This is a genomic window from Paenibacillus sp. FSL M8-0142, from assembly GCF_038597315.1.
GTDB lineage: Bacteria > Bacillota > Bacilli > Paenibacillales > Paenibacillaceae > Paenibacillus_AQ > Paenibacillus_AQ lactis.
Genome location: NZ_CP152008.1, coordinates 6,337,316 through 6,394,986, shown reverse-complemented (window position 1 = coordinate 6,394,986; position 57,671 = coordinate 6,337,316). Strand labels below are relative to the sequence as shown.

Genomic DNA, 57,671 nt, shown 5'->3' with positions numbered 1-57,671 from the left:
GCGGGCAGAAGCAGAGGGTGGCACTCGCTAGGACGCTTGTGACGAAGCCGAGGATTCTTTTGCTGGATGAGCCGCTCAGCGCCTTGGATGGCGTCATTAAGGAGTCGATCAAGCAGCGGATCAAATCGATTGCGAGGGAATTCAAGCTGACAACTATTATTGTCACGCATGACCCGGAGGAGGCGCTTACGCTTTCGGACAAAATCCTCATCATCCATCAGGGGAAGGTGGCGCAGTTCGGGACGCCTCAGGAGATTGTCCATCAACCGGAGAACGAGTTCGTGCGGGAGTTCATTATCAAGCAGCTGCACATCAAGCGCCAAAACATTTACAACCTGTTCGGTGAGCAGTATGCCTAACGCCAAACCGGAAATGCGGGTGATCTTTACCGTCATCCTGCTGCTATTCGCTGTGTTTCTGTTCTTGCCGCTCTTGATTTTGCTCGTGCGCTCGCTGGAATCCGACCAGGGCTTTACCCTCGGTCATTATGCTTCGGTGATATCGAGCCCCGAAATGGCGGCGTCGATCGGGAACAGCCTGAAGGTATCGGCCATGACGGCTGCCATCACAACAGTGCTGGGCTTCATCCTTGCGTATTCCATTCATTGCACGAAAATCTACCGCCCGCTCAAAGGCGCGCTAAAAACCGCCATCATCGTCCCGATGCTGCTGCCAACGATCACATACGGGTTCGCCATTATGTATTCGTTCGGCAATCAGGGTCTGATCACCCGGATTACCGGGCGCAGCTGGTTTGAGATATACGGCTTTAACGGCCTGTTGATCGGCTATGTCATTTACACGCTGCCGCCGGTGTTCCTGCTGATCCATAACGCTTTTCAATACATGGACAAAAAATTCATCATCGTCTCAAAGCTCATGGGCGACGGCACGCTCAGAAGCTTCCTGAATACGATCCTGCGGCCTTTGGCCGGCGCGCTAGGCGGCGCGTTCGTGCTGTCCTTTATCTTAAGCTTTACCGATTTCGGCATCCCCGCCTCGGTCGGCGGGACCTACCCGGTGGTGGCTACGCAGCTCTACCAGGTCATGCTCGGATCGATCCCCGATTTCAATCAGGGCGCGGTCATCGCGGTGCTGATGCTGGTCCCGGCGGTATTCGGCATCTGGCTGCTGCGCGTTCTGGAGAGGTTGAACTTTCATTATGACAAGCTGTCCGATACCGAGCTGCCGCAGCACCGGACTCGTGATATTTTGTTCGGCGTCGGTTCATCGGCCATTGTGCTGGGGATGCTGTCCGTATTTGCGGTGATGTTCATAGCGCCTTGGCTCGGCAGCTACCCATATGACTTGACGTTCACCCTCAAGCATGTGAGGGACGTGCTGCAATCCGGAGATTTGACCGGAGTGTATCGCAACTCGCTCTGGGTTGCGCTATTGACGGCGGTGTTCGGAACGCTGACGGCTTACTTATCCGCGCTGCTGAATACGCGCACTTCGCTGAAAGCCCGGTCCGGCACGGATGTGATCTCGATGATCACCAACACGGTGCCCGGCATGGTGCTCGGGATCTCCTATCTGCTGCTGTTTAACGGCAGCATGTTGAAGGGGACGTTCACGATTATCGTCCTGTGCAACATCGTTCATTTCTTCACGACGCCATACCTGATGGCCAAGAACTCCCTGTCGAAAATGAACCCGGCTTGGGAGACAACCGCGGAGCTGCTCGGAGACAGCTGGATCAAGACGGTGTGGCGGGTCATTGTGCCGAACTCTGTGTCGACGGTCATCGAGATGCTTAGTTACTTCTTCATCAACGCCATGGTGACCGTCAGCGGGATTATTTTTCTCGTCTCCGCTCAAACGTCGCTCGTCGCCAGCAAAATCAAGGAGCTGCAGCATTTCGCTAAATTCAATGAAATTTTCGTGCTGTCGATGCTGATCTTCTTTACGAACTTGGTCATCAAGCTGGTATGCGATGCATTGCAGAGGAGAACGGCGCAGCGCTGACTTACCGATTTTAAGTCCGCTTCGCTGCCGGATCGTATTTCAAAATATAAAAAGTATACAAGGAGTGGAGTTAATCATGATGAAGACGCTTAAGGGAATGCTGCTGTCATTGTTTGCAATCAGCATGGTGTTTGCGCTGGCCGGCTGCGGCAGCGGCACGTTCGGGGAAGCGAAGAAGGTTGTAATCTACACCAACGGGGATGAAGAAGCTGTTGCGGCGATGGAAGCCTCTCTCAAAAACGCCGGATACGACGGGCAGTATATCATGCAATCGATGGGGACATCGGAGCTTGGGGGCAAGCTGATGGCGGAGGGAGGCGATATCGAGGCCGATTTGGTCACCATGAGCTCGTATTTTATCGAAAGCTCGCAGACAAAGCATTCGATGTTCAAGGACCTGACCTTCGAAACGGGCGCCATCGACTCATATCCCGCATACTACACGCCGATTCTCGCCAACACCGGAGCGATCTTCGTGAACACCGAGGTGCTGAAGGAGAAGGGACTGCCCATGCCGACTTCCATTACGGAGCTGACCAAACCGGAATATAAGGGACTGGTATCGATTCCGAACATTATGGATTCCTCCACCGGTTGGCTGCTTGTTCAAGCGATTATCAACCAGTATGGACAAGAAGCGGGACAGCGGGTGCTCCGTGATCTGATCGCGAATGTCGGTCCGCATCTGGAGAGCTCCGGCTCGGGACCGATCAAGAAGGTTCAGGCAGGGGAAGCCGCAGCAGGCTTCGGTCTTCGTCATCAAGCGGTAGCGGCCAAGGCATCCGGTGCTCCGATCGATTATATCGATCCGATGGAAGGCAACTTCTCGCTGACGGAATCGATTGCCGTAGTGAATAAGGAGAACGGGAATACGGAGCTTGCGATGAAGATGGCGGAGACCATCATCAAGGATGCGCGAAAAGACTTGATCGTGAACTATCCGGTTGCGCTCTATAAGGGCGAAACGGTCGATGAGGCGAACAAACCTGCGCATGCGATGACTTTTGAGAAGCCGCTGACCGTCGAGCTGCTGGAGGAGCATCAGCAATTTTTTAACGGATCGAAATAATGGAACTTTACTTCATAGGAGTGATGGGAAATCATGAACAGCTATAAGCTATTGACACCGGGACCGCTGACCACGACTCAAACGGTAAAAGAGGAGATGCTCTTCGACCGCTGTACTTGGGACGATGAATATAAATCGATTACGCAAAAAATCAGATCACAGCTTTTGGACCTGGCCGGAGCGGAAGCCTCCCGCTATACGGCCGTGCTGATGCAGGGCAGCGGCACGTTTGCGGTCGAATCGGTCATGACCTCCGCCATTTCCGATAAGGATAAGGTGCTGATCGTGTCCAACGGCGCATACGGTGAACGAATCATCCAAATGGCCGAGTACATTGGACTCCAGTACGCCGCTTACAGAACGGGTTATGATGTGCACCCGAAGGAGGAGGAGCTTCGCACCATCCTGAATGAGGATCAGCGCATCACCCATATCGCGATGGTGCATTGCGAGACGACAACCGGGATTCTTAATCCGCTGGACATGATCTCGGGGCTGTCCCGGGAATACGGAAAAACCCTGATCATCGATGCGATGAGCAGCTTTGGCGGCATCGAGATCGACGTGGCAGGGCTTGGCATCGACTATTTGATCAGCAGTGCGAACAAGTGCATCCAGGGCGTTCCGGGCTTCGGGTTTGTCATTGCCAACATCGAGCGGCTGGCGGCTTGCCAAGGCATCGCGCGCAGCTTGTCCCTGGATCTGTATGATCAGTGGAGGGGAATGGACAAGGACGGCAAATGGCGTTATACGTCGCCGACCCATGTCGTAGCCGCTTTTTCCAAGGCGCTGGATGAGCTCATGGAGGAAGGCGGAGTATCTGCAAGATTCGAGCGCTACCGGAACAATAATCGGCTGCTGCGAGAGCGAATGGCGAGAATCGGAATCCGCGCTTATATCGCCGAGCCTGTTCAATCTCCCATTATTACTACATTTGTTTTTCCAAGCGACCGGTTCAGCTTCGAGCAATTTTACGCGTACATCAAGGACAGGGGCTATGTCATCTACCCGGGCAAGCTGACGGAGGTGGACACGTTCCGCATCGGGAACATCGGAGAGATCTATGAGCAGGATATCGAGCGGTTATGCGAGATTATCGAAGAATATATGGGAGTGATGGCACAGTGAACAAGATCGAATGCGTAATTCTCGACTGGGCCGGGACGGCTGTGGACTTCGGCTGCTTCGCACCGGTGAAAGTGTTCGTGGATATATTCCGGAATGCCGGCATCGATGTAACGATGGAGGAAGCCAGAGCGCCGATGGGCATGCTGAAAATCGATCACATCCGCGCAATGCTGTCTATGCCGCGTGTGTCGGGACTGTGGGAGGAGAAGTACGGAAGGGCCTTCAATGAAGAAGATGTGGAGCGGCTGTACGGCGAATTCGAGCCTGCGCTCATGGCATCGTTGTCCACATACACCGACCCTATTCCTGGAGTTATCGAGACGGTGAAAGAGCTTCGCGGCCGGGGGCTGAGGATTGGCTCTACAACCGGCTATACGGCCGGTATGATGGAGGTGGTCGTATCGAATGCCGAGCGCAAGGGGTATCGCCCCGATGTGTTCTTCACGCCGGATGATACGCATTCATGTGGACGCCCCTATCCGTATATGATCTACCGGAACATGGAGCATCTGAAGCTGTCGGCTGCCTGGAAGGTCGTGAAGGTCGGGGATACCGCGTCTGATATTAAAGAAGGCGTAAATGCCGGGGTGTGGTCGGTAGGCGTTGCCGTGGGCAGCTCGGAAATGGGACTGTCCCATGAGGAATTCGAATCCTTGTCCGAATCGGAGCGGGCGGAAGCCATCTCAAGGACCCGGCAGACGTTTATTCGGCACGGGGCGGATTTTACGATCGATACGATGCGCGATCTTCCGGCATTGATCGAGCGGATCGACGGTTTGCTGAGCGAGGGGAAAAGACCGGGTTATTATCTCGAATAGCTTGATACGAGAAGAAGCCGCGCCTTGAGGCGCGGCTTCTTGCTGCTTGGTTAGACTAGGATTTTTAGCGAACCATGGCCGCTCTTTTATTCTCCTCACGGACATACGTACCGATAAACTCCGTCACTTCCCGGTCATAGCCTTCGGGATCGAACTGACGGGCCAGGCCGTGGCCGGCACCGGGAACGACAAACAGTCGTTTTTCCGCAGGCCCGTTCTCGTACAGCCTGTAGACCATTTCTGTCGGGACAAACAAATCGCCGCCGCCGTGGATGAACAGAATGGGGGTTTTGGATTTCTTCACCTGTTTCAGAGCGGAGGCTTCCTGGAACGAATAGCCTGCACGCAGCTTCGTTAGGCAGCTTGTGGATGGAAGGATCGGGAACGAGGGGAGCTTATACATGCGCTTCAGCTGATATGTCAGCTCATCCGCCACGGAGGTATACCCGCAATCCGCTACGATGGCTTTCACCTGGGGAGGCAGCTCCTCGCCGCTGGCCATCATGACGGTTGCGGCGCCCATGGATACGCCGTGCAGGACGATCTGCGCTTCTTCTCCCGTATGTTCAACGATCATCTGAATCCACTTCACCACATCCTTGCGCTCTGGCCATCCGAAGCCGATATAATCACCTTCGCTCAAGCCATGGCCCCGGGCATCAGGCAGAAGGACATTATAACCTAAATCCTCATAGTACATTTGAGCGAAGCTGCTCATTTGCTCGGAGCGTCCGGCATAGCCGTGCGCAAGGAGAACCGTTTTATTTGTGGCCGCTCTTGCCGGCAAATAATAGGCATGAAGCTTCAGGCCATCGTCCGCGATAAGACTCCAATTCTCGAAGCTTTGCGCGCTCCACCAGTCTTTGCTGTCCGCAAAAGGGTTCTCGACATCCGCATTGGCTGCCAGGTCCGGATTCTCTGCTAGAAATTCCTTATCTGCGCGGGCGATGGCGACGTGATAAAAATAAAAGCTGACTGCGACCATCACGATTATAAAAAGCACTAGTGCCGTAATTGCTGCTAACATGACGACAATCCTTTGTTCAATATGGTTGATATCCTCTCTATGGTCATGGTGCTGTACATCGCGCTGAACTCTGTACATCGAACGAGCGATGATTCGGGAAAGAGAGTATGTTGTTCCTATCATAGCTTATAACCGTATCCCTTTAAAAGAACAACTTACCAAAGTAACAAGCTGCCCCCCAAGTACAAACACTTGAGGGGCAGCTGTTTTTTTAGCCTATGCTTTTTTGCACCGTACGCATAGAGAGCAATGCGCACGGTGTACAAATAGCTGCCTGTGAGAAATTCATGCTTGGAGCGATTATCAAAAAGGAAGCTTGTCCAACTTATACTCGATGCCCATCTCCGCATACCATTCGTTTAGTCCGGTCCACAAATGCTCGCAGCGCTCATATATAAGCTCCGAATCATGAAGCTGTCCCCGTGTCACCAATTCGATAAGCTCATCATAGCCCGATGGGCGAGATGGCATTTGAAGCGATTCCTCATAGGTTCTGGCTCGGGTCGTATAGAACGTTTTGTTGGCGAGTCCGATCAGCTTTGCGCTCTGCCACGCCAGATCCTTGGCACCGAGGGGCAGGTAGCCGTAATTGCCTGCCTGTTTATTGTTGCGGATTTTGCCCATCGTTTCGTAAGGCTCCCAAATCATAAATTCTCTCATTACGTCCCGAATTGCTTCGTCGGAAATTTGCATCGGCCGTGTGCGAATCTCATCAAGCAGCCGGTCCGGATCATAGATTGCTTGCAAATGAGCATATGCGCCTGCCTTAATGGCCCAGGAATCGTCAACGGTCGCAGCGGAGCGCATCGCTTCGTGTTTTTGCTTCATTCCGATTTCGATTTTGAATGGAGGATAGATAAATTCATGCCCGGGAAGAGAGATGCCATCCTTCGTAATCACCCGAAGCTCGATATCGGAGTAGGGCCCGTCGATCCCTTGGGCAAGCGAGCCGTACAGGCCGATCGCCAGAATGGCATCGCCATGAAGCTGAAGCAGCCGATCCTTGATTTGGGCAACCAATTTCATTTTTTCCTCTCTTGTCGTGGGAGCAGGGTAAGGCAGCATACGTGTGATCCTCCTTATATGGCTTTTTTCAAATTGAATACGTACATAAAAAGAGTATAGCTTAAACAGGGGAGGGCCGAAAACGAATGGAGAAGGGATGATAGAGAAGAGGCAAGTACACGGGCACCTGCACGGATCGGAAAATGACTAATATCCATGCATTCCATCATATGGTAATATAGGTTTGCGGAGATGGCGCTTGGATGGCCGGAATCCGCACCAAGATCATAGCTGAGGTGAGATGAGATGAGAAGAGACGAGAAGAGGCAAGGGAAGACGAAGCTGGAATTGAACCGGGTGGTGTTTATCGGCCGGACCTATGAGGAGTACATGCGGATGTTTGATCTGCAGGCAGGGGAGCTGGCAGGCAAGAAAATATTAGATTGCCCCGCCGGAGCGTGCTCTTTTACGGCGCATGCCGCAGCGGCCGGATTGGATGTCACCGCAAGCGATATCGCGTACGATCATCGGATCGATGATCTGGAGCGGAAAGGCCTAGAGGATACTGCGCACGCAATGGAATCCATGGAGCAGACGAAGCGAAACTTTGTATGGGACTTTTACGGGGATGTTGCGGGCGTTAGCCGTCATCGCCATCAAGCTCTCCAGGACTGTGTTGCGGATATGAGAGCTTATCCGGAGCGGTATGTGGCTGCAGTGCTGCCGGAGCTGCCATTTTGCGATGAAAAGTTCGATTTGGTGTTATCCGCTCATTTTCTGTTTATGTACAGCGACCGTTTGGACTATGACTTTCACCTGAACACGATTCGAGAGCTGCTTAGGGTTGCTTCGGAGGAAGTACGTATTTTTCCGCTAACCGATTTGTCGGGGAACCGATATGAGCATCTGGAGCGACTGATTCAAGATCTGGAAGCTGAAGGTCTCGAAGTGACCGAGAAACAGGTGTCCTATGAATTTATGATCAATGGCAACTCCATGCTGCAGATTCGAAAAACAAGATGAAGAAACTAGGGGGCCGATCAACATTCGGCTCCCTTTCTTTGTGGTGATCTTATAAGCGTGGGAGTAAGATTTTCGTAAGACTGTGAGGTGAATGGTTCTTGAAAGTGATCAAATGGATGACTGCTGCTGTACTTCTTTGCTGCACCTTTGTTTTAGGGTCGTGTTCTCCACAGCAGGCGGAGAATCCTCTACCTGAAGATCAAGAAGAACAGCCTGGACAGCTGCCCCAAGCCAAAATTACAAATGTATCTACAACCCTAGAGGAACGGGACAACTGGTTCGTCGTCCCGGAAAACACGGAAACCGTGACATTTAAGGTGGAAGCGGAGCATACGAATACGGTTCTGTTCTGGATTGCTCCTACAGGTACCGAGACAGGGAAGGAACGTAAAATAATAGGTTATGATGCCGATGGTTCCGATGGCTGGTCATTGGAATGGAAGGTAGGAAATCAAGCACTGCATGATCATATATCGATTGAAGCATTGGGCGTTGATGGCCGCACAATGGATAGTTATACGCTAAATATACATTCTGAATGAGGGAGCCGCCGGAAGTTCCTGGAGATATATATTTGTTAAAAATTGGATTAATGCAAATACGCAACATTTAATAGTGGATTTCGTCATCGACTACGTAAATATCTTTTACAAATACTAAGGGGGAATCACGTGAAAAAAGCTATTTATATCATTGCCTCTTTGGCAATCGTCTCATCGATCGGATTTGGAATGATACAAACTGGTGGAGATACCAGTCAGGTTGCAGGCACAAAACAACTGAAGGAAGGCACCTATCAAATAGCTACGACCCACGCTAAAATACCTTTCTTTGAAGAGTTTAGCACTTTAGAGAACTACTCGGAAATAATCGTAATTGGACATGCAGTAGGGCATCAAGGCACCTATCAAGTTAAAACAGATACTGGAGCGATAATTGACAAGCTTGATAAAACGCCTTTTCAGATTGACAAAGTATTTAAGGGTAACATCTTTAAACAATCTACAATCACCGTAATGGAGGATGGGCGTATTGAAGATGGTGTATACCACAACCTGGAAGGATACGTCAAAATGAACGATTCCAATCAATATTTACTGTTTTTGCGCAAAACCGGTGGTAACACATATGCTGTTAATGGATCTTACCAGGGCAAATTTAATGTTGATAAACCGGGTAAAGTTTCGAACTTCACGAGTAATTCAATTTCTCCACAACAATTAGGAGATGTTGAATACCTTGGTGAAAATACGGAGCATTACAACAAACTGAAAGATAAAGCCATTAGTAAATACACAATCAAGGCAGCCGACTAAGCGAAAATCCCACGGAGTAAATCCGCGGGATTTTTTTATTATGGCTTTAGCCAGTTGAGCTCGCGAAGCGTGCGAAACAAAAAACCACCCGCTATGCGGGTGGAGGGATCGAGGGTTTGACCAACAAGACCATTCCGATAAAATTGAGATGTTCAGGCTCAATAATGAAAGGAATGGTCTTAGATGGCAAACAAGAGCTATAGTTTAGCTCACACGAAGTGGATGTGCAAGTACCACATTGTGTTCACCCCGAAGTATAGACGGAAAGAGATTTATAATCAAGTGAGGAAAGACTTAATCGAAATTTTCAAACGATTATGCAAATACAAGGGAGTGGAGATAATCGAAGGTCACATGATGCCCGATCATGTACATATGTTGGTAGCAATTCCCCCAAAAATCTCAGTATCATCATTTATGGGATACCTGAAGGGGAAAAGCTCACTCATGATATTCGAGAAGCATGCTACCTTGAAGTATAAATATGGTAATCGAAAATTTTGGGCGGAGGGATACTACGTCAGCACAGTGGGCTTGAATGAAGCCACCGTGGCAAAATATATCCGTGAGCAAGAAGCACACGACCAGGCAATTGATAAACTGAGTGTGAAAGAGTATGAAGACCCATTCAGCAAAAACAGTAGCAAGAAGAAGTAAACCAGTTTAACTGGTAAGTGAAAGTGACAAATTACACTGAGCCTGAACAATTTTATTGTCAGGCTAGCGTCTTTAGGCGCAGTTTGGCAACAAGGGGTTATACCCCAAGAGCAAACCACCCGTTTGACGGGTGGTTCTGATTTGGGGGCTCGTCTTATTGGCCGCAATTTGGCTTTCTATGGGCTTAGCTGATCTAAGACAGCAACCGGGAACAGCCTCCAAAAGGATAGGGTGTAAACACTTGATCGTGAATGGTGTCAAATTAAGGCAACTTTGAGTCAGCCTCTTATGTAACAACGGACCTCCCGTGCCTTAATCGAGATCCTTCCACTTCATATCCAGCGTAGGCGGCGTATAGCTCTCCATCAGCTCCAGAAGCTTGATCGGATCATCGGAAATATTGATCAGATTCAAATGGGACGAATTCGCAAAGCCCGCGGTAATGCTGGATTGGACCAGGCTCATCAGCGGGTCGTAGTAATTTCGGATATTCAGCAGCCCGATCGGCTTCTGGTGAATCCCGATTTGAGACCAGCACAACACCTCGAACAATTCCTCAAAGGTTCCGAAGCCCCCAGGCAAAGCGATAAAGCCGTCGGCGTATTTTCCCATCGTTGCCTTACGCTCATGCATATCCGCAACTTCAATCAGCTGCGTTAGTCCGGTATGTACAATTTCGCCCTTAAATAACCCCCGGGGCATGACCCCAATGACCTCGCCGCCAAGCTCAAGCACTGTATTGGCCACCTCGCCCATCAGTCCGACACGCGAACCGCCGTATACCAGCCGGTATTGTTTTCGGGCAATCAGTTCGCCGAGCGCTGCCGCTTGGGTCTTATAATCCGGATGCTCACCCATGTTCGAGCCTGCAAATACGCATATTGATTTCAATTCAGCCACTCCTAACCAGATGTTGATAATCATTCCGAGTAATTATACTATATATAGTGATTGGTGTCATGGAACGAAAAGCGATGTCTTCGTGTTCTTCAAGTTAGAGCATGTTTATATCGTACTTCCTTATGTTAAACCGCATGTTAGAAGATTCCCCTTATATGTAAAAATTTATGAATAAGCCGACAACACTCGCGGTTTCAACCATGAAATGAATCGGCTTTGGGCAAGGCGTATCTTTTTAGCGGCTCAAGACCTAGGGTACAGCCCAGAACACGGAGGTATTTGGACAGTGGACATGAATGAAGCGCAGCAGTGGATCAAGCAATTTTACGGAGAGCGGGGATGGGCGGATTATGGCCCTTTTATCCGCATCGGTTTTCTGATGGAGGAGGCGGGGGAAGCCGCGCGGGCCGTTCGGGCTTACGAAATCGGGAGAGACCGGCCGGACGAGGAAGTGTCGTCCCGAGAGCGGCTGAAGCAGGATTTGGTGGAAGAAATCGGCGACGTTCTTGGCAATATATCATTGCTGGCCGATCTCTATGATATCTCTCTGGAGGAGGCATTTCGGGTACATCAGCAGAAGCTGCTGAAACGGTTCAGCTCCTGAGTGCAGTGACGGATTGACATAGAACATTAATGTATGAAAAAAAGAAAGGTCGAGTCCTGTCATCCGATATGCCGGATGGGAACTCGACCTTCTTTGAGCTGGAGAAGCCGGGTAGGCTTTATGAGCACAGGCCGCTACTGCTTTGGCCGGTTAAGACACCAGCACCTTGCGGAATTCCTGGGTGAGCAGCGGCACGATGTCGAACAGGTCGCCGACGATGCCGTAATCGGCTACCTTGAAGATCGGCGCTTCCGGGTCCTTATTGATCGCGATAATGACCCGCGATTGGCTCATGCCCGCCAGGTGCTGAATGGCGCCGCTGATGCCGCAAGCGATATAGATCTCCGGCGTAACCACCTTGCCGGTCTGCCCGATCTGGAGCGCATAATCGCAGTATCCGGCATCGCATGCGCCCCGGGAAGCGCCGACGGCGCCGCCGAGCAGCTCGGCCAGCTCCTCGAGCGGCTTGAAGCCCTCCGCGCTCTTCACGCCGCGCCCGCCGGAGACGACGATTTTGGCCTCGGAGAGGTCGATTTTTCCCGTCGTTTTGCGGACGACATCCTTAACGACGGAGCGGAGGGAAGGCGCGGGGAAGGCGACATCCTCGATGCTCGTGTCCACACCCTCAACAGCTTCGGCTGCCGGGATGTTGTTGGGCCGCACGGTCACCACCCATGGTCCGTTTACGAACACCCGCTTCTCGAATGCTTTGCCGGCATAGAGCGGACGGGTGAATACCGCTTCGCCGCTGTTATTCTCAATCGCGGTTACGTCGGAGATTTGACCGGCATCCATGGAAGCCGCCACCAGCGGAGCGAGATCGCGTCCGATCGCTGTATGTCCGAATAGAACCGCATCCGGCTTCGCAACGCCTAGCACCGCTTCGATCGCCGCCATATAAGCGTCGGGATTATAGTGCTCCAGGTCGTCATGCTCAACGGTATAGATGATTTCGCCGCCGTAAGGCTTAAGCGCGGATACGGCCTCCGTAATGTTCGAGCCAGCCACGAGAATGCGGATGCTGTCCCCGTCACCTGCGATTAGACGGGCTGCCCCCAGCGTTTCCAGGGCGACCTGACGCAGCTTCCCGTCGCGGGTTTCCGCGTATACCAGTATCGTTTTGCTCATAACATAACCTCCTTAGGTCCCTATCGAGATGGATGAAGAGATGATAAATCAATAAGTTAAGAGCTAATCAAACAAATCACGGTTCAAGCTTAGATTGATCAGAGGGCTATAATTCGCCCACCCGAACCTAGGGCCCGGCCATCGAAATGCGTGCATGACGGACATCCCATGAACCATACAATCAGAATACGTAGTGAAAGGGGAAGTGCTCGATCAGCCCCTGTGTAACCGCATTCAACGAATCGTATAAAAGTAAGGAGCGAAGAATCTCCCCGTATTCCGTAAAAAACTAGATCACCTTGGACTCGGTTCGCAGCAGCGTAACAAGCTCATGCGCCACCTCGGCAGGCTCACCCTTCAGAATGCGTCCGGCGCTGCGCTCCGGCGGCAAGGACAGATCGCTTTGCTTCGTCGCCGGGCGGATATCGTCCTCGGAGAGACCGAGATCATCCAGCGACAGCGTTTGAAACGGCTTCTTCTTCGCCTTCATAATGCCCGGCAGCGACGGGTAACGCGGCTCGTTCAAACCCTGCTGGGCGGTGAAAATCGCTGGCAGCTGAACCTCCAGCACTTCGAGATCGCCCTCGGCGTCCCGGTGCACTTCAGCCTTATTGCCGCTGATCGTAAGCTTGGTAATCGATCCGGCATGGGCTATGCCGAGCAATCCCGCAAGGCGTATCGCGACTTGGCCCGAACCCCGGTCGACCGAGAAGTTGCCGCCTAGAACCAGATCCGGCGTTTCTTTAGCCAAATACGCATGGAGCACTTTCGATACGGCATATTCGTCATCCGGTATCCGTTCATCCGAGATAAGCACCGCATCGTCCGCACCCATCGCAAGCGCGGTCCGCAAAGCCTCCGACGTGCGGTCCGGACCGACCGAGAGAAGCGTGACGCTGCCGCCATGCTCGTCGCGGTGCTTTACGGCTTCCTCCACAGCATATTCGTCATACGGATTAATCACGAATTTGACGCCATCCTCGGCAATCGACCCGTTCTCAATCTCAATCTTCTCCTCGGTGTCAAATGTTTGCTTCAGCAATACTACAATCTTCATCGGCCTCAGCTCTCCTTTCGAATGGTTGCCTTCATAAAATATGATGAGCGGGACTTGTTTTATTGCCCGCTGGACACACCGTTCAGAAAAAATCCAAGCGTCTCCTCCACCTGATCGGACAGGGAATACTTGCGGCCCGAGATGAGCCAGGAGGTTACCGCTTCGTCCATCGCTCCGAATATCAGGCTGCGCACAAGCTTAACGTTAAGATCGGGGCGGAACTTCTTCTCTTGGATACCCTGCTCCAGGATATTCTCGATCAATACGATATAGGGCTTAAGCGCATTGCCGATTTCCTTGCGAAGCTCGAGATCGCTCTGCCGGAGCTCAATCTGCGTGACATAAGCCAATTCCGGATTGCTCTCCAGCTCGGAAAAATGAATGCTGCATACGGTCCGCAGGGCTTCCACTGCGTCTGTCGTTCCTTTCACGCTTTCGTGGAATTTTCCGACGAGCTCGCCGAGCTTCTCCTGGAACAGACGGATCAAGATATCCTCCTTTCGCTTGAAGTATAGATAGATGGTACCGTCGGCTACGCCGGCCGCCTTGGCGATCTTGGACACCTGGGAGCGGTGGTAGCCGTTCTCGGCGAATACTTTCAGGGCGCCTTGAAGGATCAGATGGTACTTCTCATTTTTTTTACTTGTCATATGCTCACCCCGATGTTAGAATACAGTTAAAATTATGAATGAATACTCATTCAGTTCTTGTATCCATCATAAAATACGTTCATGTCATTGTCAACGACCGGTTGATGGGGCCGGGAAATTTATGAAGCGGGCGTATTCGGACTTCAAATTATAGACGTTCATATCACTAGGGCAACAGACGGCAGTTTAACCGTAAGAGCGAAAGGCAGCTTTAAGGATCGGCAAAGCCATTACAGGTTTAAAGGATCTAGATACGCAGCTAACGCAAGCAAGTTCGGTTTGAAGAAGTCGGCAGGGCACAGGTATGAAGGTCTATTTTTAGTCCTCGAATGTAAGCGCTTCATATGTTGTCCGAGTAACGCATGGACGGGCGGATTAGCGGAAGGAGTGACGGCAGCCTGGTTTCACGGTGCAGAGTGCAGTTGGATCAACACCAACCTCCCGTTGTTGCAGATTTCCGGCTTAGGAGGCGGGTCAGAGTCCGACCACATTCGCCCGGGCGGCAAGCATGGGGAAGAAAAAATAACGCAAGGAGCTGAGAGGGATGATTCTTGATCTGATCAACGCCGTGCTCTTTGTTGGAATCACAGGCTGGGCGGTTTACATGTTCGCGAGCGTGGTGTATCGCCGATACCTGTACATCCGTTTGGGAAAGCCGGCGAATTTGAAAAAGGATTTGAAGGAGCGCTTGAGCCAATTTGCGATTCAAGTGTTCGGCCAGAGCAAGCTGTTCAAGGACCGCAAGAGCGGGATCATGCACTTCATCGTTTTTTATGGATTTATCATCTTGCAGTTTGGCGCGATCGACATCATATGGAAGGGCCTGTCGGGGCATGGACTCCCGATTCCGGGGTATGAGGGCTTCATCCTGATGCAGGAGATTACGGTGGCCCTTATTCTGCTCGCAATCGGCTATGCGGCATACCGGCGATACGGGGAAAAGTTGAAGCGGTTGAAGCGCGGATGGAAGCCGAGCATCGTGATCTTCTTCATTACCTCGCTGATGGCTTCCGTGCTGCTGACGATGGCATTCGAGCGGCTTTGGGAAGGTCTTTCCTGGTCGGCATTTGCGCCGATCTCCTCAAGCATTGCCGCTGCGTTTGATTGGATGCCTTCCACGGCGGTCACGGTATGTTATTTCGCATTCTGGTGGATTCATCTGCTCATTCTGTTATCGTTCTTAGTCTACGTGCCCCAGTCGAAGCACTTTCACCTTATTACGGCGCCGATCAACATTCTGGTCCGACGTACCGATCCTCCCGGCAAGCTCAGCAAGCTGGATCTTGAGGACGAGGAGGCGGAGTCGTTTGGCGTCGGCAAAATCGAGGACTTCACCCAGAAGCAAATGCTCGATTTCTACGCCTGCGTCGAGTGCGGACGGTGCACGAATGTGTGTCCGGCCTCGAATACCGGCAAGCTGCTGTCGCCGATGCACATGATCGTGAAGCTGCGTGACCACTTGACGGAGAAAGGGGCGGCGCTTACCTCCAAGTCGCCGTGGATGCCGGCTTCGGTGTTTGGATCCCCAGGTGTGCATACGATGGCCGCGACCGATCTGGCGCTGGTCGGCTGGAAGGGCGAGGGCATTACCGATATCGGGCCGACGATGGAGGTCCAGAAGCGCTCCTGGCACCAGGTTGAGGGCGTCGATCCGAAGGATGTCCAGCTGATCGGCGGAGTCATGACGGAGGAAGAGATATGGGCCTGCACCACCTGCCGGAACTGCGAGGATCAATGCCCGGTCGCAAACGAGCACGTCGACAAAATCGTTGACCTAAGGCGGCATCTGGTCCTGATGGAGGGCAGTGTGCCGCAGGAGGGGCAGCGTGCCATGCAAAACATCGAGCGCCAGGGCAATCCGTGGGGCATCAGCCGTGCTGATCGCAGCAAATGGGTGAAGGAGATCGATCCGGAAGGAACGCTGGATTTAAAAATTCCGACTGTGAAGGAAAATCCGGATTTCGACATCCTGTTCTTCGTCGGTTCCATGGGGTCCTATGACAACCGGAGCCGCAAAATCACCCGCGCCTTCGTCCGGCTCATGAATGAAGCGGGCGTGAACTTCGCCATTCTCGGCAACGAGGAGAAGAATTCAGGGGATACCCCGCGCCGGATGGGCAATGAATTTTTGTTCCAGCAGCTGTGCATGGAGAACATCGAGACGTTCCAGAAGTACGATGTGAAGCGAATCGTCACAGCTTGTCCGCATACCTTTAATATTTTCAAAAACGAATATCCGGAATTCGGACTTACGGCTGAAGTCCTCCACCACACGGAGCTGCTGGATCAGCTGGTGAAGGAAGGCCGGCTTACGCCGAAGTATCCGATCCAGGAAAAAATCACCTACCACGATTCCTGCTACCTCGGCCGGTATAACGACGTCTATGACCAGCCGCGAAACGTGCTTCGCGCCATTCCGGGCGTGGAGCTCCTCGAAATGGAGCGCACCCGCGAGAACGGGATGTGCTGCGGTGCCGGCGGCGGCCAGATGTGGATGGAGGAGGATGCCGGCAAGCGAGTCAATCTGGCGCGAACCGAGCAGGCGCTCGCGATCTCGCCGACGATGATCAGCTCGGCCTGCCCGTATTGCCTGACAATGCTGGAGGACGGCACGAAGCTGAAGGAAGTGGAGGACAGCGTAAGAACGCGGGATATCGCGGAAATCTTGGAATTATCCGTATTTGGTCTATCCGAAATCCATGAACAGGAGGTCGTTGTGCAATGAATCAAACCACTACCAAGGAAGCCGTCAGAGGCTCCGGCGTCGCTAGCCGAAACATTACCAAAGCCGCTGTCATCGGCTCCGGCGTGATGGGATCCGGCATTGCCGCCCATCTCGCCAATGCAGGCATCCCTTGCCTGCTGCTCGATATTGTTCCTAAGGATCTGACGCCGGAGGAGGAGAAGGCCGGTCTCACGCTGGACCATCCGAAGGTGCGTAACCGGTTGGCGGCCAAGGCTGTTGCCGCGCTGCCGAAATCAAGCACCGCTCCGCTGTACCGTGCCGATTTTGTCAGCCGCATTACGCCTGGGAATATGGAGGATCACCTGAGCCAGCTGAAGGAGGCCGACTGGATCATTGAGGTCGTCACCGAACGGCTGGAGATCAAGAAGAGCATTCTGAAGACGATCGAAGGCGTTCGCAAGGAAGGAGCGATCGTCAGCACCAATACATCCGGGATCTCGGTCAATGCGATGGCGGAGGAATGCGGCGAGGAATTCCGCAGACATTTCCTGGGGACGCATTTTTTCAACCCCCCTCGCCATATGAAGCTGCTGGAGATCATTCCGGGCTTCGATACCGATCCCGATATTACGCAGTTCATGGTGGATTTCTGCACGAAGCGTCTTGGCAAAGGCGTTGTGCTGGCGAAGGATACGCCGAATTTTATTTCGAACCGCATCGGCACCTATGGCCTGCTCGTCACGCTGCAGGAAATGGTAAGGAACAGCTACTCCGTCGAGGAAGTGGATGCGGCGACCGGCCCCGTGCTGGGACGGCCGAAAAGCGCCACCTTCCGTACGCTCGATCTGGTCGGGATCGATACGTTCGTCCATGTGGCGAAGAATGTGTACGACAACGTGCAGGACGGGCACGAGAAGGACGTATTTACAGTGCCCGACGTGCTGAATGAGCTCGTATCCCGCGGATGGATCGGGGAGAAGGGCGGCCAGGGCTTTTATAAGAAAATAAAAGGAGATCAGGGCAGCACCATTCTGTCCCTGAATCTGTCCACGATGGAATATAACCCGAGCGCTAAAATCAGCTCCGCATCCATTGAGGCGGCTAAGGCGGTGAAGGGGGCTAAGCGGAAGATCAAGGCTTTTCTCGGCACGAAGGACCGCTACTCGGAGCTCGCCTGGAATGTGCTGAAGCAGGTACTCGTGTACTCCGCCGAGAAGCTGGGCGAAATTGCAGATTCCATCCAGGAGATCGACAATGCCATGAAATGGGGCTTCAACTGGGAGCTGGGGCCGTTTGAAACCTGGGATCTGATCGGCCTGCCGGAATCGGTGCAGCGGATGGAGGCCGAGGGGCTGACGGTGCCGGCCTGGGTCAAGGACTGGATCGCCGCAGGGAATAAATCCTTCTATCAAGAGAAGGACGGTCAGGTGTTCCATTACTTGAAGGGCGAATACAAAGCCGTAGATGCAGAGCCGGAGCGGATCTCGCTATCGGCGCTCAAAGCGCAGAATCGGGTGATCCGATCCAACACGGGGGCGAATCTGATCGATATCGGGGACGATGTCGCACTGCTGGAGTTCACGTCACCGAACAATGCGATCGGTGCGGACATTCTGGTCATGATCCAGCAGAGCGTGGAGGAAGTCCGGGCGAATTACCGCGGGTTGGTTCTCGCTAACGAAGGACGCAATTTCTGTGTCGGGGCGAATCTGATGCTCATGCTGATGGAGGCCCAGAGCGGCGATTGGGATGAGGTGGATGACATCATCCGTCTGTTCCAGGGCAGCATGATGAAGCTCAAACGGCTGGAGAAGCCGGTCGTCGCGGCGCCGCATCGGATGACGCTCGGCGGCGGCGTGGAGGCGTGCCTGCCGGCGGACCGGATTGTTTTCTCGGCCGAGACCTACTTCGGCCTGGTAGAGACCGGTGTCGGCCTGATTCCAGCAGGCGGGGGCTGCAAGGAGCTCGCCCTGATGGCTAGCAGCCGCTACCCGGATCCGGGCAGCGATCCGCAGCCGGAGATTAACCGCATGTTCGAGATGGTGGCCATGGCGAAGACGTCCACCAGCGGTCACGAAGCGGTTCAAATGTACGGCCGCGGGGCGGATACGGTGGTCATGAATCAGGACTACCGGATCTATGAGGCCAAGCAGGCCGTGCTCGAGCTTGATCGCGCAGGCTATGTCCCGCCGCAGCCGGGCAAGGCCCGGGTCGTCGGCCGCGACGGCCGCGCCGTGCTCCAGATGGGCGCCATCGACATGAGGCGAGGCGGTTATATCAGCGACCACGATCTGCTGATTGCGAAGAAGCTGGCGCATATTTTGACCGGCGGCGACGTGCCGGCCGGAACCATCGTCAGCGAGGAGCATCTGCTCGATCTGGAACGCGAGGCGTTCCTCAGCCTGCTCGGCGAGGTGAAGACGCAGCAGCGCATGCAGCATATGCTCGCCAAGGGCAAGCCGCTGCGCAACTAGGGACAGATGTTGGTCAAAAGCAAGTCACTGCGGAATTAGGGGAGTTGGTGGTATTCCGTTGGGGATTAGATTTTACTTTGACAATTCCTCTGTGATTCACCATTCATCAAATGCTGTTGCTGCTTGCAAATAGGTCTTATACGTTCATCGAACCTTTCGATTTCCAGCAGTGCCTTAGGTCCTGATTGAATTATAGTCGGCAAATCCGATTAGCTAATGAAGTTAGAAGTTGTCCTATTATATCCAACCAATTCAAGGTGACGAGGTGAAGATGGCATGAGAGAAGCAGTCATCGTATCGCTTGCCCGAACCCCGGTGGGGAAAGCGAAGAAAGGGAGTTTGGCCCAGACGCGCGTGGAGGACCTGGGGAAGGCGGTGCTGGAAGCCGTCATAGCTCGTGCGCCGGGCCTTAAGAAGGAGGATGTTGAAGACATCATCCTCGGGTGTGCGATGCCGGAAGGCGAGCAGGGATTGAACGTCGCCCGGATCATCTCGTTGTATGCAGGATATCCGGTCACGGTTCCCGCCCTGACGGTGAACCGGTTCTGCTCCTCCGGCCTGCAGGCAATCGCCTTTGCAGCGGAACGGATTATGCTCGGTTACGCCGACGTGATTATCGCCGGCGGCGTCGAGAGCATGAGCCATGTGCCGATGACCGGCTTCAAGCCGGCTCCGCATCCGACGATCGTTGATGAGATGCCGGAGGTGTACATCGGCATGGGGCATACGGCGGAAGAGGTCGCCCGCCGGTTCGGCATTACCCGCGAAGCGCAGGATGCCTTCGCGGCCAGCAGTCACCGCAAGGCAGCGGCTGCCATTGCGGAAGGGAAGTTCCGGGACGAGATCGTGCCGGTGAACGTGTCCTTGGCTGCCGCAGACGAGTCGGGCAAGGTGCGCAGTAAGTCCTTCACCTTCGATATGGATGAAGGCGTACGTCCCGACACATCGCCGGAGGTACTGGCGAAATTGCGGCCTGCCTTTGCTCTCGGCGGGACTGTAACCGCCGGGAACGCCTCGCAGACCAGCGACGGCGCGGCGGCGGTCGCGGTCATGAGCCGCGAGAAGGCGGAAGCGCTCGGCCTTAAGCCGCTCGCGACCTTCAGGTCCTTCGCGTTGGCGGGCGTGGAGCCCGAAATTATGGGCGTGGGCCCGGTGGAGGCTATTCCGAAGGCCCTCCGGATGGCGGGCATCGGGCTGGATCAGGTGGATGTGTTCGAGATTAACGAAGCGTTCGCTTCGCAATGTCTCCACATCATCCGCGCCTTGGACATTGACGAGAGCAAAGTCAATGTCAATGGCGGGGCCATCGCCCTCGGCCACCCGCTTGGCTGCACCGGAGCGAAGCTGACGGTCAGCCTTGTGTCCGAGCTGGCCCGGCGAGGCGGCGGCTACGGCGTCGTGAGCATGTGCATCGGCGGCGGTATGGGCGCTGCGGGGGTGTTCGAGGTGCATGCAGCCGGGGCGTGAGGTAGCTATTTACTACATCGGAGCAGGCACCTTCACAGCCAACAAGCGCTGTGCCCGCTCCGAACACGGACCGGGCACACGCGCCCTTCCCCCCACCAACAGTGATTGTGGGGGGGAGGCGGCCCTACCCAGCGGAGAGGGCGGAATTGGACTGGAGAAACAGAGTGTTCGCCTTTAATTTCAGATTTCGCCTCTGTTAAGGATCATTCAGGAAATCTGAAATTAACAGCGATCGGAAGTACAATCCGCCATCGTAGCGGACACCGAAGCAGCACCCGCACCAGTCATCGAAGCGACGCTATCTAAGGAAGTACATCGAAGCAGCACCCGCACCAGTCATCGAAGCAGATCACAGCCAACAAGCGCTGTGCCCGCTCCGAACACGGACCGGGTACCCGCGCCCTTCCCCCCACCAACAGTGATTGAGGGGGGAGGCGGTCCTACCCAGCGGAGAGGGCGGAATTGGACTGGAGAAACGGAGTGTTCGCCTTTAATTTCAGATTTCGCCTCTGTTAAGGATCATTCAGGAAATCTGAAATTAACAGCGATCGGAAGTACAATCCGCCATCGGAGCGGACACCCGGCCATTACCCGCACCAGTCATCGAAGCGACGCTATCTAAGGAGGTACATCGAAGCAGCACCCGCACCAGTCATCGAAGCAGATCACAGCCAACAAGCGCTGTGCCCGCTCCGAACACGGACCGGGCACCCGCGCCCTTCCCCCCACCAACAGTGATTGTGGGGGGAGGCGGCCCTATCCAGCGGAGAGGGCGGAATTGAACTGGAGAAACGGAGTGTTCGCCTTTAATTTCAGATTTCGCCTCTGTTAAGGATCATTCAGGAAATCTGAAATTAACAGTGATCGGAAGTACAATCCGCCATCGTAGCGGACACCGAAGCAGCATTCACAGTAGTCATCGAAGCGACGCTATCTAAACAAGCAGACTTAAACATCGCAGCAGATGCACCACCACAATTACTAATCCCATTCCAGAAAGGAGCCATAACCATGAGCGACAACCAAACGAAAGAACCGAAAATCAAAGGCGGCAGCTATATTATCGATAACCTGGACGTGCAGCGCATCCTGACCCCGGAGGATTTCACCGAGGAGCATAAAATGATCGGCGACACGGTCCGGGACTTCATCGACGGTGAAGTGGTGCCGCATGACGAGGAGCTGGAGAAGCTCAATTACGAGCTGACCGTGGATTTGCTGCGCAAGTCCGGGGAGCTCGGACTGCTGGGCGCTGACGTGCCTGAGCCGTTCGGCGGCGTCGGGCTGGATAAAGTGAGCTCCACGATCATCAGCGAAGCGCTGGCCAAGGGCTCGTCCTTCGCCCTGTCCTTCGGGGCGCACGTCGGCATCGGGACGCTGCCGATCGTGTTCTTCGGCACGGCGGAGCAGAAGAAGAAGTACCTGCCGGACCTGGCCACCGGGGCCAAAATCGCGGCCTACTGCCTGACCGAGCCGACGTCGGGCTCCGACGCGCTCGGCGCCAAAACGACGGCACGTTTATCCGATGACGGCGAATATTATATTTTGAACGGATCGAAGTTATATATTACCAATGCCGGATTTGCGGATATCTTTATCGTGTACGCCAAGATCGACGGCGAGCATTTCACCGCGTTCATCGTGGAAAAGGAGATGGAGGGCTTCACGCTCGGACCGGAAGAGAAGAAGATGGGCATCAAGGGCTCCTCGACGCGTCCGCTTTTCTTCGAGGATGTGAAGGTGCCGAAGGAGAATTTGCTGGGCGAAATCGGCAAAGGCCATCGCATCGCTTTCAACATCCTGAATATCGGCCGGTATAAATTGGCAGCCGGTACGGTCGGCGCGGCGAAGGAAACGATCGAGCTGAGCGCGAAATATGCAAATACCCGCAAACAGTTCGACACCCCGATCTCCCAGTTCCCGCTCATGCGCAAAAAGCTGGCCGAGATGAACATTGCCGCCTTCGTGATGGAGAGCATGGTATACCGCACAGCCGGTCTGCTCGACGAGGCGCTGCAGGACATCGATTATTCCAGCGAGGACGCGGGCGCCTTGTCGGCCGCTGCGATCTCGGACTATGCCATCGAGTGCTCGATCAACAAGGTGTTTTGCTCGGAAGGGCTGGATTTTGTAGCGGATGAGGGGGTTCAAATCCACGGAGGATACGGGTACATTCAGGAATACAAGGTGGAGCGGATCTACCGCGATTCCCGCATCAACCGAATTTTCGAGGGCACGAACGAGATTAACCGCCTGCTCATCCCGGGAACCCTCGTGAAAAAAGCCATGAAGGGTGAAATCGCGCTGCTGCAAAAAGCGCAAGGCCTGCAAAATGAACTGCTGCAGATCGTTCCAGGCCAAACGTTCGAGGGTACGCTGGAGCAGGAAGCTCATTTCCTGGATATGAGTAAAAAGATTTTCCTGCTCGCCGGCGGCCTTGCGGTTCAAAAATTCGGGACCAAGCTCGAGAAGGAACAGGAGCTATTGTCCAATCTGGCGGACATGATGATTGATATTTTTGCGCTCGAAAGCGCCCTGCTGCGCACCAAGAAGCATATCGCTCGTACATCGGAAGAGAAAGCGGCCGGCATGATCGAGATGACGCAGGTATTTGCGTATGAAGCGTTCCAACGCATCGAGGCGCTCGCGAAAGAAATCCTGGCCTCGGTGGAAACCGGCGATATGCTGCGCATGCAGCTGTCGGTATTGAAAAAGCTGACCCGCACCAGCCCGGTCGATACGGTAGCGCTGAAGCGCAGCATTGCAGCCCGCGTCGTCAAAAACGAGCGGTATACGGTGTAAGTAACGTTGCGCCCATACTGCTGCCGGCATATTAACAAGGTATCCAAACCTTCCGGCGGATCGCCCTGAAGCTCATTGCGCAGTTTGCGGATAACGGAGAACCCTGTGAACGAGTTCATAGGGTTCCCGCCTCGTATAAACGCAGGGAGGAGTCAAGTCGTGCGAACAGCCAAAGGAGCGCACGACTCGGAGACCGGACCAAAGCGGTTCGATAAATCCGGGCAAACCGATGTCCAGACATTCAGAGCACGCGGACATTCTAAGACAGCGGGCAACTCCAAGCAAGCGCACGATCTAAACCGTTCCTCCCGGGATGTGCGGGGGTGATCTATACCGGATTTTTTTGGAGCTTATCAAAAGAGACAGGTTTTTTCTTGGAGTAGGAAAGGAAGAAGCATTCCTTAGGAAAGGGTTGGTTTTGTATGGATACAAAGCCTTGGCTGCAGTTTTATCCGCCGGAAGTAGCCCCCGCTTTTGATTATCCGAAACAGAATTTGGCGTTGTTTCTCGTGACGTCGGCACAGAAATATCCTCGAAAGCCGGCGATGTATTTTATGGGGAAAACGATCACCTACCAAAGCTTGCTGGACTCCGCCTACCGCATGGCAAATGCGCTCCGCAGCAAGGGCGTGAAGAAGGGAGACCGGGTGGCGATCATGCTGCCCAATTGTCCGCAGGTCGTCATCTCGTATTATGGCGCGCTGCTCGCTGGAGCGGTGTGCGTCATGACCAATCCGCTCTATATGGAGCGGGAAATCGCGTATCAGATGAAGGACTCCGGTGCCAAAATCATCATAACGATGGATATGTTCGTCTCCCGGGTGGAGAAGGTAATAGAGGAGACGAAGCTTGAGCATATCATCGTAACGTCGGTGAAGGACTATCTACCGTTCCCGAAGAATCTGCTCTATCCGATCAAAGCGAAGCAGGCAGGCCCTCTCCCGGTCGTCCATTATGGCAGCCGGGTGCATGCATTTAAACAGCTGCTGGCCGCATCGCCTAACGATCCAATCTGCGAAAGCGTGGATGCGGAAAGGGATTTGGCACTGCTGCAGTATACCGGCGGCACGACGGGGACGCCCAAGGGCGTCATGCTGACGCATCTGAATTTGGTGGCCAATACGGTCCAGTCCGCGAACTGGTGTTACCAGGTTGAGGACGGGAAGGAGCGGTATATGGCCGCGCTGCCGTGCTTTCACGTATTCGGGCTGACGGTGCTGCTGAACCAGGCGGTGTACCGTGCCGGTATGCTGATTCTGGTCCCTAAATTCGAAGTGGCGATGATCCTGGATTTGATCAAAAAGGTAAAGCCGACGCTCTTCCCCGGGGCGCCGACCATGTATATTGCTCTCATCAATCACCCGCGGATTCAGGAATACGACTTGTCTTCCATTAATGCCTGCATCAGCGGCTCCGCCGCGCTCCCGGTCGAGGTGCAGGATAAGTTCGAGGAGCTGACGAAGGGACGGCTGATCGAGGGCTACGGATTGACGGAAGCCTCGCCGGTGACCCACGCGAATCCGATCTGGGGAAGACGCAAGATCGGGACGATCGGTATCCCGGTTCCTGATACGGAGGCGAAAGTGGTCAACCCGGAGACAGGCGAGGAGATGCCGGTCGGCGAGCCAGGCGAGCTTATTGTGAAGGGCCCTCAGGTCATGAAAGGCTATTGGAACCGGCCGGAGGAGACCTTTGATACGATCCGCAATGGCTGGCTGTTTACCGGCGATATGGCCACGATGGACGAGGAAGGATATTTTACGATCATCGACCGGAAGAAGGATATGATAATTGCAAGCGGTTACAATATATACCCGAGGGAGATCGAGGAAGTGCTGTATGAGCATCCTTCCGTCAAGGAAGCCGTTGTGGTCGGCACCAAGGACGATTACCGCGGCGAGACGGTCAAAGCCTACATCGTGCTCAAAGATGGAGCGGCTCCGGATCCTGCGGGATTGGAAAAGTTTTGCCGAAGCCAGCTTGCCGCTTATAAGGTGCCGCGGCAGTTCGTATTCCGTGACGCTTTACCGAAGACGATGGTCGGAAAGGTGCTTCGCCGCAAGCTGCTGGAAGAAGAGGAGGAAGGCAGACCGACGGGCTGATGCATAGGATGGAGAAGTTAGGTGCAGGCGCTGCGGGCATGCATCGGTCGACAAGACGTAGCTTCTCCTCTACCGCGTGCCTCTCCCGGCGCGGTGTAAGGATGACTGCTGCACGATGCTTAGCGTCGACGCTCGGGCGACCAGCCATGCCCTTTGGATGACCCACTGAGGTCACTCCCAGCATGTCGTCGGCGATTTTCCGCCGATTTTTAAGAAGTTATCATCAATAACTAGGATTAGGTAACGTTGAAAATCGGAAGATGGGGTACCTTAAACGTTGAATATTGTAAGTATGCCGTGTCATAAATTCGATACAAGGAGGAGGCCTTATGCATAAAGCCGATACGAGCCAGGATCCGAAGGCCGAACAGCCGACATTTGACCGGGAGGCCTACATGGAGGCGATGGCCAAGGCGGCCGAGCCCACCTTCTGGGGATATCTTGGCTGTAAGCTGGCTTCCGCTACCCCGGAAGCGGTTGTCGTCACCCTGGATGTGCAGCCTCATCATATGAATATGATGGGGATCGTGCATGGCGGTGTCCTCTCCTCGCTGATGGATAATGCTATGGGCATCGCCGTCATGCTGGAGCGTCCCGGCGAGTCGACCGTGACCAGCAACCTGAACGTGCATTTTGTCATGCCGGCCAGGGAGGGGGTTCTCACGGTGACGGCAAGCATCGTTCATCAGACGCGCCGGTCGGTCACGACGGAATGTAAAATTACGGATGCAAAGGGAGAACTGGTTGCCATAAGCACCGGATCATTCCGGGTGAAATGAAGCAAGACGGAATAAAAAGCGGTCTGTCGTCTCCTAAGGGTGGAGAGGGCAGGCCGTTTTTTTGTTGAAACCAGGTAAGCTCTATGGGCTTTGTTGCGATACACAGTTAGATAAACGTTTCTCAACGTTGAATTTCTCGTATTCACGTATTATCGCTCACAAACTTCGAATCAGGGAATCCTATGAATCTTGTGTCTGTCGAACATTAGATCAGATCACCAGAGACGGTTGGTAATGCCTTGTCAGTCAGAATAAGCTATGGTACAATAATAATGCTGTTTTTCATCAGAATTTGAACATTATATTTGATTATAAATCTGATGTTTACATACGCGTAGGAGGTGGAAGTCATGGTTGTATTGTTCGAAGTGCTGCTCGTCATTTTCTCCATCGGGTTGATTACGGTTGTTCTTCTCCAGAAAGGGAAAAGTGCAGGTCTTGCCGGTGCCATCTCCGGCGGTGCGGAACATCTGTTTGGCAAAACGAAGGCTCGCGGTATGGATCTCGTGCTGCAGCGCATTACCGTTGGTTTGGCGGCAGGATTCATGATCTTGGCGATTGTTGTTGCGATGTTGAAATAATAATACGGCCCTCGCTTTTCACTCTGGAAGAGCGGGGGCTTTTTATATGCCTTGGGCGAATGGTGATCTTTGGGGGGATTTCGAAGGATACCGCGGATTAAATTCGTGTATACTAGGGTATGTGTATATGTAGGTAAAGAATGGATAGAGGAACGAATGAATTCGCAGGTTCCCCGAGGTGATAATCATGATAACGGAACAAATTTTACTCGATTTTATGCGGGAAACTGCATACAAACCGATGACGTACCAGGAATTGGAGCAGCATTTTGCGATTGAGGATGCTCATGATTTCAGGGAGTTTTTAAAGCTGTTGAACGATCTGGAGCAGTCCGGAAAAATCATTCTGACCAGCACCCAGCGTTACGGCGTGCCGGAGCGGATGTCTTTGCTGCGCGGGCGCCTCCAGGCGCATCCGAAGGGTTTTGCTTTTCTGATTCCGGATGACCGGGAGCATCCCGATGTGTACATTCATGCGAACGACCTGAAGAGCGCCATGAACGGCGATACGGTGCTGGTTCGCATTAGCTCGCAGCATAGCGAGGGCGGCAAAATGGAAGGCGAGGTTGTCCGCATCGTCACCCGCGCCGTCACCCAAGTGGTGGGCGTCTTCCAAAATCACGAGGCGTACGGCTTCGTGCTGCCGGATGATAAGCGGATTAACCGGGATATTTTTATACCGAAGCATGCGATGAACGGCGCCGTGGACGGCGTGAAGGTCGTCGTCAAGCTGGTGAGCTATCCGGAGGGACGGGCGGCGGCCGAGGGCGAGGTTGTGGAGATTTTGGGCCACAAGGACGATCCGGGCGTCGACATCCTGTCGATTATCCGGAAGCATCAGCTGCCGGAAGGCTTTCCGGAAGAGGTGCTGGCCGAGGCGGATGCTGCGCCGGATTCCATTACGGAAGAAGAGATCGTCCAGCAGGGCCGGCGGGATCTTCGCGGCTTAAATATCGTCACGATTGACGGTGAGGATGCCAAGGACTTGGACGACGCGGTCAACGTGGAGCGCCTGCCGAATGGCCATTACCGTCTGGGCGTGCATATTGCCGACGTGAGCTATTACGTGCGCGAGCATTCCGAGCTGGATAAGGAAGCGTACAACCGCGGGTGCAGTGTCTACCTGGTAGACCGCGTTATTCCAATGCTGCCGCACCGCTTATCCAACGGCATTTGCAGCTTGAATCCGCAGGTGGACCGTCTCACGATGTCCTGCGTCATGGAATTCAATGAGCAGATGAAGGTCGTGAAGCACGATATTTTCACAAGCGTGATTCGGACGAAGGAACGGATGACGTACAACAATGTGCGCAAAATTCTGGTCGACGAGGATCCGGAGCTGATCGAGCGTTACAGCGATCTGGTGGAGGATTTCCGCCTGATGCAGGAGCTGGCACTGAAGCTGCGGAACCGCCGGATGCGGCGGGGCGCGGTCGATTTTGATTTTGTGGAGTCGAAGGTCATTGTCGATGAAAACGGCAAGCCGATCGATATCGTCAAACGGGAGCGTTCCATCGCGGAGCAGATCATCGAGGAATTCATGCTGGCCGCCAACGAAACGGTGGCTGAGCATTTCCACTGGCTGAAGGTGCCATTCATCTACCGAATCCACGAGGATCCGGATCCGGAGAAGCTGCAGAACTTCATGGCGTTTGCCGCGAATTTCGGCCACCATGTGAAAGGGCGCGGCAATCAGATTCATCCGCGTGCCCTGCAAAGCCTGCTGGACGACATCCACGGCACGAAAGAGCAGACGGTGCTCAGCACGATGATGCTCCGTTCGATGAAGCAGGCGAAGTACGATGCGGAGAGCACAGGTCATTTTGGTCTGGCGGCCGAGTACTATTCCCACTTCACGTCACCGATTCGCCGTTACCCGGACCTGGTCATTCACCGGGTGATCCGGGAGGTGCTGGAGAGCGGCGGAACGCTGAGCGAGCAGCGGCATGAGCAGCTCGCGGCCCGCATGGCGGACATTGCTCAGCAATCCTCGGAGCGCGAGCGCGTCGCCGTTGATGCCGAACGTGACACCGAGGCCCTGAAGAAGGCCGAGTTCATGCTGGATAAGGTCGGCGAGGAATTCGAGGGCATTATCAGCAGCGTGACCAGCTTCGGTATGTTCATCGAGCTGGAGAACACGGTAGAAGGCCTGATTCGGCTCAGCGCGCTGACCGACGATTATTACCACTTCGACGAAGGCCACATGGCGCTGATCGGGGAGCGGACATCGAAGGTGTTCCGCATCGGCGATGACGTCAAGGTGCGCGTGGCGAAGGTGAATATGGATGAGCACACCATCGATTTTGAGATGGTGGACATGAAGCCGCGCCGGCAAGGCCGCGGCGGCGGTGCTGGCGGCGGCGACCGCGGCGGAGCCGGTGGCCGCGGGTTTGGCGCCCGCGATGGCGCAGCCCGCGGGGGCAAGGGCCGCGGCAAGCGCAGCTCCGCGGCAGAAGGCGGCGCGCCTGCAGGGCGCCGCGAGGGTAGCGCCGGCGGCCAGGGCGGCCGTGCCGGCGGGAAGCGCGGCGGCGGAGAGGCCGTTGCCGAAGGCACGGAGACGCGCAGCTTCGCGTTCGGCTCCGGCAAGGGCGGCTACAGCTCCGCCGGCGGCGGGGCCCTTGGCTTTGACCGCAACGCCCGCTCGGGCGGCGGAGGCGGCAAGGGCCGCCGGAAGAAGACGTCGCGCAGCGGCATCTTCATCGGCGAAGGACCAACGCCGGGCAGCGGGCCAGCCGGCGCTGAGGGCGATGCCGCAAGCGGCGGCGGACGGCGCAAGCGGAAGAGCAAAGGCGGGAACGGCACAGCCGCTTTTGTGAGGAAGAAGAAAAAGTAGGGCTGGGGCGGACGGCAAGCGCTTTGGCATCCCTAGGACCAGAACTGTGAACACAGTTATGAAGGGGAAGGGGATACTCGTTTAATCTTGAATTCCCTCCCCGGTGCTCTTGGCCTTGGAATCACGACTGCCGATTTTGCCATTCGATATTCAGAGCGGAACGCCTGTCCCGCCTTGCGTAAGCAGGCCTACGTTTGATACAATGGACTTCTGGTGAGATTGCATATTTTCGGCGGTCTGCCGGGAGTCCTTTTTCCATTTACTGCTCATGACAAGGAGTGAGACCATGGGTAAGAAGAGTGACGGGAAGGTTCTGGCCCAGAACAAGAAAGCTTCCCATGATTACTTCATAGAAGATACGTACGAAGCGGGGATGGTTCTGACCGGGACCGAGATCAAGTCGATCCGTAACGGCCGTGCCAATATTGGCGACGCGTTTGCGACAATTCGCAATGGCGAGATCCACATTCACAACATGCACATCAGCCCGTTCGAGCAAGGGAACCGGAGCAATCCGTCCGACCCGACGCGTGCGCGGAAGCTGCTGCTGCACAAGGAACAGATCCGCAAGCTGCTAGGGCAATCCAAGCAGGAGGGATATACGATCGTTCCGCTTAAAATCTATATCCGCAACGGTTATGCCAAGCTGCTGCTGGGCCTCGGCAAAGGTAAGAAGCAGTACGACAAGCGTGCGGATGCTGCCAAGAAGGACGCGCAGCGCGATATCCAGCGGGCACTGCGGGAGAAGCAGAAGATTGTGCGTTGATGAAGCAAGTTGGCTTTTCGAGTGGCATGTTTTAGCTGTGTTACCTGCATTATATATATCATTTTGATGCAGTTTGTGATATACTATTTTATGTAAGGCAAGATTGACTCTTTGACAACAGCATGCAGTAGACGGCATTCTTTCTTTGGAGGGAAGGAATGCGAACGTTTGATTGACTACTGTGGCTGAATCATCTTTAGATCTAATCCAGGTACCCTTTTTGGCGGAAACGTCAGGTGCTTAGCGCATCGGCATTTCTCCACATAAGGGGGCGTTCTTTGGATTCGACGGGGATAGTTCGGGCATGAGTAGCGGGTAGTGGGGACGCGTCCACTTCATCAACGCTAAAGCCATAATAACTGGCAAACAACAAACTTCTTACGCTGTAGCAGCTTAATAACCTGCACGCGTGCTCTCGCTCTGTATCGCCCATGTACCGGGATGAGGGCTCAACTTTAGTGGGATACGCAGTCACATCTCCGCCTGGGGTGTGCTGAAGAAGACAATCAGGCTGGGCATAGCGAAAGCCGGTTACGGGGCGTTTGCTTTGCCGACATTAAAACTGTAACTACACCCGTAGAAACTTGTGTTGTCGTTATCTTCGGACAGGGGTTCGACTCCCCTCGCCTCCATACATACCAATGATAGAGCCATCAGCCAGTGATCTGGTTGGTGGCTCTTCTGTTTATGATATAATAAGCGTAATTAGAAAACTGGAGGGGACTCAGGATGGTTGCCAATCGAGAGCAGCTCCAAGAAATTCTGAAAAAAGCAAATCAACATGCACGCAAGCAAGCCAAGGAGTCAGGGGCATCCATTTACTATATCAAGGATAATAAACGAGTTCGTGAGGATGCTAACGGAAATAAGTTCGAAATCATTTATGATGCAACCGGAAAACGACATGAGTTCGAATATCATGAATAAGCAAAAACCAGTTATGACGGTTTTTGCCGGAACAAATGGGGCCGGAAAAAGCACGCTCAGTATGCAGATGAGGGCATGGTTAGGCGAGTTGGTTGATCCTGATCAGATTGCGCGTGAACTAAAACCAGATGATCCAAGAAGTGTCGATCTTTCGGCGGGAAGAGAAGCGGTCAAAAGAATCAGATCGTTGATAAAAAGACAGGAGCATTTTGCCATTGAAACTACCCTATCAGGTACATTTGTTTTAAAGCATATGCAAGTTGCTAAAGAAAGCGGTTATGACATCGTCATGTACTATATTGGACTTCAAGATGTACAAATGCATATTGACCGTGTGGCCTCTCGTGTCGAGCAGGGTGGACATTGGATTGCAGAAGAGGATATTCGGTTTCGATACGGCCAGTCATTGCAAAATTTAAGGCCTGCACTAGCCATTGCAGATCAGATTTTTATTATAGATAATACAAATGAACCCATGATTGTTGCTGAAATCGCAGGAAGTAAGCTGATATATTGCATAGATCATATACCTGCTTGGTCTGCAAGTGTTATTAGAGACCATAGTTGATGATGTATTCTAGGGGATATTACAGCTTAATAACCTGCACGCGTGCTCTCGCTCTGTATCGCCCATGTACCGGGATGAGGGCTCAACTTTAGTGGGATACGCAGTCACATCTCCGCCTGGGGTGTGCTGAAGAAGACAATCAGGCTGGGCATAGCGAAAGCCGGTTACGGGGCGTTTGCTCTGCCGACATTTAAAACTGTAACTACACCCGTAGAAACTTGTGTTGTCGTTATCTTCGGACAGGGGTTCGACTCCCCTCGCCTCCATCTTGAAAAACACCATCCGCATGAGGATGGTGTTTTTGTTTTATATTAATACTATAGGCTAGAGCATGTCTTACAGATGGAGTGAAATCGATGAATCATAGTCATGATGGAGAGGATCGATTGATAACGGTGCTCAATATGGATGGTCAACAGCTAACCCCGTGTTTGCTCCATCGGGCTTGGCGGGAAGTTGAGCGATCGCGAGCTGTCTGGATTGATGATCAGACGATCCAATTGCTTTATAATCCTTTCTTATTCCGGGGCTATCGAAAAGCTGCACTGAAACGAGATCATCACACTTGTTTGTGGTGCGGAGGGCACGCTACGACAGTAGACCATATTATCCCCTCAAGCAAAGGCGGCTCGGATCTTCCCCACAACCTGATCGCTTCATGCAGCGAATGCAATACGAAACGTGGAAACCGTCCGGCATGGTCCTATCTCAAAGAAAACGCACGCGCTGTTCCGAATCTTATAAAGCTGTCCTGGCGTATCTTTATCGCGAATTACAGACATCGCCCCATGAAAAAAGGGACACTTGAGTAAAGGTCTAGAATTGTTGTTTCGACCGACCGAAGTCTTTGCAGGAATCGTGACGCGCTCCTTAATTTTGCCGACATTAAAACTGTGACTACATCTGTAGAAACTTGTGTTGTCGTTATCTTCGGACAGAGGTTCGACTTCCCTCGCCTCCATACATACAGTAAAAAAGCGACCGTAATTGGTCGCTTTTTTGCTTGTTACCACTTTTAGCTTCAGTCTGAATTCAACATGTTCTTTGTAGAAGGGTTTGCTTTCTTATTACTTGGGGAGGGGGCAGCCCCCTTTGCCGTCATTGTATGTGTCTTGGGCAGTAGAAATGGCATGTGTTTTATTGCTTAAGTGCCGACATTTCATAATGTAACAATCTTCATATATAATTGAACTGTCTAAGTTGAACTCCGTAAATGATTAGATAACTAAAATATAGTTAAATGAGGGAAGCGAATGAATTTTTTGCGGGAGTTTTTTGCTAACAATATAGTAAGAAGAATTCTATTCCTCCTACTAGTCGTTTTATTGCTGTATAGCTTGAGAGATATGCTCAATTTGCTGTTATTGCTGTTTCTTGTTACCTTCGTCATGGGACGCCTCGAGCAATATATTACGAAGAAAATATCTAAGCTGTTTCCTATATCGCCTATTGTCGTTAATACGGTATTGTATGCGGCTTTAATATTTGGGCTTGTCTACGGAATCCTCCATTATGTTCCGAAGCTCATTAGTCAAATTTCTGATTTGTATTTTTCCATTATCCGATTTCTAAATACACCTCAGTCAGATGAAATTGCTGCGCTTGTCTCCTCCGCACTTAGTAAGCTGGAATTAGAGCAATACGGAAGCCAGGCACTTAATTATATTCTGAAGCTAGGCAAGTGGGCGGAGGTTATCATTTTTGTTATTGTATTGAGCTACTTCTACTTAATCCAGAAGAAAACCGTCAATGACTTTACAGATAAGTTGAGCAAAAGCAAAATAAGCTGGGCTTACAATGAGTTTAAATATTTTGGCCAAAAATTCACCTCCTCCTTTGGTAAAGTGATCGAGGTTCAATTAATGATCGCCTTGTTGAACACGATTCTAACGACGATCGGGTTGTCGATTTTGGGCTATCCTTACTTGTTCGCTCTAGCGATTATGGTTTTTCTACTAAGTCTTGTGCCGGTAGCCGGTGTTGTTCTTTCCTTCATTCCGATCAGTATTATCGGTTACCAGATTGGCGGTATCTCAACCGTCATTTGGGCGATTGTCATGATTTTGATCATCCATGCAGTTGAGACATACTTCTTAAATCCGAAGCTGTATGCTCATAAAACGAAGCTGCCGATGTTCTACACCTTTATTGTTCTTATTTTCTCCCAGCACTTCATGGGGATCTGGGGGCTAATTCTCGGGATTCCTATCTTTATGTTCCTGCTCGATATTTTCGAAGTCGATCAAAAAAACACGGTATCATCAAACATTGAAGCTGCACAGCTTTCAGGAGAAAACGTAAGTCCTAGGAATAATCAACAGCCCTAAGTCACTTCCCGAAATAATCTTGCTGTGTTCGATTAAAAGTGTAAAATCCTTATCTATAAGTTTGCAAAGCAAGGCACCCTAGTCAAAGAGTGCCAAATGTATATTATGCATAAGAAGGGCCGAGAGGTCCTTCTTTTTTTGCCCCCCCTTTTTCTGACATTTGTCATAACCGGCTTGTGACAACCCACACTAATTGGTTCTCGCGCTTTTTCAATATAATGAGGACATCAAGTAACGAAAGAAGAAATTAGCGGAGGTTAAAGACAAAATGACAAAGGCGATTGAATGTATAAATCTTGTGAAGAAATTCGGCGATTACTGTGCCGTTGATCATATGAATCTATCATTTGAGAAAGGCCAAATAACAGCATTGCTCGGACCGAATGGGGCAGGCAAGACAACCACCATTTCCATGATACTTGGAATGATCAAGCCGACATCAGGAGAAGTCAGGGTCTTGGGGATGCCATCTGGAACAAAAGAATTACGGCAGCGCGTTGGAGCGCTTTTGCAGGATGTGAAAGCAGCCGATGGGCTTACGGTCAAAGAAGTGCTTCAATTGTTCCGCAGTTATTATCGTAATCCGATGTCGCTAGAGCGATTGTTAGACATTTCGGGTCTCCACGCGGATCAGAAACGACGCGCATCCTCCCTCTCTGGAGGTCAACGTCGTAGATTAGCTTTCGCCCAGAGTTTGGCGGGGAATCCGGAGCTTCTCCTGCTGGATGAACCAACCGTCGGAATGGATATCGAGGCTCGGGGTCGCTTTTGGGACACCATCCAAGCACTGGCAAGTGACGGACGTACGGTGCTCTTAACTACACATCATTTAGATGAAGCTGATGCTGTCGCAGATCACATCGCAGTCATCGCTAGGGGACAGGTTGTTGCGGAAGGGACTCCAGCACGTTTAAAGGCACAAACAGCACTTAGAACGGTTTCATTTCGGGCGGCAAATGCGCCAGCCCAGCAGGAGTGGCTCACATTGCCTGGTGTAGAAAAGGCGGAATGCAACGGCGAGCGGATTCGCCTTTATGCCCAAGAGACCGATGTATTGTTATTTACACTGATGCAGTCTGAATGGGGAATTTCCGATATTGATATACAATCCGCCAGTTTAGAAGATACATTCCGAAGTCTTACAGGCTCAAATAAATAAACGATTATACGATAATAAACATTTTTAGGAGGAAAATAGCCATGTTCCATATGTTTGTTGCTCAGACGAAAGCAGAAAGTATACGAATTATCCGCAGTCCATTTTTCTTACTCTTCTCCATTGCGATGCCGCTTGCTTTCTACTTTTTATTTGCGAGTATGAATGGGGTAGATCAATCGATTCAATCAACAACTTGGGGTGTCTTTTCATTGATGTCGATGACGGCATTCAGTTTGATCGGTACAGCCGTATCTCAATTCGGTATCCGTCTTTCGTTCGAGCATCAAGACGGGTGGGTGCGCCTGTTGAAGCTGACTCCACTATCTCCTGCAGTCTGGATTGGCAGCAAAATTGTATCGCAAATGGTTGTTCACTTGATCGTCATTGTAGTTATCTTTTTATCTGCCGGCCTTGTTCATGATATACAATTGACAGCCGGGCAATGGATCTTATGCGGATTATGGTTATGGATTGGGAGCATATCTTTTCTTGCGCTTGGTGCCTTGTTAGGAACGCTTAAAAATGCGAATACCTCCGTTGCCATCGGAAATGTGTTACAGATGGGGCTTGCCATTGTGGGGGGGCTTTGGATGCCGCTTAGTACTTTGCCAAGTTGGATGGGCTCGGTCGGGGAATGGCTGCCATCTCACCGTTACGCCAATGGGGCATGGAATATGATCGCCGGAAAAAATCCGGCAAGCATCGATTTCATAATTTTGACAGGATGCGGACTCCTCTTTATGCTACTATCAATCTATATATACAATCGACGGGATGCGGTTTAATTGAATCGAGAGAAATGGCGTCTCTTTCCAAAATCGGAAGGAGTCGCCCCTTATATTTTGTTAACAAATTTAATGATACCCATGTACTTTCTACTCTATGAGCCATCAAGTATACAGTGGCTTGGCTTTGTTCTGTTAGGCATATTCGTTCTATTGTTTCGACAATCCTACTTTTATTTAAAGTGGGCCACGCCAATATTGATCGTTCAGGTGGGTATACTTTTAATTTTAGCAGCTGTATTTCACCCTATGTATACGTTTATGGGTTTTATGATCGCTGCTCCGCTGAGCAAACAAAAGCTGCCGATATTACTCTCTATAACGATCGTTTTCACTGTAGCTATGGGATTTATCGCTGTTCCTTACTTGGATCGGATGGGCAGCCTAGTATGGATAGGGCTGGTGCCTATGTTTGGCATCTGTATTCTGCCGTATATTATTCGAACTTCGACCAGGTTCCAACAGAAGTCTGCGCGGCTGCGGGCAGAAACGGCTGAACGAATGGCACAGCAGGAGGAGCGCCAGCGGATCGCGCGTGAATTACATGATACATTGGGACATACGCTGTCATTAATCGCACTAAAAGGTGAGGTCGTTGAGAAATTGGTCCATCGTCAACCCGAGAGAGCGATAGCAGAGGCTCGTGAAATACGAGAAACGGCACGCGCAGCCTTGAAACAAATGCGAGAATTGGTTACGGAGATGAAAGTTACATATCTCGCTGACGAATATAAGCATGCTGTATCGTTATGTTCAGCTGCGGGCATACCGCTTTTATTTCAATATCAATCGATTTCAGATCCCAGACCTTCTAATGTAGGGGCGGAAGACGCTTTAGTGAACAATCCGCTTCCGTTAACACCCTTGCAGGAGACGATCTTGGCGATGTGTTTTCGCGAGACGATTACAAATGTGGTTCGTCATAGCCGAGCAACAAGTTGCAGCGTTCTTCTCGACATTCAGGAAGGGGAAGTTCGTGTATCCGTAAGTGATGACGGTATTGGGGCAGATATGGATCAATTCTATACTAGCAGTAATGGCCTCGCCGGTTTACGGCAACGGTTGGTTATGATCGATGGTCGTATGTCGCTGTCTTCGTCCCCAGGCAAGGGGACGGAAGTCACCTTACATATACCTAGGGTAATACGAAATGAGAAGGTAGGTAGCGCTTAGATGATTCGTATTGTTTTGGCAGAAGATCAAAAGTTATTAAGGGGAGCACTGGCAACGTTACTCTCGTTAGAAGATGATATTGAAGTCGTCGGTCAAGCTGAAAATGGAGAAGAAGTGATGTCCATGATTCAGCAATATGAACCGGATGTAGCTGTTCTGGATATTGAGATGCCACTGAAAACGGGGTTAGATATTGCGGAATGGGTTCAAAAAAATAAGTTGGGTTGTCGTGTCATCATCTTGACGACATTCGCGCGTCCCGGATATTTCCAGCGGGCCATGCAGGCAGGAGTTTATGGTTATCTTCTCAAGGATACGGGCAGCGATGAACTGGCTGATGCGATTCGTCGGGTCTATGATGGGAAACGCGTCATCAATTCAGAATTGTCGCTCGCGGTATGGGATGATCCATGTCCATTATCACCCAGGGAGCGTGAAGTCATGAAGTTGGCTGCCCAAGGCTTAGTTCTTCAAGATATTGGAGCACAGCTGTTTCTATCCTATGGAACGGTACGTAACTATATGTCAGAGGCGATTGGGAAGCTCGGGGCGAATACACGGATCGAGGCAATCGATATCGCACGCAGCAAGGGATGGTTGGACTAAGGAGAACTCCGAGAAATTCTGAAAAAGCGGGTCAATTTTAATAGGATTTACTGATGTAAAGGCGAAAGAAAAAAGCCCCGAACAACGGAGCTTGTATGCTATAATTTGGAATGTACAACACACCTTGAGTGGGTGGGGCTTCCTCCGGAAAGGAGGTGAGTCCATATGAACTTCTCTTTTTCCGATGTGATCGTATTCGCAGGGTTTATCGTTGCGTTACTGACCTATATCGACCGAAAAAAGAAGTAACCCACTCTTAAGGTTGGCAAACCGTGGGTTACTTCTCTGGACAAGCATTACCCTGGAGGGAATCCCCACTCAAGAGGTTGTGCTGAGGACGGACTGCCATCCGTCCTTATTTCTATTCTTATCTTATCATACCCGGTTTTAGTCCTCAAGGATCAGCATTAATGAAGATCCCCCGTATAGTCCAGTGAATGGGTGTACAATCCCTTCGCCTACATATATATCAAAGAGCAACGATTTGAACTGGACCCTTTACAGAAGCTCCGATTGAGAATAGCCGAAGAATAAGTTCACCAGAGCCAGGCCCATTCCTAGTCTAAGGTCTAGGTTCAGATACCCCTTAAGACGGTTATGTCAGGTAAATGAGGCGGTTATAATGAATTTATATAACTCGCTGATACGTGATATATGAAGCCAAAAGGGGTGTTTGAATTTGAACACAGAAGTAACGAACACGGCACGGGCAGGTAAGGTGAAATGGGTGCTTTTTAATCCGAAAACCTATGCAACGATCCTCTATTTATTGCTATCCCTCCCGTTAGGGATTATTTATTTTACAGTAGCGATAACGGGACTGGTATTATCAATCGGTCTAACTCCCATATTTATCGGAATACCGCTGTTCTTTGGCGTAGCGAAGCTGTTGAACGGGATTGTGCTCTTTGAACAAAGCATGATTAGGCAAATTTTGGGCCTTCCTGCCCCATCCGTTTCATATTCCTACCATCAACAGCCTGTAGCTGGGCAGAACTGGTTGAAACGAATGGTGAGCGGTTTTGACGGAGCGCTATTTATTCGAAATCTGCTGCTCGTATTCCTAAGGTTTGTTACTGGCATCGTATTCTTTGTTATTATGGTAACGGTGATTTCACTGGGACTCGGATTGATTGCTCTTCCCGTCGTGCATATCATTTTGATGAATGAATTGAAGCTTGATATTTTGGAGAATAGCTTGTTCAGTTATTTCCATATCGATTGGACTTATAATCAGCAATACCTGCTGTACGTAGGCGTTGGTCTTGTCCTGTTCTGGGTCGCGCTGCGCGTCGTGAATGGGCTCATGCAAATTCAGCGCAGAATCATGTACGTGGATGAACCCTATCAACGTCCGTCCGTGTCCATGGAACCCCCAAGCCATGAGCCTTTTCAGCCGCAATATGATGAGTACCTGGAGGATCAGCCCGCTCAAGGGATGATGCAGCCAGCCTATAGAGAGCTTTAAAAGCTCTCCCTAAAGCGACCTTAACCGGTCGCTTTTTCGTTTGCGCCCGGTTAAGCCTGAACTATCCTAATCTGCACCTTGAATTTGTTGCTTTCTGCAGTTCACGACTTACCGGCAAGGATGTTCTTCAAGCGTAAGTGTCATTTCCCAGACGAGTAATCATTAACTCAGAATATCGCGGAAAGTGAAAAGTATGAGAAAATGATTATTTCGGAACTGCTTTCGCAGCTGATATGCTGTGGGTGAAATTCCAAAATTTGTTGATTTCCAATAAGGACCTTGAAGAACCTGGTCCATAAGCGAGGAGGGCGATAAGAAAGCTCAATTTATTGCAAACGGTTACAAACATGCGGATGAGTAAAAAAGGAGGAGATAAAATGAGGAACAGGGTAGCAAAGGCAACCGGAATGGTGTTGTTGTTTTCTCTGGTACTGTCTCTTATAGCGGGAGGGTGGACGAATAAGACAACGGTCGATGCAGCCGGTCTTTCGATCATCGGTGGTGGGGGCTGGAATGAAACGGCGTATATCGAATGGTCACCCCTAAGTAATGCGGAGGGATACAATGTATATGTTAAAAACGCAGGCGCGCCGGATTCCAGCTATCAACAAATCGATAATGAGCTCATCCGACAATACCCTTCCTATTGGAGAGCGGACGCCGTAGGCTTAGCTGCCGGAAATTATGTCATGAAGGTTGAAGCCAGGCTGAGTGACGATACAACGGTAAGCGCCGTTTCGAATAATCTGTCCGTAGCTTCCCATGATCGATCCGGATTTGCTTTTTCCTCAGACTCGCCATACGGGACAGGCTCGGGTGCCTACAATGATGACGGTACGCTTAAAGACGGTGCACAAGTTATTTATGTGACCTCCGAGACGGCACGAACCGTGACTCTTGATGTGAAAATCAATAGCTCAGGCGGGGTTCAAACGGGCGTGGGGATCGGCGAGATTTTGACGCTAAGACAAAAGGGCTATGATACAACCCCTCTTGCTATCCGGGTTATTGGAAAGGTTACCGATGATGACATGAGCGGACAGCTGAATAGCAGCGGCTACCTTCAAGTAAAAGGCAAAAACAATTACTCGGAAATGAATACGACGATCGAAGGGATCGGAGACGACGCTTATGCTTATGGGTGGGGATTGCTCCTTAGATATGTAGGGAATGTGGAAGTAAGAAACCTCGGACTCATGTTGTTCCCTGATGACGGGATTTCCATGGATACTGGCAACATCAACGTGTGGGTTCATAATAATGATCTATTTTATGGAACTGCTGGAGGAGATGCCGACCAGGCCAAGGGCGATGGTTCAACGGATCTGAAGAAAGGATCGACCTATATTACCATCTCTTACAATCACTACTGGGATTCGGGAAAAGCGGCTCTTGTCGGGTTGAGTGAATCGGAGGAATTCTTTGTCACCTTCCATCATAATTGGTTTGATCACTCGGACTCGCGCCATCCACGAATTCGATTGGCATCGGTACACATCTATAATAACTTCTATGACGGAGTCTCAAAATATGGGGTCGGTGTGACAACGGGAGCTTCGGCCTTTGTGGAATCCAATTACTTTAGACATGCCAAATACCCGATGCTGAGTTCCTTGCAAGGTACGGATGCTTTAGGGGAAGGGACATTTTCGGGCGAAGACGGAGGCGTGATTAAGGCCTATAACAATAGGATCGTAGATGCGGACAGTCTGATTTATGCAAACTCCAATACAGGGACAGCTCCGGCACATGCAACCTCATTCGATGCATACTTGGCTTCGTCAAGAAATGAAACCGTACCAAGCTCTTACAGAGCGTTAGTGGGAGGAACGGCTTATAATAACTTCGATACAACCGTCGATACGGGAGTGAATAACGCCGATATTGATAACGTCAGCGATGTGGAGAAAATTGTTACCGCACAAGCCGGACGCCTGAATAACGGGGACTTCACGTGGCAATTCGATGATTCCGTTGACGACACGTCGTATGCCCTTAACACCGCTCTTATGGCTAAAATACGAAGCTACACCAGCGGGCTCGTATCCGTAGGTGGGAATTCAAGCGGGGCAGATCCGGAACCGGAACCCGAGCCCCAGCCCGAGCCCGAGCCATCCACAGGGGAACCGGCTCATAACTTTACAACGTCCGGATTGGAAAGTGATTTCTTTGATATTGTAGGGAATCTTTCGACAACGAAGGGAACCGTGGTGTATAACGGCTTGACGCTAACCCAATGTTTGAAAATCGAGAGCTCGACCCGTATCACCTTCACCTCTACGGAAACGGCCACATTAACATTAGTGTTTAATTCGGCAGACGGAACCAAGATCAAGATTGATGGAACGAGTTATCCAATGACGAATGGTGTTGTCAGGGTGTCACTTCTCCCAGGAGCGCATACGATTACAAAAGATAACACGGCGAATCTCTTTTATATGGAGTTGGAGTAGAGCGGACGTCGGTCAAAAAAGGGATGCACGGGGCATGACTACCTCAACTGCAATGCTTTCGGGTGACATTAAAGGGCGACCGCATCCGTGGAAGCTTATGTGGTGTTGTCTTCGGACAGGGGGGGTAGGCTCCCCTCGCCTCCTCTTACGAATATAAAAGCGACCGTGGTTCGGTCGCTTTTATACTTCCCCTGTTGGTTTGGCTACTGGGACACAATGCTTCCGAATGGTAGCTGCTAAGTCGGGAAACTGATATTTATGATTAACCATATCTACCGTAAAATCCTCGGCTTTCTTTGGGTTCATCCTAAAATACAAGCCATTATAACGCAGGAATATGACAAGTGCTGTAAAAGCGGTGCGTTTATTAGCATTGTAAAAAGGATGATTTTGCCCTAATGACTCAAACAGAGCTGCAGCCTTTTCGAAAACGGTCTGAGAGGCCTCCTCCCCAAAAGCGGAGGACTGAGGGCGTAGTACAGCGGATTCGAGCAACCCTGGTTCCTTTACCCCGATTTGTTCACCTGGACTGTAGCGTTGAATCATGGATACATTAATGGCAATGACTTCTTGGACGGATAAATAACGAGCTGATGTCATCTATCCTTGAGTCCTTGCAGTGTTTGATCGTATTCCTCAATAACATTTGTTAAAGTATCCATGAAGTCTGCACTAATTCCTTCAGGTAATGAGACTCTTGTTGACTTCTTGATTATAATTTCTCCTGTTTCCGGGCTAACATCAATGCTGACTGTATCACCTTGATCCAATCCGATTTGCTTCAAAGCGTCAGTCATGGTTATACCTAAACTGTTGCCGAATTTGGTCACTTTTCGTTCCATCACAACCATCCTATTCATAAAGGTTCTCTCCTTATCAGCATATTCAATCGTTATAACAATTATACAATTATGAATTTGAATTTCAACTAACTACGTTCTCACACTCTCCATCGTCAAGAGATGTAATGAGGTTCCAACTTTAGTGGAATACGCTGGCTAGTCTTCGCCTGAAGCTAACTGAAGAAGACAATCAGGTTGACCATGGAGAAGCGGTGACGGGGCATCGGGGTCAGCTAGAAATTCGGGGTCGCCTTTATCCATCTATGCTATAAGAAGGCGATAGCTAAAAGAAATATGGTACATATAACCATCGAATCCGTGTCCTTTACCTCGGGTCGCCCTCTACTTTATAATAGTAGGCTATATAAGTTGAACGAAATGAGGTGTAGACAGCACGAACATTTTACGTACTAGGCAGTGCATCAATTTCATACTCATATAGGAAACAAGGCTTTAGGAGGCAACAATGGATTTTATCAGAAATCAACTAGACGGATATGGCATGAGCGAGCAAACGGTGATCTATCTTTCCAACATGATCATGGTCCTTTTCATCGCGCTGGTCTCCATACTGGCCAATGTTATAACCAAAAAGATTGTGCTGAAGATCATCATTCACATCGTCAATAACAATCGATATACGTGGGACAATATCATTGTGGAGAAAAAAGTGTTTCATAAGCTCTCGCACCTGGTGCCGGCAATCATCATCTATTATTCGGCGTCGATCTTTCCGTCCTATCAAACTTTGATTGAAAAGGCAGCCATGACTTATATGATTATCGTAACGATCATGGTATTTAATGCGCTGCTCAATGCGTTTGATGCGATTTATCGTTCGTTCGAGGTTTCCAAGATCCGGCCGATTAAGGGATACATTCAGGTAGCGAAGATCGTTCTTTACATCGTCGGCGGCATTGTGGTCATCTCGAACCTCATCGGTCAGAATCCCCTGATTATTCTCAGCGGGCTGGGTGCATTATCGGCTGTGCTGATGCTAATCTTCAAGGACTCCATCTTAGGCCTGGTGGCAGGCGTTCAGTTATCGTCAAATGATATGGTGCGTGTCGGCGACTGGATTGAAATGCCGAAATACGATGCGAACGGCGACGTCATCGACATTACCTTAAATACGGTGAAGGTGATGAATTTCGATAAGACGATCACCATGATTCCAAGCTATGCACTCATCTCCGACTCGTTCAAGAATTGGAGGGGCATGCAGGTATCCGGCGGCAGAAGGATCAAGCGAAGCTTCTATGTCGATACGACCAGCATCTGCTTTTGTACCAAGGAAATGATTGAGGAGTTTCAGAAAATTCACTACCTTACCGACTATATCACGACAAAATTAAGCGAGATCAACGCGTACAACCTTGAACACCAGATTAATACGGAGAGCAAAGTGAATGGCAGACAACTTACGAATATCGGCGTGTTCCGGGCATATATCCAACAATATCTGAGGCATCATCCGAGAATTCATCAAGAAATGACGCTGATCGTCAGGCAGTTAGAGCCGGGAGATAACGGGCTGCCATTAGAAATCTATGCATTCAGCAATGATACCACCTGGGCAGTGTATGAATCGATTCAAGCGGATATTTTTGACCATATTTTCGCAGTCGCGCCGACATTCGGGCTTCGTGCCTTCCAAAATCCAAGCGGCCATGATATCGTCCAACTCAAGCAAAGCCCGGAATTTTCGCGGGGATATTGAGGCAGGGATAGAAAATATTCATTAGAAGGCGACCGGACCTGGTCGCTTTTTTTAATTTCATCTCCCGATTCCTTACAAATCGGGGTAATTTGGATTTCTTAATTCAAAATAATCCGCCTTGGGCCAGACGGTTGAGCTCTATGTTTGGGAGAGACGGTTATCTGACAAAGGAAATCACCCCCATTATTTTCCCGGCTGCGCAAGCATGGAATCAAGGTAACCGCGCTTCATAACCATTGGTTATTTACGAATCCGAATCTCTGGTATATTCACTTTGAAAGGCTGGATCAACCGCTCGACTTCGCAAGAGATACCCGGGATACGCTGAATGTATTAACGACACGGGTAGTTCGGCCTGTGATCCATAAAAAATAATATAATTAGCCATCCTTCGATCACGAGAGTTCGAGTTTTCATGGAAATAGGGTGCAAGGGTCTGTAACATAGGCTCAGATCCCCTCGCCTTTCTGCAAAATCCACAGCCTTACTGGTTGTGGATTTTTTTCGTGTTATAAAGAGTAAATAAAAGATGCGAGCTAGCTGAATCATGAATGGGTCATGTCCCCTGAATGAGGTTTATAATAGGACTAGCGAGGACTCAAATTTTATGTAAGGAGGCTTTCCAATGAATCAGAATGTTCCGGAGCTTACGCTAAATGACGGCTTGAAGGTGCCCGCAATCGGACTCGGCACTTATAGCCTGAAAGGCGAAGAAGGCGTTAAAGCCATGGCTGCCGCGATGGATGCCGGGTATCGGTTGATCGATACGGCTTTTAACTATGAAAATGAAGGTGCCGTCGGCAAAGCCATTAAGCGGAGCTCCGTTGCCAGGGAAGAGCTGTTGATTTGCTCCAAGCTGCCGGGCCGCCGCCATGCCTACAAAGAGGCGCTCGTGACCATCGAGGAGTCGCTGTACCGAGCGGATCTTGATTATTATGACCTTTATCTGATCCACTGGCCGAATCCCAAGCAGGATATCTACGTGGAAGCCTGGCAGGCGATGATTGAAGCCAAAAAACGCGGATACATCCGGTCCATCGGGGTTAGCAATTTCCTTCCCGAACATATTGACCGTCTAATTAAAGAGACCGGGGCAGCGCCTAGTTTGAATCAGGTGGAGCTTCATCCTTTCTTTGACCAGGCATATCAGCGGAAGAAGGATGCGGAGCATGGCATCGTTACGGAATCGTGGAGCCCACTTGGGCGCGGCAATGATATCGTGCAGGATGAACAAATCGTCCGAATAGCCGAGGCTCATGGAAAAACGGGAGCGCAGGTGATTTTGCGCTGGCACACCCAGCTTGGGGCCATTCCGATTCCTAAGTCGGGCTCCCTTCAGCATCAGACGGAAAATCTCGATATTTTCGATTTCGAGCTGACTGCGGAGGAGATGGATGTCATTTCATCCTTCAGCCGCGAGGATGGACGGTTGTGGGGACAGGATCCGAGCACTTACGAAGAATTTTGATCGTAGTAAGCCGCTTCTTTGGCCAATATCCCCCATCATCAAAAGCAGACGCCGATTTTTAACCGGCGTCTGTTTTTTCATCCTGTTCTATTGCTGTACTACAGCTTCCAAATACGGTACAGAATCACCGCTGCTTCGGCGCGGGTGAGGGGATCGTGCGGTGCAATGCGGCCGTTCTTGCCGTTTACAATCCCGGACTTGACCAGTCGGGCCGCACTTTCCAATGCATAACCGGAGACGCTTGCCGCATCGCGGTAACCGTCCAAGCTTCCGGTACCCTCGAGGGATTTGCCGGCTGCCGATAATGCCCGCACGGTCAGCGCCATCATGTCTTGTCTTGAGATCGGCTCATTCGGCTGGAAGGTCTGATCTTGAAAACCTTTTACGATTCCGAGTGCATAGGCGATGTCCAGCTCGCTGTGATCGTAACCGGCAGACTCGGCATCGCTGAAGCCTGCTTGCAGAGTCGCTGTCCCTTGGCCGCCGGATCCCTTCAACTCGAGCACTCTGACAAGAAGTGCGACGAAGTCGCCTCTCGTCATAAATGCTTCGGGAGAGAAGCTGCCCTCGGACGTCCCTTTGATGACATCCCGCGCAGCCATATGGTGAATGGCTTGCTCAGCCCAAGGAACCTTTTGCAAATCTTCGAAGGACTTGGCCTCGTAAGCTATAGCGTAGGTACCGAAACGGGTCGTTTGAAAAACAACCGCGCCCGCCGAAGCATCATGTCGGCCATTTGGAATGACCGCAACCTTTCCTTTGCCGTCCATGTACCAAACCACCAGGCGCTCCGGATTAAGCAGTTCTTTGGCGGTTGGGGTATATGGAATTTTGACCGTTACAGGAACCTCAGGATGATCCCAGTCTATGGCTTTCCCGTCTGCCGAAAGACTCAGATCGATGGCTGGTCGGCCGCTGATCCGTTCGAGGTCCGCTGCAGCCAGATGAGCCGTTGAAGCTGTGCCTACGCGGATCGACACCTGTTTTGCGGCTTTTGCCGCTTGCGACAACCCGCTGCTTGGGATATGAAGGGTCGCGTTGTCCGTTTTCAACACAAACTCAAAGGCTGGTTGGGCGTTCAGGCTATGGCCCGGCAGCTGTACTTCATATGCATCTACGGCATTTTGAGGGGCCACTTCAATTACGATTTGTTTCTTGCCGTTGGGGTTAGGAGTGGCTAGCCCAAGCGCTTTTGCGAGATCATCGCTAGCAATGGCGCCTACTGCATGTCGATTAGCGACCTTCACTGCGGGCTTGATGGTAATCACGCCGTTTTCGTTCCTAATGCTTCCGGCTTGCGGGGTGCTTCCATTGCCGGAGCCGGGATTGCTGCCATTGCTGCTGCTTGGGCTGCTTCCATTGTTGTTACCTCCACCGCCGCCGCTGCCATTGTCAGAGCCGCCGCCGTTCCCAGGGCTTGCGGGTTTGCCGTCTAAGGTAACGACGCCGAACACGGAAGGATCCTGATAGCCGTTGCCGGTCGTATCATTCCACGCGGCAACGCTTTGGCGAGCGCCGTCTTTCGCGTCATTGATCTGGGCGTCGAAGCCTATTTTAACCTGATTTGCAGGTTTGATGGATTTGAAAGGGATCTTTGCTTCCACCGTGTAGTTCGTTCCGGAAATTTTGGTTGCGGACACAAAGCCTTCTGCGATCGCTGGAGGATTAAATGAGGTTTCATTATCAAAGTTGATTCTGTACTGCCCGTCATCCGCTTGATAGAACGTTGTTTTGGCATTGTTTTCGTCCAGGAAAATTTCAACGGAGTCCTGCTCCCACACATTCACGCTCGCTTTATCAAGCTGGGCGTCGCTAACCTGGATCAATACATATAGATTGTGGTCATCCCAGAGCGTTCTGGCCACACCGGTCGCACCCTGCCATGCCGTCTGGTATTGATGGATCGACATCTCGGGAGCTTGGCACCAGATCGGGTCGACTGTGCCGTCTACGCCAGGTGTGCCATACATGGCAGTGGACTGGTTGGCATCCTTCGAATCAGGCTGGTGCTCCTGAATAAATGTATCAGGATCAATGACACCGTAATAGGCCGGTTTGGCCCGCAAGTTCTTATCAAACAGCAGCGGGTTGGAGGCGGCCCGCCAGCTTGAGCTGTCTTCAAGGCCCCAGAAGGTAACGCGGCTGATATGAGCCGCATGCTCCTTGAAAATTTTCATGAGCTGGGCATACAAATAGCCTTGTGCATTGGCTAACTGCTCGGAGAGCTGATGGTTGCTTCCGGCCTGGATGTCAAGCTCGCTGATGGTGATTTCCACGCCCAAGGAGATAAATTTCTCCAGGGAGCGCTTCACATTTTCCGGATTGGTGTTGATATTGTAATGTCCCTGCATGCCGATGCCGTCGATGAGCAGCTTGCCCGGATGGTCCAGCGCATACTTGTCATTGATTGCTTTCACCATATTGTAAATGGCCTGGGCCTTATTCTGATTGTCTTCGTTATAGTCATTGTAATGAAGCTTGATATCCCATTCCGGATGATCGTCAAGTACTTCCCTTGCCGCGAGAAATGCCTGCTCGACATAATCCGGACCGATGGCCTGATACCAAGGGGACTGACGCAGCGAGGCTTCCCAATCGGACGGATTCGGCGGATTATCGCTCATCGCCTCATTGACGACATCCCAGGAGATAACTTTGTCGCCGAAGTGCTCCATTACGGTGCGGATATGCGTGCGCAGATTCTCAAGGGCTTCCTCCCGGCTTAAAGGGACCGTATTCCCTTGCCCATCCTGTACCGTGTTCATCCATGCCGGGGACTGCTGGTGCCATACCAGCACATGCCCGTGCATCTGCATGCCCTCAGCCAGAACTTTATACACCATGGCATCCGCGGCCGTGAATGTAAAATTACCCTTTGTCGGCTGCAGCGCATCCGGCTTCATCGCGTTTCCGGCGGTGGCGGCATTATGATGCATCGATAGCAGCTCAAGCCGCACGCCTTCAAGATCCTCCGCTGTAATGGCGTTGCCGATGAGGAAATCATTTTGATACGCTTGTTTGACCGGAATCAAGTCTTTCTCGATTTCGACGGGGCCGGCGCTTGTTTTCTCGAAGCTGATGTCATCGATATAAAAGGATGCCGTCGCGTTATTCGAGCTTTCTACATAGATGGTTAAGTATTCATTCCCCACACTGTTGTACCGATAGGTTCCCTCGAACTGGACCCATCCGTCGCTGGTGCTGATCGTTTTGGGGGAAAGGGCCACATAATTCGCGCTGCTTCCGGAGCCGATTTGGGAGGACAGCTGGAGCTGCGAGCTTGCGGGCTCGATCAATTTGATCCATGCCGTTACTTTATATTCGCTGCCTTGATCAACGTATTTCTCGATTCGCAATGATGGCCCGTGCCATGTGGCTGTACGGCCTTCTACCTTCAAAGCGTAAGAGCCGCCGGGGGTATGGTTGGCTTCCTGGGTGACGGTCAACGTTTCATTACCGGATCTGCCTTCAAATCCGCCAGCCGTTTGGTCTTCAAAATCGATGGGAGTGAAGGGTAAAGCGGGTTCCCTAGGAGGCTCTTCCTCACCATCACCGCCGGAAGCCGCCTTCTTGGTGATCCGTATATCCCCGATGTAGAAGGGAACCGTCTTCCCGTCCTCGTTGGATTGAACCCGGAGGGCCGAATCGACTTCGGTATTAACGGTGAATTCTTTACTTAGCTGTACAGGCGTGCCTGCGGCAAAATCCGCACCGGCCAGCCAACCATAGCTGTCTACCGTTTGAAGAAAAGCCTGAGCGCCTGTTGGCACAGGCTCATTGGCGTCTACATATACAGAGACGGTCACCGTATACGTTATGCCGTTCTCCAAGCCCAAGTCGACATATTTGAAATCGGCCGCGTCCCAGTTATTGGCTCGGTTGCTTACATACAGAGCGCCTCCGTCCTCATTGCCGGCAAACGCTTTATTGGATACATGCGATATGCTGGCACTGCCGGATTGCACGGCTTTTCCTACGCCTGTCTCAAAGGTTTCATGATAAACGGTTTCGGTGGCTTCCGGTTCCTGTGCGTCAGCCCGAACATCCGAGGCTCTCCAGCCCGTCGGAAGAAGTAAAGCTGCCGCGATCAGAATCGAGATGCCTTGTTTGATCCATTTACTCATTCACTGTACTCCCCCTACCCTAAAGAATATTAAGCGCTTTCATTACTTTACAAGCAGCCTCCTTTCTCCAGAAATTGTAACATCCGGTTAGATCCAGTGTCTTTTTGCAAATTAAAGGAGATACTTAGATTTTTACATACATTTGTTGGTTAGAAGCAGAAGAAAGTGGAGGAGCGGCTGACTTAAGGGGGGTATAAAAAGGTATGTTCATGCGGAGGACGTCCCGACCGATCGTACCCATAAATATGTATACATTTGACCATATGAAAAGCGACCGGTGCTCGGCCGCTTCTTATGGCGTTTGGTTTAGAACAGGGTAGTGAAAAACAGCTAGAAGGGAGTAGGGGGCACCCCTTAATGATAGTTCTTCGACTCGTTTTCCTTGTATTTGCCATCGCTGTCATGCAGTGCTTGCTTCCGGCGATCATTCCGGGCTTGCTGCTGCTGTTGGGCGTCCAAGCTGTTCACGGGCGTCTCATCCAGTCTCTCGACCGTATTGATCAGGTTCTTATCCGGTTGGTTCGTACTCAAATGTATGGCCCTCCTTATGCTGGAATCGATTGTGATATTTATTATGTGCGGGAAGCAAAGCGGGTATTCAAGCATATTGGCTGTGCCATGCTGTTAGGATGCTCCGGATTGATTCGAATAGCTGAAGGGAAAGCAAAATTCCGTGTTCGACGCTCCGTAGGGTTGAAACGGCTAAAAAAAACGAAGTCCCTAACATGACAAAACCCCGGTTTTTCCGGGGCTTTGTATGAGTGTTTCATAAGGACTGTTATCTAACTTCCTTCTCCGTAATGAGCTCAATGGTTTTGCCATCCGATACGAGCATAATATTGCCGTGAAGGGCAGTGGACGCTACAAGGGCTCCGTTTTTTTCATAACGCTGCTTGATGTCGAGATTTTGAAAAATATTGGCGCTTAGAACCGCTATGTCAGGCGAAGCCGCCTTGACGAATTGCGGTGAGGACGACGTTTTGTCGCCGTGATGGGGAGCATGCACCATATCGGCTTTAAGCTGATCGGCATGCCGCTTCGCAAGATCATATTCACCGGACTTGTACAAGTCGCCGGCAAACAAGAAGGTGTTGTCACCATAGTGCAGCTTCATCACGAGCGACTGATTATTGATATTCTCTGTCGACCAATCCTCAAATTTATCCGGGGATGTGCCTTTTTCCGGATTCAGCAGCTCAACCTCCACATGCTCGCCGATCTGAAGGCGGTCGCCGTCCTCCAAATAATGCAGCGGGATATCATGCTGCTCAATCAAATCCATCACCGTGCGGTATGTGCCAGTCGTGTGTTCAATATTCGGCATATAAAATCCGCCAATTTCTTTCGTCCTTAGCAGCGATGTATATCCGCCCATATGGTCATAATGAGGATGTGTATTTATGGCGTAATCGATTCGGGTTACACCCAGCCGTTCCATATACTCCTCCAATTGGGAGCTTGTTGCGGGAATGCCTGCGTCGATCATGATGTTGAGCCCGTCGGGCGTTTGCAGAAAAATAGAGTCGCCGGATTTCTCCTCCGAGTCCAGGAAAAAATAACGTACCGTGAGCTTATCCCGGTATGCAGCGGTATCGAATACGTTGCCCGTCCGGTGTACAATGGCAGATTTGGACGGCTGCTCAGCAGGTGTATCGGCTGAAGCGCTGACGCTCTGCAAGCTTGAGGGATCCGCAGTTCCAGCCTCCTTAGCCGGAGTGCATCCGGCAAGAACCAGAAGCATAGCGAGCGCTAGAGCGAGCAGTCTATTGAACAACAGATGGGGCAGCCTTGAGCTCATATCCGATCGTTCCCTTCGCTTATAAGGCTATGGAGCTTGAGTTTATCATGGAACAAGCGGTGCATGCGCCGGGCAATCAATTTATAGCCTTCCGCATCGGGATGAAGCTTGTCGGACAAGCGTTCTTGATCCGATTCCCCGAATATGTCGAGACCTTCAACATAGAACAGGTGGCGATCGCCATGCTCCCGCAATATCTCGTAGGCCTCGCGCAGCTCCTGCCGGATTTTCACCAGATTCAGACCGACCAGGTTGTCGGCGGTTTCACGCTCTGGTGCGAAGATCGGCGACATGAGCAGGAGGGGGATACCCTGATGTCGTTCGCGGATAATTTGAATGAGCCCGATGACGCTGGATTTAAAGGTTCTCGCATTCAGGCTGGACTGTCCCATCACGTTAATGCCAAGACATAAGGAAATGAAATCGGCCGGGAGCTCCCGGATCATCCTTGCAACCATAGGCTCGAGGTGGCAATTGGCCGAATAACCGAGGCAGGTCAGCTGAAGCTCCGAGCTTTGCGCGACAAGCGCCGGCCAGGTTTGCGATGGGCTGGCAGCCGCCTTACACTGCGTGATCGAGCTCCCGTAAGCGATCCAGCGGGGGCGGTTATCTTGGAAATAAGAGAAGCTGGAGTCTTGATCGAGCAGGATGCGCTGAACGCAGACCGAGTGCTTCGGGGATAAATAAATTTCGATAAGCTTGTTCGTGCCGGGCAATGCGCTCCACGTGACAACGGAATCCCCCGGCTGGGCGGTACAGGCCGAATGGAACTGCCCGTCTATCAAGCAATCGAAGCTTAGCGTATTCTCGGTTTCAGCAAAGCCTACTTGAACAGAGGTCGAATCACTCCAAAAGGATATGCGCACGCCTGCGGGGACCTTCGCTTCCCCGCCGATTCCGTCCGGCGGAAATAATGCGGTTTCACGGTAAGGAATGCGCCAGGGCCGGGCCCCATCCTCCGTGATCTCGACACTGACGGCACCGTGAAACAAAGCTTCATTCATGGCAATGACGTTCATGGACTCACTCCTGTGGACGTTTTTTTCAAGACCGGTATGAATTTCGTAAAGGTACAGCAGATCTGCGAGGGATAACAAGAAAAAGCCCTTTGCATCCAAAAACCTTTAATCAATAAAGGCTCTGATGATGCAAAGGGCTTCTCATATTCTCTGCCCGCTTCACATTTTCAATATTCACTCTCATAGTACCATATCTTAGAATTATGACAAGCTATTTCGTAAGTAACGTAATCGTCGATTCATCGGTCACATTTTCGCCGAAGTCCATTCTCAATGATGTATGGTTGATGTATATCTTCCGCGAGTGCTTAGTCTCACCAGAACGCAAAAGGTCAAAGATAGTCAAAATCAAAAATCGAATGCTAAAACATGGCCATTTCCGGCCAAAACAAGCGGATTCGGGGCCATATCGGGTGTATTCGGCTTTGTCATAACCCTTCGTCAGGCATATAATGAACATGTAAGGTCAAACAAGGTCAAAGAAAGGGGAATGCATCATGTTTGATATGATTCCTTTTGGAAAACGCAGAGAGGACTCCATCAGCCAGCTGATGAAGTCATTCAATGATGTGTTTAGCAACGACTTTTTTGCACCGTTCAAGGGTTCGGCGGCGATGTCCTTTAAGACCGACATCCGTGAGACGGAGAACGCTTATCTGGTTGAAGCGGAATTGCCCGGTTTTCGTAAAGACGACATTGAAATTCGCTACGAGGAGCCTTACCTGACGATTAAAGCCGTGCGCAAGGAAGCTAGCAGCGTGGAGGATTCCGATCAAAATATCATCCGAAGAGAGCGCAGCTACGGCGAATACGTGCGCCGCTTCCATGTTCAGCATATTGACGAAGACGGCATCACCGCATCGTTGAAGAACGGGGTGCTGAAGCTGGAAATCCCGAAACAGCCGGACACTCGTGCTAAACGGATCCAAATCCGGGATGACATGTAATCCAATTACGCGGCCTTAAGCCGCGTTTATATATAAAAGGCTGCCTCCAGGGTGCTATTACCCAGGGGGCAGCTTTTGCTGCGTTGAGGTCATTTGCACATCAAACGGGGTGGTTAGAGTCGTGAGGTGGAGGGGGCCGAATTTTTTGATAATGGAGCAGTGGAACGAGCAAAATTGGACGCGTACCTGGTCGCCTGGAGAGATTCTAATGTTGTATTCAGTTAGATCTTGCACAATTCGTATTACCTACCGTTCCCAGTAAACGTAACATCACTAACCGTTCTTCAACACCTATCTTTATCGGCACCGATCGTCGAAAGAACCAGCTCAGCCAGCTCATGAACCGTCGATTCATACGGCGGTCGTTCCAAACGGTACATGTTTATACATCCGGATAACCGTGCGGTAAAGTCAAAATGCCACTGGGTTAATCCGCTGCCCGAGAGCAGCAGATTGCGATATGTATGAAGATATAGAAGCGGAAGCCTCCCCAATCTGTCGATCGGTTGAATCCGAACCTTGTCACAATCGGATTTCACCAGTTCAAAAACACCAGCCAGCGGTACCTTGGCATTGGAGAATTGCTCTACTACAGGAATGGCATATTTGGTTTCGCGGTCGGCCAGGGGGCGATACTCAACCGAATTCATCCCGAAGGCGTCCAGGCTTTCCTGCCACAGCTTCTGCTGCGGGTAAGCAGGCGTGACAAGGGGCATATTCTGCTCATCCAGCGTGACGGCGATCACGTCATCGGTCAATAGCCGATAGCCACGCTGCAGCAGGGCTGATGCCAATGTTGATTTGCCATGTCCGGAGTGGCCGACGAAGGCGTATGCCTTATGGTCGACGACAACCGCGCTGCCGTGAAGCGGGAGGATTCTGCGCTGCAGCAAGATCGCCCCCATGCAGGATCCGAGCACGTACAGCCGAATCCGATCCTCCTCCCCATTCTTTTCGGGGGAGACCGAAATGAGTGTGCCATTTTCGATGGCAAAGATCGCAAGCTCGGGTACCCTGAACATGACCCTGTTCTCTGTACATACGAATGAGGCGTTGGCCGCGCTCGATTCCTCCAGCCATGCCTCTGCCAAATCGGCATAGCCCACGTTAATATCAGCGGAAGCTCCGAGGTTGGGGGCGGACTGCAGCTCCGGAAGGGGAATGTCACTATGTATGGTGAGCCCGAAGGCCTTATAAGCAGTTGATTTTATTGTGTGAAGCAAGGTCCTCACTCCAAAAATTCATATTCCAATAAAAGAAGATAAGCCCTTATACCCGTTCAGGCGTATAGGGGCTCACTCAGAAAAATTCCAGCTTGCTATTAGCTAGTATGGACCAATTCATCGGGATCCGGTTGTACACCGTCCGGAATTGCGTTACCAGGACCAGCCATCGTCATCTTCATGTCCAGTACCTCCAAAGCAGGCTCACTCCATTGCTTTTTCATTTGGTTCACCTCCTTTCATAAGTTTTTCTGAAGAAATCGATATAGAATCAAGCTCCGCATAAGCAGCTTAATGGAAGGGCCGTAGGCTTGATTCGTGTCCATTCCGTGACGCGCCGTTGCAAGCGCATCTTGGAGAACGGGCATATTCATGATGTCCTGCATTCTGGAATCACGGGTGAGCCGATCCAACTCATCGATAAATTGAGGCCAGTCTCTCTGCATCCGATGGATAGAGTCGGCAGCCTGAATGCCTTTGGTTCGCTGATTGAGCCGGATCGCGTCGGGAAGCCAGCCCTTGGTTGAGCGTCTGATTAAGGCGCGGTCCATCCCGTTGTGAACGAATTGTTCCATGGGTGTCGCCAGGCAGAAACGGATGACCCGCAGATCGTTGGTCGGATCGTGGCTCCAGACAGCATATCGAAGAGACATTTTGCATCCGCTCGTTCCCGTGGTGGTCCATATATAGATTCGTTTGAAATGCTGCACTCTTGCCTCCAGAGGATCACTCGGCAGATCGTCCGTCGATCCGATCCCGATAAATGCGCGGTCCTCCAGCTTATCGTAAATTCCAGTCCGTCTGGCAAAATCGGAATGTACAAGCTGCGGGAGATCATCGGTGGAGGATCCGAGCGGTGCCAGCTTCTGTAGGGAAGGAAAGGCTTTGCGGCCCAGGATGGAGTATAGCCGCTTACGACCGACACCGACATTCCGACTGTACTGATTGACCTCCCGTGTTAGCCGAATCCAGTGAAACCTCTTCATAAGCTGGGCATAGTGCTCGATCGCCGGGCCCCAAGAGATGCTGTAATTCCCTCGGGCGCCATTAAGCAGAATACCGATACCGCGCTGCTGGGCCTGTTCATAGATGCCTCGGAGCCAGAAGGAGTTATCGAAAAATTTATAAGGAGCTTCCAGGATGTCGAGCCAATCGTCAATTTCGGTAAAGGGACTGCGCCCCTGGAAATCCAAATAATGATCCTCGATATTACCTGCGAATTGCACCGTCTGCTTGATAAGAGGCCTCTCGTCCGCGAGCCTGTGCTTCGGTGTCCAATCAACGAAGTCGCTCTCAGGGACGTAGCTGAATGTATGGAGAGGACGCTGCTCTTGTTGAAGTGCCCTGGCAGCGAAGCTGACTACTGAGCCTGAGTCCAAACCGCCGCTCAGATGGGCGCCGACATGACGCCGGGTTCGGCGAAGTCTGGATGTGACGGCCTGCTGGAATACGTTCTGGAAGGCTTCTTCATACTCTTCAGACGAGTTCAGTCGCAGCGGCTCTTCATGTCCCAGGCAGTCGTATCGGCTGATGCGCAGCCGGTCGCGCTGGATGACAAAGAAGTGGGAAGGTGGGATCTGATGAATTTGGTGATACACGGTGGTTGAAGCATCAGGTGGTTCGAATACGCCGCGGATCGCCAGAAATTCGGCCAGCCACCGTTCATTAAGCTTTTTATGTACATAAGGCAAGGCGAGCAACGGATTCATAAGCGTGCAGAAGGAAAACTGCTGTTCATTCCGGTGATAATACAGGGTACGAGCCCCGGAAAAATCCCTTGCCCCATATAACAGCTGCTTGCGTTCATCCCAAATGACAAAGGCAAAATCTCCGGTCAAACGCTCCGCCATCGCCTCTGACCATTTCTCGTAAGCCAACAGCATCACTTCGCTATCCGTCATGATTGCTCTTAACGGATGCGGAACCTGCAGTTGATCCATGAGATCGTCCCGGTTGTCTAGGATGGCGTCAGCCGTAATGGCAAGCCCGCGCTGCGGATCGTAATGAGGCAGCGTCTCGCCGACCGCTTGCTCCGTAATCCATTGGGCATGACAACCCATTATAACGTGGCTTTTGTGCCATAAAGCTCTTCGATCTGCAGGATAAGCGTCCATCGCTGACATGATGAGCTCGCCGTCCCCCAAGTGAACCGGTTGCCCATAAAAACGATAAATACCGGCAATTGCGCCCATTTATATATTCCTCCGTTATGGCCTAACCCGGC

Annotated in this window: 48 protein-coding genes and 2 other RNA genes (1 of these 50 cut by a window edge); 35 read left to right on the top strand and 15 right to left on the bottom strand. The window is 51.5% G+C overall.

Annotation, left to right across the window (positions count from 1 at the left end):
- The 5 genes from NSQ46_RS28840 to phnX form a co-directional block, all read left to right on the top strand.
- Positions 1-359 carry the 3' portion of an ABC transporter ATP-binding protein gene (locus tag NSQ46_RS28840; RefSeq protein WP_342575693.1) on the top strand. The gene continues 394 nt to the left of window position 1, outside the view, so 359 of the gene's 753 nt are visible here — the last part of the coding sequence; its start codon lies beyond the left edge, outside the window; it ends in the stop codon at positions 357-359.
- Positions 352-1,968: an ABC transporter permease subunit gene (locus NSQ46_RS28835; protein ID WP_342575691.1), complete on the top strand. Its 1,617-nt coding sequence runs from the start codon at positions 352-354 to the stop codon at positions 1,966-1,968. Before NSQ46_RS28840 ends, NSQ46_RS28835 begins: the two co-directional genes overlap by 8 nt.
- 76 nt (positions 1,969-2,044) lie before the next feature.
- A complete protein-coding gene (locus NSQ46_RS28830; protein ID WP_342575689.1) occupies positions 2,045-3,037 on the top strand; it encodes an extracellular solute-binding protein in 993 nt (330 codons plus the stop codon).
- Between the two features lie 33 nt (positions 3,038-3,070).
- Complete coding sequence (gene phnW, locus NSQ46_RS28825; RefSeq protein WP_007132927.1) at positions 3,071-4,165, top strand: 2-aminoethylphosphonate--pyruvate transaminase; 1,095 nt, start codon at positions 3,071-3,073, stop codon at positions 4,163-4,165.
- A complete protein-coding gene (phnX, locus tag NSQ46_RS28820; RefSeq protein ID WP_342575687.1) occupies positions 4,162-4,983 on the top strand; it encodes a phosphonoacetaldehyde hydrolase in 822 nt (273 codons plus the stop codon). The genes phnW and phnX overlap by 4 nt, the downstream gene beginning before the upstream one ends.
- A 64-nt stretch (positions 4,984-5,047) precedes the next feature.
- Here the strand turns inward: phnX and NSQ46_RS28815 are convergent, their stop codons facing one another.
- Both NSQ46_RS28815 and NSQ46_RS28810 read right to left on the bottom strand, forming a co-directional pair.
- Positions 5,048-6,010, bottom strand: a complete 963-nt coding sequence (locus tag NSQ46_RS28815; protein WP_342575685.1) for an alpha/beta hydrolase — start codon at positions 6,008-6,010, stop codon at positions 5,048-5,050.
- Between the two features lie 303 nt (positions 6,011-6,313).
- Positions 6,314-7,036 carry a kanamycin nucleotidyltransferase C-terminal domain-containing protein gene (locus NSQ46_RS28810; protein ID WP_245255850.1) on the bottom strand — a complete coding sequence of 241 codons (723 nt, stop codon included), beginning with the start codon at positions 7,034-7,036 and terminating at the stop codon, positions 6,314-6,316.
- A gap of 285 nt (positions 7,037-7,321) precedes the next feature.
- Here NSQ46_RS28810 and NSQ46_RS28805 point away from each other — a divergent pair, with 285 nt between their 5' ends.
- The 4 genes from NSQ46_RS28805 to tnpA all read left to right on the top strand — a co-directional run bounded on the left by NSQ46_RS28805 (position 7,322) and on the right by tnpA (position 10,011).
- Positions 7,322-8,038 (top strand): SAM-dependent methyltransferase, encoded by a 717-nt coding sequence (locus NSQ46_RS28805; RefSeq protein WP_342575683.1) that lies wholly within the window; start codon positions 7,322-7,324, stop codon positions 8,036-8,038.
- Positions 8,039-8,142: 104 nt separating this feature from the next.
- A complete protein-coding gene (locus NSQ46_RS28800; protein ID WP_251536250.1) occupies positions 8,143-8,580 on the top strand; it encodes a hypothetical protein in 438 nt (145 codons plus the stop codon).
- 129 nt (positions 8,581-8,709) lie between these two features.
- On the top strand, positions 8,710-9,354 hold the full coding sequence (locus NSQ46_RS28795; RefSeq protein WP_341341354.1) for a hypothetical protein: 645 nt from the start codon (positions 8,710-8,712) through the stop codon (positions 9,352-9,354).
- Positions 9,355-9,537: 183 nt separating this feature from the next.
- Complete coding sequence (gene tnpA, locus NSQ46_RS28790) at positions 9,538-10,011, top strand: IS200/IS605 family transposase (RefSeq protein ID WP_213613863.1); 474 nt, start codon at positions 9,538-9,540, stop codon at positions 10,009-10,011.
- Positions 10,012-10,323: 312 nt separating this feature from the next.
- Here the strand turns inward: tnpA and NSQ46_RS28785 are convergent, their stop codons facing one another.
- Positions 10,324-10,902, bottom strand: a complete 579-nt coding sequence (locus NSQ46_RS28785) for a TIGR00730 family Rossman fold protein (protein ID WP_077570445.1) — start codon at positions 10,900-10,902, stop codon at positions 10,324-10,326.
- Positions 10,903-11,197: 295 nt separating this feature from the next.
- Between NSQ46_RS28785 and NSQ46_RS28780 the strand changes: the two genes are divergently transcribed.
- A complete protein-coding gene (locus tag NSQ46_RS28780; RefSeq protein WP_341341355.1) occupies positions 11,198-11,515 on the top strand; it encodes a MazG-like family protein in 318 nt (105 codons plus the stop codon).
- 150 nt (positions 11,516-11,665) lie between these two features.
- On the opposite strand, the gene NSQ46_RS28775 is transcribed toward NSQ46_RS28780, so the two are convergent.
- The 3 genes from NSQ46_RS28775 to NSQ46_RS28765 all read right to left on the bottom strand — a co-directional run bounded on the left by NSQ46_RS28775 (position 11,666) and on the right by NSQ46_RS28765 (position 14,350).
- Positions 11,666-12,643: an electron transfer flavoprotein subunit alpha/FixB family protein gene (locus NSQ46_RS28775; protein ID WP_251536213.1), complete on the bottom strand. Its 978-nt coding sequence runs from the start codon at positions 12,641-12,643 to the stop codon at positions 11,666-11,668.
- 289 nt (positions 12,644-12,932) lie between these two features.
- Positions 12,933-13,700: an electron transfer flavoprotein subunit beta/FixA family protein gene (locus NSQ46_RS28770; protein WP_341341356.1), complete on the bottom strand. Its 768-nt coding sequence runs from the start codon at positions 13,698-13,700 to the stop codon at positions 12,933-12,935.
- Positions 13,701-13,759: 59 nt separating this feature from the next.
- On the bottom strand, positions 13,760-14,350 hold the full coding sequence (locus tag NSQ46_RS28765) for a TetR/AcrR family transcriptional regulator (RefSeq protein ID WP_007132916.1): 591 nt from the start codon (positions 14,348-14,350) through the stop codon (positions 13,760-13,762).
- A 544-nt stretch (positions 14,351-14,894) separates the two neighbouring features.
- Between NSQ46_RS28765 and NSQ46_RS28760 the strand changes: the two genes are divergently transcribed.
- The 21 genes from NSQ46_RS28760 (at position 14,895) to NSQ46_RS28660 (ending at position 42,306) form a co-directional block, all read left to right on the top strand.
- Complete coding sequence (locus NSQ46_RS28760; RefSeq protein ID WP_341341357.1) at positions 14,895-17,075, top strand: (Fe-S)-binding protein; 2,181 nt, start codon at positions 14,895-14,897, stop codon at positions 17,073-17,075.
- Complete coding sequence (locus tag NSQ46_RS28755; RefSeq protein ID WP_341341358.1) at positions 17,072-19,510, top strand: 3-hydroxyacyl-CoA dehydrogenase NAD-binding domain-containing protein; 2,439 nt, start codon at positions 17,072-17,074, stop codon at positions 19,508-19,510. The genes NSQ46_RS28760 and NSQ46_RS28755 overlap by 4 nt, the downstream gene beginning before the upstream one ends.
- Positions 19,511-19,786: 276 nt before the next feature.
- The gene (locus tag NSQ46_RS28750; RefSeq protein WP_341034606.1) at positions 19,787-20,977 is read left to right on the top strand and encodes an acetyl-CoA C-acyltransferase; all 1,191 of its coding nucleotides are present in this window, start codon (positions 19,787-19,789) and stop codon (positions 20,975-20,977) included.
- Between the two features lie 1,011 nt (positions 20,978-21,988).
- Positions 21,989-23,779, top strand: coding sequence for an acyl-CoA dehydrogenase family protein (locus NSQ46_RS28745; RefSeq protein ID WP_341341359.1), 1,791 nt, complete (start codon positions 21,989-21,991; stop codon positions 23,777-23,779).
- A 159-nt stretch (positions 23,780-23,938) separates the two neighbouring features.
- Entirely contained in the window at positions 23,939-24,106 is a 168-nt protein-coding gene (locus tag NSQ46_RS28740; RefSeq protein ID WP_167324142.1) for a hypothetical protein, read from the top strand.
- Between the two features lie 95 nt (positions 24,107-24,201).
- Complete coding sequence (locus tag NSQ46_RS28735) at positions 24,202-25,881, top strand: long-chain fatty acid--CoA ligase (protein WP_341341360.1); 1,680 nt, start codon at positions 24,202-24,204, stop codon at positions 25,879-25,881.
- A 329-nt stretch (positions 25,882-26,210) separates the two neighbouring features.
- Complete coding sequence (locus tag NSQ46_RS28730; protein ID WP_007132910.1) at positions 26,211-26,660, top strand: PaaI family thioesterase; 450 nt, start codon at positions 26,211-26,213, stop codon at positions 26,658-26,660.
- A 350-nt stretch (positions 26,661-27,010) separates the two neighbouring features.
- Complete coding sequence (secG, locus tag NSQ46_RS28725; protein WP_007132909.1) at positions 27,011-27,241, top strand: preprotein translocase subunit SecG; 231 nt, start codon at positions 27,011-27,013, stop codon at positions 27,239-27,241.
- 187 nt (positions 27,242-27,428) lie between these two features.
- Complete coding sequence (gene rnr / locus NSQ46_RS28720) at positions 27,429-30,074, top strand: ribonuclease R (protein WP_342575678.1); 2,646 nt, start codon at positions 27,429-27,431, stop codon at positions 30,072-30,074.
- Positions 30,075-30,360: 286 nt separating this feature from the next.
- Positions 30,361-30,840: an SsrA-binding protein SmpB gene (gene smpB, locus NSQ46_RS28715; protein ID WP_007132695.1), complete on the top strand. Its 480-nt coding sequence runs from the start codon at positions 30,361-30,363 to the stop codon at positions 30,838-30,840.
- A 267-nt stretch (positions 30,841-31,107) separates the two neighbouring features.
- Positions 31,108-31,475: a transfer-messenger RNA gene (ssrA, locus tag NSQ46_RS28710) on the top strand.
- A gap of 94 nt (positions 31,476-31,569) precedes the next feature.
- On the top strand, positions 31,570-31,767 hold the full coding sequence (locus NSQ46_RS28705; protein ID WP_210094321.1) for a hypothetical protein: 198 nt from the start codon (positions 31,570-31,572) through the stop codon (positions 31,765-31,767).
- Positions 31,768-32,121: 354 nt separating this feature from the next.
- Positions 32,122-32,604: a transfer-messenger RNA gene (gene ssrA, locus NSQ46_RS28700) on the top strand.
- Between the two features lie 87 nt (positions 32,605-32,691).
- Positions 32,692-33,147, top strand: coding sequence for an HNH endonuclease (locus tag NSQ46_RS28695; RefSeq protein WP_342575676.1), 456 nt, complete (start codon positions 32,692-32,694; stop codon positions 33,145-33,147).
- A 441-nt stretch (positions 33,148-33,588) separates the two neighbouring features.
- Positions 33,589-34,662, top strand: coding sequence for an AI-2E family transporter (locus tag NSQ46_RS28690; protein ID WP_341341362.1), 1,074 nt, complete (start codon positions 33,589-33,591; stop codon positions 34,660-34,662).
- Positions 34,663-34,930: 268 nt separating this feature from the next.
- The gene (locus NSQ46_RS28685; protein WP_341034599.1) at positions 34,931-35,821 is read left to right on the top strand and encodes an ABC transporter ATP-binding protein; all 891 of its coding nucleotides are present in this window, start codon (positions 34,931-34,933) and stop codon (positions 35,819-35,821) included.
- 41 nt (positions 35,822-35,862) lie between these two features.
- A complete protein-coding gene (locus NSQ46_RS28680) occupies positions 35,863-36,606 on the top strand; it encodes an ABC transporter permease (protein ID WP_007132688.1) in 744 nt (247 codons plus the stop codon).
- On the top strand, positions 36,607-37,779 hold the full coding sequence (locus NSQ46_RS28675) for a sensor histidine kinase (RefSeq protein WP_342575674.1): 1,173 nt from the start codon (positions 36,607-36,609) through the stop codon (positions 37,777-37,779).
- The gene (locus tag NSQ46_RS28670; protein ID WP_028404200.1) at positions 37,780-38,385 is read left to right on the top strand and encodes a response regulator transcription factor; all 606 of its coding nucleotides are present in this window, start codon (positions 37,780-37,782) and stop codon (positions 38,383-38,385) included.
- A gap of 673 nt (positions 38,386-39,058) precedes the next feature.
- Positions 39,059-39,853 carry a sensor domain-containing protein gene (locus NSQ46_RS28665; RefSeq protein ID WP_251536194.1) on the top strand — a complete coding sequence of 265 codons (795 nt, stop codon included), beginning with the start codon at positions 39,059-39,061 and terminating at the stop codon, positions 39,851-39,853.
- Between the two features lie 377 nt (positions 39,854-40,230).
- Positions 40,231-42,306, top strand: coding sequence for a pectate lyase (locus NSQ46_RS28660; RefSeq protein WP_251536191.1), 2,076 nt, complete (start codon positions 40,231-40,233; stop codon positions 42,304-42,306).
- Positions 42,307-42,486: 180 nt separating this feature from the next.
- Here the strand turns inward: NSQ46_RS28660 and NSQ46_RS28655 are convergent, their stop codons facing one another.
- Together NSQ46_RS28655 and NSQ46_RS28650 are read right to left on the bottom strand one after the other, a co-directional pair.
- On the bottom strand, positions 42,487-42,906 hold the full coding sequence (locus NSQ46_RS28655) for a type II toxin-antitoxin system death-on-curing family toxin (RefSeq protein WP_210094313.1): 420 nt from the start codon (positions 42,904-42,906) through the stop codon (positions 42,487-42,489).
- Positions 42,903-43,166 (bottom strand): hypothetical protein, encoded by a 264-nt coding sequence (locus NSQ46_RS28650; RefSeq protein WP_007132682.1) that lies wholly within the window; start codon positions 43,164-43,166, stop codon positions 42,903-42,905. The genes NSQ46_RS28655 and NSQ46_RS28650 overlap by 4 nt, the downstream gene beginning before the upstream one ends.
- A gap of 448 nt (positions 43,167-43,614) precedes the next feature.
- Here NSQ46_RS28650 and NSQ46_RS28645 point away from each other — a divergent pair, with 448 nt between their 5' ends.
- The 3 genes from NSQ46_RS28645 (at position 43,615) to NSQ46_RS28635 (ending at position 46,336) form a co-directional block, all read left to right on the top strand.
- On the top strand, positions 43,615-44,868 hold the full coding sequence (locus tag NSQ46_RS28645; protein ID WP_210094312.1) for a mechanosensitive ion channel domain-containing protein: 1,254 nt from the start codon (positions 43,615-43,617) through the stop codon (positions 44,866-44,868).
- Positions 44,869-45,063: 195 nt separating this feature from the next.
- A complete protein-coding gene (locus tag NSQ46_RS28640) occupies positions 45,064-45,243 on the top strand; it encodes a DUF1259 domain-containing protein (protein ID WP_245255873.1) in 180 nt (59 codons plus the stop codon).
- A 250-nt stretch (positions 45,244-45,493) separates the two neighbouring features.
- Positions 45,494-46,336, top strand: coding sequence for an aldo/keto reductase (locus NSQ46_RS28635; RefSeq protein ID WP_028404176.1), 843 nt, complete (start codon positions 45,494-45,496; stop codon positions 46,334-46,336).
- Between the two features lie 98 nt (positions 46,337-46,434).
- Here the strand turns inward: NSQ46_RS28635 and NSQ46_RS28630 are convergent, their stop codons facing one another.
- The 4 genes from NSQ46_RS28630 to NSQ46_RS28615 form a co-directional block, all read right to left on the bottom strand.
- A complete protein-coding gene (locus NSQ46_RS28630; RefSeq protein WP_210094311.1) occupies positions 46,435-50,460 on the bottom strand; it encodes an endo-1,4-beta-xylanase in 4,026 nt (1,341 codons plus the stop codon).
- A gap of 354 nt (positions 50,461-50,814) precedes the next feature.
- Positions 50,815-50,991: a hypothetical protein gene (locus NSQ46_RS28625; RefSeq protein ID WP_167392974.1), complete on the bottom strand. Its 177-nt coding sequence runs from the start codon at positions 50,989-50,991 to the stop codon at positions 50,815-50,817.
- 247 nt (positions 50,992-51,238) lie between these two features.
- Positions 51,239-52,258 carry an MBL fold metallo-hydrolase gene (locus tag NSQ46_RS28620; protein WP_342575666.1) on the bottom strand — a complete coding sequence of 340 codons (1,020 nt, stop codon included), beginning with the start codon at positions 52,256-52,258 and terminating at the stop codon, positions 51,239-51,241.
- Complete coding sequence (locus tag NSQ46_RS28615) at positions 52,255-53,277, bottom strand: SGNH/GDSL hydrolase family protein (RefSeq protein WP_342575664.1); 1,023 nt, start codon at positions 53,275-53,277, stop codon at positions 52,255-52,257. Before NSQ46_RS28615 ends, NSQ46_RS28620 begins: the two co-directional genes overlap by 4 nt.
- 497 nt (positions 53,278-53,774) lie before the next feature.
- Between NSQ46_RS28615 and NSQ46_RS28610 the strand changes: the two genes are divergently transcribed.
- The gene (locus NSQ46_RS28610) at positions 53,775-54,224 is read left to right on the top strand and encodes an Hsp20/alpha crystallin family protein (RefSeq protein ID WP_342575662.1); all 450 of its coding nucleotides are present in this window, start codon (positions 53,775-53,777) and stop codon (positions 54,222-54,224) included.
- A 284-nt stretch (positions 54,225-54,508) separates the two neighbouring features.
- On the opposite strand, the gene NSQ46_RS28605 is transcribed toward NSQ46_RS28610, so the two are convergent.
- The 3 genes from NSQ46_RS28605 to NSQ46_RS28595 all read right to left on the bottom strand — a co-directional run bounded on the left by NSQ46_RS28605 (position 54,509) and on the right by NSQ46_RS28595 (position 57,639).
- Positions 54,509-55,447: an aldolase gene (locus tag NSQ46_RS28605; protein WP_342575661.1), complete on the bottom strand. Its 939-nt coding sequence runs from the start codon at positions 55,445-55,447 to the stop codon at positions 54,509-54,511.
- A gap of 98 nt (positions 55,448-55,545) precedes the next feature.
- Positions 55,546-55,671 carry a paeninodin family lasso peptide gene (locus NSQ46_RS28600; protein ID WP_028404171.1) on the bottom strand — a complete coding sequence of 42 codons (126 nt, stop codon included), beginning with the start codon at positions 55,669-55,671 and terminating at the stop codon, positions 55,546-55,548.
- 15 nt (positions 55,672-55,686) lie between these two features.
- Entirely contained in the window at positions 55,687-57,639 is a 1,953-nt protein-coding gene (locus NSQ46_RS28595; protein ID WP_342575656.1) for an asparagine synthase-related protein, read from the bottom strand.
- Positions 57,640-57,671 lie beyond the last annotated feature (32 nt).

Bases quoted from the DNA above. Each gene is read 5' to 3' on its own strand.
- NSQ46_RS28595 (WP_342575656.1), bottom strand. From the start codon at position 57,639: ATGGGCGCAATTGCCGGTATTTATCGTTTTTATGGGCAACCGGTTCAC.
- NSQ46_RS28660 (WP_251536191.1), top strand. From the start codon at position 40,231: ATGAGGAACAGGGTAGCAAAGGCAACCGGAATGGTGTTGTTGTTTTCT.
- NSQ46_RS28705 (WP_210094321.1), top strand. From the start codon at position 31,570: ATGGTTGCCAATCGAGAGCAGCTCCAAGAAATTCTGAAAAAAGCAAAT.
- NSQ46_RS28695 (WP_342575676.1), top strand. From the start codon at position 32,692: ATGAATCATAGTCATGATGGAGAGGATCGATTGATAACGGTGCTCAAT.
- NSQ46_RS28815 (WP_342575685.1), bottom strand. From the start codon at position 6,010: ATGTTAGCAGCAATTACGGCACTAGTGCTTTTTATAATCGTGATGGTC.
- NSQ46_RS28685 (WP_341034599.1), top strand. From the start codon at position 34,931: ATGACAAAGGCGATTGAATGTATAAATCTTGTGAAGAAATTCGGCGAT.
- NSQ46_RS28830 (WP_342575689.1), top strand. From the start codon at position 2,045: ATGATGAAGACGCTTAAGGGAATGCTGCTGTCATTGTTTGCAATCAGC.
- smpB (WP_007132695.1), top strand. From the start codon at position 30,361: ATGGGTAAGAAGAGTGACGGGAAGGTTCTGGCCCAGAACAAGAAAGCT.
- NSQ46_RS28600 (WP_028404171.1), bottom strand. From the start codon at position 55,671: ATGAAAAAGCAATGGAGTGAGCCTGCTTTGGAGGTACTGGACATGAAG.
- NSQ46_RS28735 (WP_341341360.1), top strand. From the start codon at position 24,202: ATGGATACAAAGCCTTGGCTGCAGTTTTATCCGCCGGAAGTAGCCCCC.
- NSQ46_RS28760 (WP_341341357.1), top strand. From the start codon at position 14,895: ATGATTCTTGATCTGATCAACGCCGTGCTCTTTGTTGGAATCACAGGC.
- NSQ46_RS28615 (WP_342575664.1), bottom strand. From the start codon at position 53,277: ATGAACGTCATTGCCATGAATGAAGCTTTGTTTCACGGTGCCGTCAGT.
- NSQ46_RS28750 (WP_341034606.1), top strand. From the start codon at position 19,787: ATGAGAGAAGCAGTCATCGTATCGCTTGCCCGAACCCCGGTGGGGAAA.
- NSQ46_RS28775 (WP_251536213.1), bottom strand. From the start codon at position 12,643: ATGAGCAAAACGATACTGGTATACGCGGAAACCCGCGACGGGAAGCTG.
- NSQ46_RS28730 (WP_007132910.1), top strand. From the start codon at position 26,211: ATGCATAAAGCCGATACGAGCCAGGATCCGAAGGCCGAACAGCCGACA.
- NSQ46_RS28755 (WP_341341358.1), top strand. From the start codon at position 17,072: ATGAATCAAACCACTACCAAGGAAGCCGTCAGAGGCTCCGGCGTCGCT.
- NSQ46_RS28650 (WP_007132682.1), bottom strand. From the start codon at position 43,166: ATGAATAGGATGGTTGTGATGGAACGAAAAGTGACCAAATTCGGCAAC.
- NSQ46_RS28620 (WP_342575666.1), bottom strand. From the start codon at position 52,258: ATGAGCTCAAGGCTGCCCCATCTGTTGTTCAATAGACTGCTCGCTCTA.
- NSQ46_RS28610 (WP_342575662.1), top strand. From the start codon at position 53,775: ATGTTTGATATGATTCCTTTTGGAAAACGCAGAGAGGACTCCATCAGC.
- NSQ46_RS28670 (WP_028404200.1), top strand. From the start codon at position 37,780: ATGATTCGTATTGTTTTGGCAGAAGATCAAAAGTTATTAAGGGGAGCA.
- phnW (WP_007132927.1), top strand. From the start codon at position 3,071: ATGAACAGCTATAAGCTATTGACACCGGGACCGCTGACCACGACTCAA.
- NSQ46_RS28805 (WP_342575683.1), top strand. From the start codon at position 7,322: ATGAGAAGAGACGAGAAGAGGCAAGGGAAGACGAAGCTGGAATTGAAC.
- NSQ46_RS28635 (WP_028404176.1), top strand. From the start codon at position 45,494: ATGAATCAGAATGTTCCGGAGCTTACGCTAAATGACGGCTTGAAGGTG.
- NSQ46_RS28655 (WP_210094313.1), bottom strand. From the start codon at position 42,906: ATGACATCAGCTCGTTATTTATCCGTCCAAGAAGTCATTGCCATTAAT.
- NSQ46_RS28770 (WP_341341356.1), bottom strand. From the start codon at position 13,700: ATGAAGATTGTAGTATTGCTGAAGCAAACATTTGACACCGAGGAGAAG.
- NSQ46_RS28645 (WP_210094312.1), top strand. From the start codon at position 43,615: ATGGATTTTATCAGAAATCAACTAGACGGATATGGCATGAGCGAGCAA.
- NSQ46_RS28765 (WP_007132916.1), bottom strand. From the start codon at position 14,350: ATGACAAGTAAAAAAAATGAGAAGTACCATCTGATCCTTCAAGGCGCC.
- NSQ46_RS28690 (WP_341341362.1), top strand. From the start codon at position 33,589: ATGAATTTTTTGCGGGAGTTTTTTGCTAACAATATAGTAAGAAGAATT.
- NSQ46_RS28835 (WP_342575691.1), top strand. From the start codon at position 352: ATGCCTAACGCCAAACCGGAAATGCGGGTGATCTTTACCGTCATCCTG.
- NSQ46_RS28680 (WP_007132688.1), top strand. From the start codon at position 35,863: ATGTTCCATATGTTTGTTGCTCAGACGAAAGCAGAAAGTATACGAATT.
- NSQ46_RS28745 (WP_341341359.1), top strand. From the start codon at position 21,989: ATGAGCGACAACCAAACGAAAGAACCGAAAATCAAAGGCGGCAGCTAT.
- NSQ46_RS28630 (WP_210094311.1), bottom strand. From the start codon at position 50,460: ATGAGTAAATGGATCAAACAAGGCATCTCGATTCTGATCGCGGCAGCT.
- tnpA (WP_213613863.1), top strand. From the start codon at position 9,538: ATGGCAAACAAGAGCTATAGTTTAGCTCACACGAAGTGGATGTGCAAG.
- secG (WP_007132909.1), top strand. From the start codon at position 27,011: ATGGTTGTATTGTTCGAAGTGCTGCTCGTCATTTTCTCCATCGGGTTG.
- rnr (WP_342575678.1), top strand. From the start codon at position 27,429: ATGATAACGGAACAAATTTTACTCGATTTTATGCGGGAAACTGCATAC.
- NSQ46_RS28810 (WP_245255850.1), bottom strand. From the start codon at position 7,036: ATGAAATTGGTTGCCCAAATCAAGGATCGGCTGCTTCAGCTTCATGGC.